Source organism: Paenibacillus radicis (ex Gao et al. 2016), from assembly GCF_014641555.1.
Taxonomy (GTDB): domain Bacteria; phylum Bacillota; class Bacilli; order Paenibacillales; family Paenibacillaceae; genus Pristimantibacillus; species Pristimantibacillus radicis.
Map to the genome: position 1 here is coordinate 115,344 of NZ_BMHY01000002.1, position 57,671 is coordinate 173,014.

Annotated in this window: 50 protein-coding genes, 1 riboswitch and 1 other annotated feature (1 of these 52 only partly in view); of the genes, 40 read left to right on the forward strand and 10 right to left on the reverse strand. The window is 51.4% G+C overall.

From position 1 onward, the window contains the following. The 6 genes from IEX98_RS06150 to IEX98_RS06175 form a co-directional block, all read left to right on the forward strand. A protein-coding gene (locus tag IEX98_RS06150; protein WP_188888073.1) for an SF0329 family protein crosses the window boundary here: on the forward strand, positions 1-419 show its 3' portion. It extends 151 nt beyond the left edge of the window; only the last 419 of its 570 coding nucleotides appear in the window; its start codon lies off the left edge, out of view; it ends in the stop codon at positions 417-419. Positions 420-537: 118 nt separating this feature from the next. After that, positions 538-802, forward strand: a binding site (T-box leader). 44 nt (positions 803-846) lie between these two features. Beyond that, on the forward strand, positions 847-2,487 hold the full coding sequence (gene metG, locus IEX98_RS06155; protein ID WP_188888074.1) for a methionine--tRNA ligase: 1,641 nt from the start codon (positions 847-849) through the stop codon (positions 2,485-2,487). A 150-nt stretch (positions 2,488-2,637) separates the two neighbouring features. Next, the gene (locus tag IEX98_RS06160) at positions 2,638-4,188 is read left to right on the forward strand and encodes a spore germination protein (protein ID WP_188888075.1); all 1,551 of its coding nucleotides are present in this window, start codon (positions 2,638-2,640) and stop codon (positions 4,186-4,188) included. A 5-nt stretch (positions 4,189-4,193) separates the two neighbouring features. Continuing rightward, positions 4,194-5,321 carry a GerAB/ArcD/ProY family transporter gene (locus IEX98_RS06165; protein ID WP_188888076.1) on the forward strand — a complete coding sequence of 376 codons (1,128 nt, stop codon included), beginning with the start codon at positions 4,194-4,196 and terminating at the stop codon, positions 5,319-5,321. Then, positions 5,299-6,462 (forward strand): Ger(x)C family spore germination protein, encoded by a 1,164-nt coding sequence (locus tag IEX98_RS06170; RefSeq protein WP_188888077.1) that lies wholly within the window; start codon positions 5,299-5,301, stop codon positions 6,460-6,462. The genes IEX98_RS06165 and IEX98_RS06170 overlap by 23 nt, the downstream gene beginning before the upstream one ends. Before the next feature lie 279 nt (positions 6,463-6,741). Beyond that, positions 6,742-7,434 (forward strand): M24 family metallopeptidase, encoded by a 693-nt coding sequence (locus IEX98_RS06175; RefSeq protein WP_188888078.1) that lies wholly within the window; start codon positions 6,742-6,744, stop codon positions 7,432-7,434. 82 nt (positions 7,435-7,516) lie between these two features. Here IEX98_RS06175 and IEX98_RS06180 read toward each other — a convergent pair whose 3' ends face one another. Next, positions 7,517-8,554 carry an aromatic ring-hydroxylating oxygenase subunit alpha gene (locus IEX98_RS06180; protein ID WP_308421751.1) on the reverse strand — a complete coding sequence of 346 codons (1,038 nt, stop codon included), beginning with the start codon at positions 8,552-8,554 and terminating at the stop codon, positions 7,517-7,519. Positions 8,555-8,671: 117 nt separating this feature from the next. After that, positions 8,672-8,774, reverse strand: a riboswitch (purine riboswitch). Between the two features lie 96 nt (positions 8,775-8,870). On the opposite strand from IEX98_RS06180, the gene IEX98_RS06185 reads away from it, so the two are divergent. Then, positions 8,871-9,623, forward strand: coding sequence for an HAD-IIB family hydrolase (locus tag IEX98_RS06185; protein WP_188888079.1), 753 nt, complete (start codon positions 8,871-8,873; stop codon positions 9,621-9,623). An 871-nt stretch (positions 9,624-10,494) separates the two neighbouring features. Here IEX98_RS06185 and IEX98_RS06190 read toward each other — a convergent pair. Further along, on the reverse strand, positions 10,495-12,591 hold the full coding sequence (locus tag IEX98_RS06190) for a beta-galactosidase (RefSeq protein ID WP_188888080.1): 2,097 nt from the start codon (positions 12,589-12,591) through the stop codon (positions 10,495-10,497). Positions 12,592-12,765: 174 nt separating this feature from the next. Here IEX98_RS06190 and IEX98_RS06195 point away from each other — a divergent pair, with 174 nt between their 5' ends. From IEX98_RS06195 to IEX98_RS06275, 17 genes are all read left to right on the forward strand, one after another. Next, on the forward strand, positions 12,766-13,590 hold the full coding sequence (locus tag IEX98_RS06195) for a helix-turn-helix transcriptional regulator (protein ID WP_188888081.1): 825 nt from the start codon (positions 12,766-12,768) through the stop codon (positions 13,588-13,590). A gap of 66 nt (positions 13,591-13,656) precedes the next feature. Next, positions 13,657-14,472, forward strand: coding sequence for a helix-turn-helix domain-containing protein (locus IEX98_RS06200; protein ID WP_188888082.1), 816 nt, complete (start codon positions 13,657-13,659; stop codon positions 14,470-14,472). Between the two features lie 130 nt (positions 14,473-14,602). Further along, entirely contained in the window at positions 14,603-16,837 is a 2,235-nt protein-coding gene (locus IEX98_RS06205) for an AraC family transcriptional regulator (protein ID WP_188888083.1), read from the forward strand. A 176-nt stretch (positions 16,838-17,013) separates the two neighbouring features. Continuing rightward, positions 17,014-17,979 (forward strand): ABC transporter permease, encoded by a 966-nt coding sequence (locus IEX98_RS06210; RefSeq protein WP_188888084.1) that lies wholly within the window; start codon positions 17,014-17,016, stop codon positions 17,977-17,979. A 1-nt stretch (position 17,980) separates the two neighbouring features. After that, positions 17,981-18,880 (forward strand): carbohydrate ABC transporter permease, encoded by a 900-nt coding sequence (locus tag IEX98_RS06215; protein ID WP_188888085.1) that lies wholly within the window; start codon positions 17,981-17,983, stop codon positions 18,878-18,880. A 66-nt stretch (positions 18,881-18,946) separates the two neighbouring features. After that, a complete protein-coding gene (locus tag IEX98_RS06220) occupies positions 18,947-20,602 on the forward strand; it encodes an ABC transporter substrate-binding protein (protein ID WP_188888086.1) in 1,656 nt (551 codons plus the stop codon). Positions 20,603-20,687: 85 nt separating this feature from the next. After that, the gene (locus IEX98_RS06225; RefSeq protein WP_188888087.1) at positions 20,688-22,313 is read left to right on the forward strand and encodes a glycoside hydrolase family 43 protein; all 1,626 of its coding nucleotides are present in this window, start codon (positions 20,688-20,690) and stop codon (positions 22,311-22,313) included. A gap of 6 nt (positions 22,314-22,319) precedes the next feature. Further along, complete coding sequence (locus tag IEX98_RS06230; protein WP_188888088.1) at positions 22,320-23,102, forward strand: ThuA domain-containing protein; 783 nt, start codon at positions 22,320-22,322, stop codon at positions 23,100-23,102. After that, positions 23,099-24,091, forward strand: coding sequence for a zinc-dependent alcohol dehydrogenase (locus IEX98_RS06235; protein WP_188888089.1), 993 nt, complete (start codon positions 23,099-23,101; stop codon positions 24,089-24,091). Before IEX98_RS06230 ends, IEX98_RS06235 begins: the two co-directional genes overlap by 4 nt. Positions 24,092-24,098: 7 nt before the next feature. Next, positions 24,099-24,944 carry a sugar phosphate isomerase/epimerase family protein gene (locus IEX98_RS06240; RefSeq protein WP_188888090.1) on the forward strand — a complete coding sequence of 282 codons (846 nt, stop codon included), beginning with the start codon at positions 24,099-24,101 and terminating at the stop codon, positions 24,942-24,944. 25 nt (positions 24,945-24,969) lie between these two features. Continuing rightward, positions 24,970-25,779 carry an alpha/beta fold hydrolase gene (locus IEX98_RS06245; RefSeq protein ID WP_188888091.1) on the forward strand — a complete coding sequence of 270 codons (810 nt, stop codon included), beginning with the start codon at positions 24,970-24,972 and terminating at the stop codon, positions 25,777-25,779. A 16-nt stretch (positions 25,780-25,795) separates the two neighbouring features. Further along, positions 25,796-26,692 (forward strand): sugar phosphate isomerase/epimerase family protein, encoded by an 897-nt coding sequence (locus IEX98_RS06250; protein WP_188888092.1) that lies wholly within the window; start codon positions 25,796-25,798, stop codon positions 26,690-26,692. A gap of 3 nt (positions 26,693-26,695) precedes the next feature. Continuing rightward, entirely contained in the window at positions 26,696-27,511 is an 816-nt protein-coding gene (locus tag IEX98_RS06255) for a sugar phosphate isomerase/epimerase family protein (protein ID WP_188888093.1), read from the forward strand. 26 nt (positions 27,512-27,537) lie between these two features. Next, complete coding sequence (locus tag IEX98_RS06260; protein ID WP_188888094.1) at positions 27,538-27,939, forward strand: helix-turn-helix domain-containing protein; 402 nt, start codon at positions 27,538-27,540, stop codon at positions 27,937-27,939. Continuing rightward, positions 27,936-29,045: a Gfo/Idh/MocA family protein gene (locus IEX98_RS06265; RefSeq protein ID WP_188888095.1), complete on the forward strand. Its 1,110-nt coding sequence runs from the start codon at positions 27,936-27,938 to the stop codon at positions 29,043-29,045. Before IEX98_RS06260 ends, IEX98_RS06265 begins: the two co-directional genes overlap by 4 nt. Next, the gene (locus tag IEX98_RS06270) at positions 29,042-29,878 is read left to right on the forward strand and encodes a sugar phosphate isomerase/epimerase family protein (RefSeq protein WP_188888096.1); all 837 of its coding nucleotides are present in this window, start codon (positions 29,042-29,044) and stop codon (positions 29,876-29,878) included. The genes IEX98_RS06265 and IEX98_RS06270 overlap by 4 nt, the downstream gene beginning before the upstream one ends. A 49-nt stretch (positions 29,879-29,927) precedes the next feature. Then, on the forward strand, positions 29,928-30,836 hold the full coding sequence (locus IEX98_RS06275) for a sugar phosphate isomerase/epimerase (protein WP_188888097.1): 909 nt from the start codon (positions 29,928-29,930) through the stop codon (positions 30,834-30,836). Positions 30,837-30,912: 76 nt separating this feature from the next. Here the strand turns inward: IEX98_RS06275 and IEX98_RS06280 are convergent, their stop codons facing one another. Genes IEX98_RS06280 through IEX98_RS06290 form a run of 3 tightly spaced genes read right to left on the reverse strand, consistent with a single transcriptional unit; the run spans position 30,913 to position 33,611 of the window. Next, a complete protein-coding gene (locus tag IEX98_RS06280) occupies positions 30,913-32,163 on the reverse strand; it encodes an NAD(P)/FAD-dependent oxidoreductase (RefSeq protein WP_188888098.1) in 1,251 nt (416 codons plus the stop codon). Positions 32,164-32,175: 12 nt separating this feature from the next. Continuing rightward, positions 32,176-32,499: a MocE family 2Fe-2S type ferredoxin gene (locus tag IEX98_RS06285; RefSeq protein WP_229692005.1), complete on the reverse strand. Its 324-nt coding sequence runs from the start codon at positions 32,497-32,499 to the stop codon at positions 32,176-32,178. Positions 32,500-32,522: 23 nt separating this feature from the next. Further along, positions 32,523-33,611, reverse strand: coding sequence for a fatty acid desaturase family protein (locus IEX98_RS06290; RefSeq protein WP_229692006.1), 1,089 nt, complete (start codon positions 33,609-33,611; stop codon positions 32,523-32,525). A 344-nt stretch (positions 33,612-33,955) separates the two neighbouring features. Here IEX98_RS06290 and IEX98_RS06295 point away from each other — a divergent pair, with 344 nt between their 5' ends. From IEX98_RS06295 to IEX98_RS06315, 5 genes are all read left to right on the forward strand, one after another. Next, positions 33,956-35,035 (forward strand): response regulator transcription factor, encoded by a 1,080-nt coding sequence (locus IEX98_RS06295; RefSeq protein ID WP_188888099.1) that lies wholly within the window; start codon positions 33,956-33,958, stop codon positions 35,033-35,035. Continuing rightward, complete coding sequence (locus tag IEX98_RS06300; RefSeq protein ID WP_188888100.1) at positions 35,032-36,783, forward strand: sensor histidine kinase; 1,752 nt, start codon at positions 35,032-35,034, stop codon at positions 36,781-36,783. The genes IEX98_RS06295 and IEX98_RS06300 overlap by 4 nt, the downstream gene beginning before the upstream one ends. A 99-nt stretch (positions 36,784-36,882) precedes the next feature. Continuing rightward, positions 36,883-38,562 carry an ABC transporter substrate-binding protein gene (locus tag IEX98_RS06305; RefSeq protein WP_188888101.1) on the forward strand — a complete coding sequence of 560 codons (1,680 nt, stop codon included), beginning with the start codon at positions 36,883-36,885 and terminating at the stop codon, positions 38,560-38,562. Between the two features lie 141 nt (positions 38,563-38,703). Next, entirely contained in the window at positions 38,704-39,624 is a 921-nt protein-coding gene (locus tag IEX98_RS06310; protein WP_188888102.1) for an ABC transporter permease, read from the forward strand. A gap of 12 nt (positions 39,625-39,636) precedes the next feature. After that, on the forward strand, positions 39,637-40,551 hold the full coding sequence (locus tag IEX98_RS06315) for a carbohydrate ABC transporter permease (RefSeq protein ID WP_188888103.1): 915 nt from the start codon (positions 39,637-39,639) through the stop codon (positions 40,549-40,551). Positions 40,552-40,650: 99 nt separating this feature from the next. Here the strand turns inward: IEX98_RS06315 and IEX98_RS06320 are convergent, their stop codons facing one another. Continuing rightward, positions 40,651-41,466 (reverse strand): AraC family transcriptional regulator, encoded by an 816-nt coding sequence (locus tag IEX98_RS06320; RefSeq protein WP_188888104.1) that lies wholly within the window; start codon positions 41,464-41,466, stop codon positions 40,651-40,653. 148 nt (positions 41,467-41,614) lie between these two features. On the opposite strand from IEX98_RS06320, the gene IEX98_RS06325 reads away from it, so the two are divergent. Then, complete coding sequence (locus tag IEX98_RS06325) at positions 41,615-42,358, forward strand: phytanoyl-CoA dioxygenase family protein (protein WP_188888105.1); 744 nt, start codon at positions 41,615-41,617, stop codon at positions 42,356-42,358. Positions 42,359-42,683: 325 nt separating this feature from the next. Here the strand turns inward: IEX98_RS06325 and IEX98_RS06330 are convergent, their stop codons facing one another. Then, positions 42,684-43,919: an RNA polymerase sigma factor gene (locus IEX98_RS06330; protein WP_188888106.1), complete on the reverse strand. Its 1,236-nt coding sequence runs from the start codon at positions 43,917-43,919 to the stop codon at positions 42,684-42,686. Between the two features lie 178 nt (positions 43,920-44,097). Between IEX98_RS06330 and IEX98_RS06335 the strand changes: the two genes are divergently transcribed. Continuing rightward, entirely contained in the window at positions 44,098-44,580 is a 483-nt protein-coding gene (locus tag IEX98_RS06335; RefSeq protein ID WP_188888107.1) for a DinB family protein, read from the forward strand. A 72-nt stretch (positions 44,581-44,652) separates the two neighbouring features. On the opposite strand, the gene IEX98_RS06340 is transcribed toward IEX98_RS06335, so the two are convergent. After that, positions 44,653-44,853, reverse strand: coding sequence for a hypothetical protein (locus IEX98_RS06340; protein ID WP_188888108.1), 201 nt, complete (start codon positions 44,851-44,853; stop codon positions 44,653-44,655). Positions 44,854-45,194: 341 nt separating this feature from the next. Between IEX98_RS06340 and IEX98_RS06345 the strand changes: the two genes are divergently transcribed. The 5 genes from IEX98_RS06345 (at position 45,195) to ssuD (ending at position 49,969) form a co-directional block, all read left to right on the forward strand. Further along, entirely contained in the window at positions 45,195-45,779 is a 585-nt protein-coding gene (locus IEX98_RS06345; protein WP_188888109.1) for a TetR/AcrR family transcriptional regulator, read from the forward strand. A gap of 261 nt (positions 45,780-46,040) precedes the next feature. Beyond that, on the forward strand, positions 46,041-46,757 hold the full coding sequence (locus tag IEX98_RS06350) for an ABC transporter permease subunit (protein ID WP_229692007.1): 717 nt from the start codon (positions 46,041-46,043) through the stop codon (positions 46,755-46,757). 28 nt (positions 46,758-46,785) lie between these two features. After that, entirely contained in the window at positions 46,786-47,868 is a 1,083-nt protein-coding gene (locus tag IEX98_RS06355) for a taurine ABC transporter substrate-binding protein (protein WP_229692008.1), read from the forward strand. A 21-nt stretch (positions 47,869-47,889) separates the two neighbouring features. Further along, entirely contained in the window at positions 47,890-48,831 is a 942-nt protein-coding gene (locus IEX98_RS06360) for an ABC transporter ATP-binding protein (protein WP_229692009.1), read from the forward strand. 13 nt (positions 48,832-48,844) lie between these two features. Beyond that, a complete protein-coding gene (gene ssuD, locus IEX98_RS06365) occupies positions 48,845-49,969 on the forward strand; it encodes an FMNH2-dependent alkanesulfonate monooxygenase (RefSeq protein WP_188888111.1) in 1,125 nt (374 codons plus the stop codon). 56 nt (positions 49,970-50,025) lie between these two features. Here the strand turns inward: ssuD and IEX98_RS06370 are convergent, their stop codons facing one another. Beyond that, complete coding sequence (locus tag IEX98_RS06370; RefSeq protein WP_188888112.1) at positions 50,026-50,784, reverse strand: DeoR/GlpR family DNA-binding transcription regulator; 759 nt, start codon at positions 50,782-50,784, stop codon at positions 50,026-50,028. Between the two features lie 181 nt (positions 50,785-50,965). Here IEX98_RS06370 and IEX98_RS06375 point away from each other — a divergent pair, with 181 nt between their 5' ends. Beyond that, positions 50,966-52,423: a TIM barrel protein gene (locus IEX98_RS06375; RefSeq protein WP_188888113.1), complete on the forward strand. Its 1,458-nt coding sequence runs from the start codon at positions 50,966-50,968 to the stop codon at positions 52,421-52,423. 155 nt (positions 52,424-52,578) lie between these two features. Here IEX98_RS06375 and IEX98_RS06380 read toward each other — a convergent pair whose 3' ends face one another. After that, positions 52,579-53,160 carry an LOG family protein gene (locus IEX98_RS06380; protein WP_188888114.1) on the reverse strand — a complete coding sequence of 194 codons (582 nt, stop codon included), beginning with the start codon at positions 53,158-53,160 and terminating at the stop codon, positions 52,579-52,581. Between the two features lie 266 nt (positions 53,161-53,426). Here IEX98_RS06380 and IEX98_RS06385 point away from each other — a divergent pair, with 266 nt between their 5' ends. From IEX98_RS06385 to IEX98_RS06395, 3 genes are all read left to right on the forward strand, one after another. Beyond that, positions 53,427-55,430: a sensor domain-containing protein gene (locus IEX98_RS06385; protein WP_188888115.1), complete on the forward strand. Its 2,004-nt coding sequence runs from the start codon at positions 53,427-53,429 to the stop codon at positions 55,428-55,430. Between the two features lie 95 nt (positions 55,431-55,525). After that, the gene (locus IEX98_RS06390; protein ID WP_188888116.1) at positions 55,526-56,569 is read left to right on the forward strand and encodes a TlpA family protein disulfide reductase; all 1,044 of its coding nucleotides are present in this window, start codon (positions 55,526-55,528) and stop codon (positions 56,567-56,569) included. 171 nt (positions 56,570-56,740) lie between these two features. Continuing rightward, a complete protein-coding gene (locus IEX98_RS06395; RefSeq protein ID WP_374705329.1) occupies positions 56,741-57,259 on the forward strand; it encodes a shikimate kinase in 519 nt (172 codons plus the stop codon). Positions 57,260-57,671 lie beyond the last annotated feature (412 nt).

Sequence of the window (57,671 nt, forward strand, 5' to 3'; positions counted from 1 at the left end):
TGAGTGATGCAACGAATCCCATTAGATGGTATCAGACGGAGCAGGATATTAAAAATGACCCGGATATCCAAATTCCTATCAATAGTGAAGAGATTGAAGCCGTCAGAAAAGATACCAAGGGGACTGTTCCGGAGGATCGCCTAAAGGTAATTGCAAGAAATAGAAAAATACAAGTGCATGCCAAGGAGCTTTTGGCCGCACAGTCAACACTGAGTAAATCAAACTTTATCGTTGTCGCGACTAAGTTTCTAGCCAGTTCTATCGAAGAAAGCATTGAGAGCGATGATATCTTATTGAACGTTCTGGCTTTAGTTGACAGGCGCGTTGGGAAAAAGCGGATTTTGAACATGAGAGATAAGATGAAGCAGAAGCATCCCATTGTGCAGTATTTTTATGAGCTACGGGTGAGTACGTCCTGAAGATAAATTAACACATTCCCTCGTCAGTATACGCCGCTTTTTCTGTTGCTCTGTCCATCGCTCCCCCTTGACTTCCCCGCCCCCAATCCCTTATAATCCCAATAACTTAAATATTCAGAAAAAAGCGATGAAGAGAAAGAGTACCAAGGCGAAGTCTTTGTACAGAGAGCCCCGGCTGCTGAAAAGGGGTAAAGAATAACCTTGGGAATATGGTCTTGGAGCTGCGCATCGAAACCTCATGTGGTTGTAGGCTGCGCCGGAACCCCGCACCCGTTAACGTGCTAGGGTATAAACGCGAACCGCGTCGTACCTGAAGAGGTCAATGTCGTAAGGCATTTGATAAAATTGGGTGGTACCGCGTGAGTTCAGCTCTCGTCCCTTTGGGATGAGGGCTTTTTGTTTTGTCCACAAAAAAGGAGGGGCTTACATGGGAAAAGTATTTATCGGCGGGGCATGGCCTTATGCCAACGGTTCATTGCATTTAGGGAGGCTGGCAAGCTTATTGCCGGGAGATGTGCTGGCGCGTTATTTTCGTGCGAAAGGTGAAGAGGTGCTGTACGTATCAGGCAGCGATTGCCACGGTACGCCGGTTGCCGTTCAAGCCATTCAAGAGGGCGTCTCTCCAGGAGACATCGCGGACCGGTACCATCAAGAGTTTGTAGATTGCTTTCAGCAATTGGGATTCACTTATGATCTATACACGCGCACGGATCAGCCTTTTCATCATCAGGTCGTGCAAGAGCTGTTTCTGAGCTTGCTGAATAATGGATATTTGTATAAAAAGACGGTCCTGCAAACATATTGTGAGACCGATCAACGTTTTCTGCCCGATCGATACGTGGAAGGGACATGTCCAGTATGCGGCAATCGCGCCAGGGGCGATCAATGCGATTACTGCTCGACGCTGCTCGATCCGTCTGACCTGACAGACAAGACCTGCAAAATCTGCGGCAATCCTCCCGTTGATCGTCCGACTGAGCATTACTATTTGGCGCTCTCCCGATTTCAAGCGGAATTGACGCAGTACGCGGCCGAGTCGCAAGGCTGGAAGGATAATGCCTTACAGCTGACCCGACGCTACTTAGAGGAAGGATTGCAGGATCGCGCCGTTACCCGTGATTTGACCTGGGGTGTGGACGTTCCGGTTGAAGGCTTCGAGGATAAAAAAATCTACGTCTGGATCGAAGCCGTCAGCGGCTATTTATCTGCCAGTAAGCAGTGGGCTGCCGAGACAGGCGGCAGCTGGGAGGACTTCTGGTCTCTAGATCAGACTGAGCTGACCGCTTATTATGTGCATGGCAAAGATAATATCCCATTCCATGCGGTCATTTGGCCTGCACTGCTCATGGGCGCTGGGGAACTCCATTTGCCGGATCGAATCATATCCAGCGAATATATGACCCTTGAAGGAAAGAAGTTCTCGACCAGTAATAACTGGGCAGTCTGGGTGCCGGATATGCTGAGCCGTTATCAGCCAGATTCTATCCGTTACTTTCTGATTGCGAACGGCCCTGAGAACCGGGATACCGATTTTTCATGGCGGGAATTCATTCATAGCCACAACGGTGAATTGCTTGGCGCGTTCGGCAATTTTGTGAATCGTACGCTGGCCTTTATCGACAAGTCGTTCGAAGGGCTTGTTCCGGATGGCGAGCTCAGCGAGGAGTGGGAAACCGCAATCGAGCAGCTTTATGACAAGTCCGGAGCACTGATCGAAGCGGGGCGGTTAAAAGAAGCCATTGAGCTTATTTTCAGCTCCGTTCGGCAGGCTAACAAATTCTTTGACGAGCAAAAGCCGTGGGTTCAGATCAAGGAAGGCCGGGCAACATGTGGCATCACGTTGAACGCTTGCGTGCAAATCATAGCGAATCTGGCCAATCTGCTTAATCCGTTTCTCCCCTTTGCTTGCGAACAAATTAGAGGATTTCTCAGCCTGCCGCAGCCATCATGGACGACAGTCTCGGTTTCAGCCCACCGCGAAATTCATAATCTGAAGCTTTTGTTCGAGCGGATCGACATCGGCCGAATTGAGGAAGAAACCGCCGCATTGGAGGGGCAAAAGCGATAGTCAGTTCAATACAACGGGCCATCTCTCAACGATGGCTCGTTTCTTTTAGTTTCTCTAGGACAGCGTGATACAGCTATTCCACATGAATTGAATTCCAAATTTAGGGGATCATAACACGGAATTTAGTGGAAAAAGAGACGAGGTGGCAGTATGGCCGAGTTCACGGACAACAAGCGAATAACGGACTATACAAGCCAGCTTGAGACCTTGTCTTCGGCTATCCCTGTTCACGTTCAAGATGCCGTTAAGCAGCTGAAGGCCAGCTATTTTCAACATGTCGATGATCTCTTCGTCCGTTATGACAACACCGGCTCAGCACCATCCGCCCTTGTGTATATCCATACCATTGTAAACTCGAACATCTTGGAACGAGATCTGCTTCCATATTTGAATCAGGCAATCGAACATGAGGACACAGACAGGGAGTTGTTCGATCGGTTGAAGCAGTGCATTCCGATTGGACAAATTAAACAAACAACCGACATGGCTCAGGTCGCCTACATGCTTCTGCAAGGAGAGGCAGTTCTCTTTATCGAAGGAGAGACGAATGCGTATTTATTCCAAACGAAGCTCGTTTACCAGCGGGCCATCGAGGAGCCGTCTACTGAACCAAGCACCTCCGGCGCCAAAGAAGGCTTTAATGAAAGTCTGGATACCAATGTAGCCCTCTTGCGTCAGCGCATTCGTACTCCGTTGTTCAAGAATAAGAAGTATACGATCGGCAATTTGACGCAAACGCGCGTTGTTGTCGCTTATATAGAGAGTGTTGCTAATCCGGCCATTATTGAGGAGCTCGAGAAGCGTATCGGGACTGTTGAACTCGATGCCCTTCAGTCCAGCCATCAGCTGCTGGAGTTTATCCAAGATCGGCAGTATAGTTTGTTTCCGCTTATGGCTAAGACGGAGCGTACGGATCGAATCGTTCATCACCTGCTGAACGGCGGATTCGCGATTATTGTGGACGGGACGCCATTTACGATCTATGGTCCCATCAATTTCTTGGAGCTGCTCCATGCTCCAGACGATTATAATTTCTCAGCTTGGGCGGGTACGTTTTTTCGGATGCTGCGGTTTACTGCGATGCTGATTTCAATCTTTATGCCTTCGCTTTACGTCGCCCTGAGCAGCTTTCATCCCGACTTGCTCCCGACTTTCCTGACCTACAGCATTATTGCCGGACGTGAGCGGGTTCCGTTTCCTTCCATCGTCGAAGTGCTTCTTATGGAGGGCACCTTCGAAATCCTTCGGGAAGCGGGCATTCGTCTGCCCAAAATCGTTGGCAGCACCATCAGCATCGTGGGTGCGTTAGTTATCGGAGAGTCCGCTGTAAGCGCAGGCATCATCAGTCCGCAGATGGTTATCATCGTATCCATCACCGCCATTTGCTCGTTCACGATTCCTAACTACAGTTTGGGTATTGGTCTCCGTGTAATCCGGTTCATCTTCATTTTGCTTGCGGGTTTTTTAGGTTTTTTCGGTATCGTCTTCGGCATGATGTTCCTATACTTGCATTTAACCGGTCTCAAATCGGTCGGTGCACCTTATTTGACGCCGGTGGCGCCATTTCGCAGAAAAGAGATGCGGGACACGCTGCTGCGTTATCCCGCCCCCAAGCTCAACAGTTATTCCGAATATCTGGCGGAAGACAGCAGCCGGCTTCGATTTCCTGACTCTCCACAAACACCACCTAACAGGAAGTGATTAGAATGGACCTTTCTGATAAAATGACGCCGTTGCAGGCAGCAGGCCTGCTCGCATTGCTCATCGCGACCCAGAACTATATATTTGCGCCTGCGATCATGGCTCGTTTCGCCCATGAGGACATGTGGATCTCATCCTTGCTGGCCGCCTCGGCCGCATTTCTCTTTTGCCTATATGCGGTCTGGCTGGCTGGTCAATTCCCGAATCGCACGCTGATTCAATTTCTGTCCTTCTTGCTCGGCCGCTGGGCGGGGAAAGCCATTGGCATCTTATACCTGGGATACTTTATTTGCCTGACCGTAATTTATGTTCAAACGCTGGCAACCAGCTTCAAGACACTCTTCCTGCCAATGACGCCTCTCATTGTGTTCATTGTTCTTATTGTTTTGTTTTGTATGTACGGGGCAGCGCAAGGAATCATTGTTTTAGGAAAAATGAGTACGTTGGTCATTCTTGCGCTGCTTGTGACATTGCTGCTTTTGTTCGCGGGCACGCTTCCGAGCGTTGAGATGACCAATTACCTGCCTATTGGGGAAAACCGCTGGTCCAATACTTTTTATGCCTCTCTGTTCAATCTGACTTCGTTCACCCAGAGTATCGTGATTACGATGCTGTTTGCATTTGTTCCGTCTGACAAGATGAAATACGCTAAGAAGTATGTGGTCTGGGGAAGCATGCTCACTTTCGGTGTGACCAGCTTGATCGTGATCGAGGAAGTCGGTGTTTTCTCACCTAATCAATTGGAATTGCTTACGTTCCCGACGGTTGAGCTCATTACTTTGTTTAATTTCGGCACCTTCTTCGAGCGAGTAGAGACGATATTTGTATCGGTCTGGGGAGCTGCAATGTTTCTGGTTATCGGTATTCTGTTCACAAGCTGCCTGACCGCTATCCGTCACTTGCTCGGCCGGTCTGATGGATCAGATTCCAAATGGCTCGTGCTGCTATTCGGAGCCGTCATTCTTTTTCTAAGCTTGTTCTATTTAAACAATACACAGAAGCTTTCCTATTTCATGCTGCATTATTGGACTTACTTGTCGCTGGTATTCCAGGTCGGGATCCCCCTTCTTCTAGGGTTAGCCTGCTTAATTGCGAGAAGGAGAATGTCTTATGCGGACAACGCGAATGCTTAAAATTGCGTTGCTGATATGCGGATGTCTGCTCATGACGGGCTGCTGGGACCGCAGGGAAGTTAATGAAACTGTCTTTTTGACGGCTTTATCGATCGATAAAGGGAGCCGGCAGAAATACGAGGTCACCTTTCAATGGGCGAATCCGGAAACCTTCTCCCAGTTTCCCTCTGATCTCACCAAGACGCCGATTACAGTCTACACTATCGAAGGAAATTCGATCGAGGAGGTAGCGGGCAAGCTAACCGAGATTTCCTCCAGATCGCCAAGCTATTCGCACTTGGAAGCCGTCGTAATTGGGGATGAGGTTGCGCGCGAGGGCATTCACGAGATTCTCGATAAGGTCGGAAGAACCTTTCAAATCCGCCGGACAAAGTTTCTGTTGGTGGCTGAGAAGAAAGGAAAAGACTTGCTGCAAGCTAAAACGCTCTTTTCCATTCCTGCTTTCGATTTAAGGGAAGTTCTCTCAAGCAGTAATCGGGCCTCTACATATACACAGGTGAGTTATAACGAATTTATGCAGTTCTACAAGGCGGAGGAGATGACCTCATTCCTGCCCATACTGCATGCTGTCTCCTCCAAGGAAGACCGTCCCTCTAAGAAAGGTGTCCAGAACACGCTTCTGAAGGTTGAGGGGATGGCTTTCTTTCAAGGTGATCGTGTTGTCTATCAGCTTGATGGGCAACAAACGAGATTGTGGCTGTGCGTTCGAGGGAAGCTCCTTCAGGGAACGCCACTCCTTTGGAAGGAAGGCTCCCGAACGGTTGCGACCTTCAAAACCGTCTCGCAGTCGAGCAAGTTCAAATTAAATTCATCTGTCTCTGCCGAAATTGATATCCATGTCACGGTTAGCACAGACGAGATCTATAGTGACGTGAACGAGTCGGGCAAGAAGGAGCTTGAGAAGATGAAGGCCGGCCTGGAAGAGACGTTAGAACGTGAGATCAGCCAGTTAATCGTGAAAACTCAGCAAAGCAAAATAGATATATTTTTATTTGAGAGAGACATTCGGACCCGGTATCCGCAGAAGTGGAAGCAGTTGAAGGAGGACTGGGAGGACACGTATTCATCGATTCCGATGAAGGTGAACGTACAGGTGAAGATCGTCAATTCTGGCATGCTGACGCGTAATGCGCTGGATTAATGGTTATAGCAGATGTGCTATGCGAAATAAACGGGAGCTGCTTCATGACTCTCCTGAGGAGGATGGCTTCGCCCGGCAGTCGGAGCCATTCCTTTTCTAGGGATTTATTTATAGTGGGGTATTAGTTGGTTTTAATATGTGGAAAGTAGAGCGAGATTTTTAGGATAGAATGCCGTACAATGTTTAAATACAAAAGATAGACGAGGAAGTACATGTATTTCATAGGCTGTATTTGTTATTTTCACAGCAGCTAGTCATATTGAGAGGAGAGAGTAGGCAGTGGACATATCGATTAGCAAGCGGCACATCTCCCTGCGGGAAGCGGAGAGCAAAGCGGAAGAGCTTTTCCGGGCGATCGAAGATCAGGGGATTATACGTAGTGAGGTAACCGAAAAGCAGATCAATCGCGAAATCTATAACTTGGCGTTCGAGATGTTCGGGATTAAGAAATATTGGCATAAACGGATCGTACGTGCGGGCAAAAACACCCTGCATCCCTATAGTGAAAACCCTCCGGATTTGATGGTGTCCAAGAATGATATTTTATTTCTGGATTTTGGCCCTATCTTTGAGGATTGGGAAGCGGATTTTGGAAGGACGTTCGTACTAGGCGAGGACCCGGCGAAAATAAAGCTGACCCATGATATCGCGGAAGCTTGGAAGGAAGGGAAACGCTACTTCCAGTCTCAGCCGAACATTACAGGCAGCGAGCTGTATGCCTACGTGTATGATCTCGCCATCCAATATGGATGGGAGTTCGGAGGTCCGCATGCCGGTCATCTGATTGGCGAGTTCCCTCATGAAGTCATTCAGGGAGACGACGTGGAGAACTACATCCACCCGGATAATCATATCCCAATGAGAGAGCCTGATGGGAACGGCAATCCTCGGGACTGGATTTTGGAGATTCATTTTGTAGATCGGAAGCTTGAAATTGGCGGCTTTGTCGAGCAGCTGTTAACGGTTGAATAAAAGCATATGGCTCTGTCCCCCAATGGAGAGGACGGAGCCATTATTCCTTTTCCCCACATTTCTAATAGGTGATTCGTGCGTTTTATGAAGTGTAGTTTCTCCCCAGACCCAGCTCAGTGAGCAGCTGTCTATATGCGATGGATGTACGGTCAGCCGGAATATGAGCTTCAGCCATCAAATCCAGAGGCAGGTCCTCGGGCGTTTGGGCTTCAACCATTTCCCGGTCCTCTTGGAAAACCTGGAGATTAAATTTGATCGTGTCCTCGATTGGTGCGGTTTTGTCAAAGTTGCGGGCGATGGGGCTGAACAACCGGGTGTAGCGTGCGGAGACAGGGGAAGCGCAGTTCAAAATCATCAGCTTTCCGTCATTCGGAAAACTTACCGTAAGCGAGGCGGCGAATGGTGCAAATACGCGGAATGCCCGCAGCCACATAAAACCTTCGGGAGCCGGATTTTCTTGCCCTTTGCCATAATTGCTGACCGTGCTCCAATAATCGGCAAGCAGCTCAGTACCTTCTCGCGTTACTTTGTACTGTGGGACTTCTGTATTGTTGCGGTCGCCGAAGGTTTCGGTATGCACATAAGCGAAATGGGATACATCCAGAAAACCTTCTAGCTGGCGTCCAGCCGAGCCTGCAATATCGAAGCTTGGCGGCAGAATGTTAATATAATCGGGATCCTCCCAGCCTGGAAAATCGGGAATTTGTTCTTCGGCAGCAGCCAGCGAAACCCAGATGAGTCCGTAACGCTCAATAGCGGGGAAAATGTTTAGCTTCAGTTTTGGCGATATTTTACCGCCGGGATGAGCAGGGACGGCAGTACAAGCCCCTTCACAATTGTAGCGAAATCCGTGATAAGGGCATACGATTTCATCATTCTCGACCCAGCCTTTGCTTAGCGGCGCGCCGCGGTGGAAGCACAGATCTTGAGCGACGACGACCTTGCCATGGCTGCGATAGCAGACGAGTTTGACATCCAGCAGCTTAGCGGCGACCGGCTTTTCCCTTACTTCCTCGGCAATGGCCACGGGATACCAATATTGGGCAAGGATATGCCAATCGCTTGGAGTGAAGGTGCAGTCACGCGGGAGTTGCAGGGCAGCTGTGATCATTTTAGCCATATGGAATCGCTCCTTTGAAAATGAATGAATGTGCAAACAAGAAAACCCCAGGCGCAAGAGGCGCAGTATGAAATAGATCTTAGCCTCTCGATACAATCGAAAGATAAGACAGGGATCTCATCACGTGCAGCCTCTTGTAGCCTGGGGCAATTTACGGTCGCCTGGTCGAGACGCTCACTCCAATTAATGAGCTTATACAAGAGTTTAATGAATTTTGTGTTAGGTTATCTAACGCTAATGTTATGGATTATTTTATTCCACGATCATTTGGTTTGTCAATGTTAGAATTCATTTCATGTAATCAGGGGGATTTCGCGTGAAGTTTGTATTTGATTTGGACGGCACGATTTGTTTTAAAGGGAAGCCTTTGGGAGAAAAGATGGTTGCCGCCTTGGATGCCCTTTTGGAAAACGGACATGAATTGATATTCGCCTCGGCTAGGCCGATTCGTGATCTGCTGCCGGTATTGCCGTCTCATATGCACGGGTTCTCGTTGGTTGGCGGCAATGGCGCCTTTGTTGTACCGCAGGGCGGAGAAATCTCGACGGTCCATTTCGAGAAATCGATCGCCGATGAAATCGTCAGATTGATAGAGGTCTACGAGGCCGAGCATTTAACAGATAGCGCATGGGATTATGCGTATACGGGCAGTCACGAGCATCCGATTAGACGGAATATTGATCCGGAGCAAAGAGCCCGCAATGTCAGCCTTCATGAACTGAATGAGATGGTAAAAGTGGTCATTCTCAATAGCCGCAATATGAGCCAAATCGAGGAGGAGCTGCAAAAGCTGCCCGTCGTCATCTATAGGCATGGCTCTGAACAGATCATCGACATTAGTCCCAAAGGGGTCGATAAATGGACAGGTCTGCAGCGGCTCGGATTGCAGCCTCAGCAATTTATTGTTTTTGGCAATGATGCGAATGATATCGCGATGTTCCGGCAGGCGAAGCATTCGATTTGTGTAGGCGAGCATGCGGCGTTAAAGCAGCTTTCGTCGGAGCAGGTAGATAGTGATGAAGAGCAAGTGATTCGTAAAATCATTGAGATTGTGGAAGGGCTTAAATAAGGGATAAGGGCGGTTTCTGGAAAAGGCAGCATGTTCAGAGTCATTTGCGGCAACCTATCCATTATGCAAACCGTGCGCTGTCAACTGGATCGCTCGAAATAAGGTTATTAATGATTAGCTGGATGTATATTTAATCCTGTTACCTATTAGGATACTTAACTTCCGAGGTGAAGAAGTGATCGCGGTGCGGGATTGCATGACAGTGATCGGCTAGATGATCCCAGGCCCGGCATTTTGAAGGTTAGCGAAGCTGATTCGCTATCTTATGGAAGAAAATGCGTTAATATCGGGATATGGGTGGTTAAAAGCAAAACAAAGAACTTATTGCTGCTATTGTGGAAATCATTTTCCTTATAACGAAAATAAGTTCTTTGTTAGGTTCATAGCCTCCGCGTGCAATGTGGCATTATAACATGCTGATCCAGAGGATAAGGGGGGCAGCCCAATCAAAATGCAAAAATACATTTTGATCGTCCGAATTTAGCTGTTTTTATCCATCAAAATGCAAAAGTGCAGTTTGTTGGGCCGAAATCAGCCCATTTCGACACTTTGGGGGCAATTCAAATGCACTTTTGCATTTTGAAGCCCGAATTCGGCCGATTTAGCCGAATCAACCTGCACTTTTACATTTTGATCATCCAGAGGGTAGCCCCGCAGCTTATTTTGATAGGTTGTGTTGTCCTTATTACGAGCTAGTAAGCTGCTTCAATTAAAACTCTGCGTTTAGCATCCACGGCTATCCAAGCGTTACACTAAGGTTGCTTGCTGCCCAAGAGCTTTTACTCTATAGAGTACGTTCCAGTCCATCACAGCAAGTCGTCCGTACGGAAAATGCGTGCTTGGAGGAGCGCTAATGCATCTTTAATCACACTCAGCCAATCTCCAGCACGTACACGCCAAACGGCTCCAGTTCGACTTCGCCGGCGGAGAGCGTGGTACCTGTCAGCAGCTCTTTCATTGGCTTCTTCAGCGTAATCTGTGCTGCTGCTTCGCCGTAGTTGAGCAAGAAGGCGAGCATTCCCGACGCGCCAGCGCGAATCGCCAGCTCAACCTGCGCGGGCAGCTCGGCCCAGTCGGCAGCAGGCGAGCGAAGCCCCATTAGCTCGATGATCTGCCCAGCGGCGTCTTCGTTAAATACGGCGCCGTAGTACCATACCGCCCCAGCTCCAGTCTCAGCCCCGTCAACACCATCGCCCCCGAAAGTATTGCGGGTTACCGCTGGTTTCCCAGCGTAATAGTCCGATGCATATTCGGCCATTACCTCAACCGTCCCGCTAGCGGTCACCTCCAGAATATCATTGAAGTCCTCCGCAGCAGTCACCGGCCCGCCATCATGCTTCCATTGCATCAGCGCCGGCTTCCGGTTGCCGTTCAGCTTCGTGAATTCCTCGACGCGGATGCCGCACAACGCAGCGGCCGCGCCCGGTAACGGCCGCATATAACAATGGCCGCGCTCATCCTTGTAGCCAGTCCGGCAGCCGAAAATAACGGTGCCGCCCGCCCATACATATTGCTCCAGCATGGCCGCTGTCTCATCGCGCATAATGGCCGGATGCGGATAGACAAGCACCCGGTAACGCTTCAGCTCCTCAGCTGTCGTATGGCTGCGCAAGTAGACGACATCGCTCGGGATATGGCGCTTCTGAAGCGCCTTGAACCACTCCTTACCGCTCTTCCAGCTGTACGGTCCATGCCACACATCGTATTCGCCGTCCCATTCATTGTCATAGTCGCGGACAATCGCGACGTCGGCCTGGAAGCGGCTGCCCACGATTCTATCACCTATGGCAGCAAGCTCCGAACCGACTTTTCCCGCCTCGCGAACCCGGCGGTTCGGGCGGTTGTCGTAGTCGTGCAGCCCATGCCAATACATCTCATTGCCGAACGTCGCTGTCCGCCAGCGGAAGTAAAGCACCATGTCGGCGCCATGCGCGATGGACTGATATGTCCAGAGGCGCATTTGCCCTGGCTTCGGCGAGGGCATGTCGATGCGGTTGACCCAGCCGCCAGGCCCAGCTTGCTGCTCCATAATGGCAAAGTTCGGCGAGATCGAACGTACGGCGCTTAAGCTCAGACTCCAACCGCGATCGGCGAGCGGATTTTGCTCATTGGCATCGTAGAATATCGTGGAGAACTGCGGATAGGAATCATAGCTGAAAAAATCCAGCAGCTCATCGTTCATCCGGTGATTGTCCAAATGGCCAAACATCCCGTTTGTCGTTACCCAGTGGCGGGGTGCATGCTCGCGCAAAATATCAGCCTGAATCTTGGCGAAGGCTATCGTATTGTCCGAGATGAACCGCTTCTCGTCGAGCGCTTGATGCGGATTCGGCTGATAGCCGACAGCGGTAGGGCGCGGCAGGAATACCTGCTCCCAATCCGAATAGGTCTGGCTCCAGAACACCGTTCCCCACGCCTTATTCAGCGCATCCAGAGTGTCGTATTTCTCCTTCAGCCATTGCCGGAAAGCGATATGATCGGCATCCGCATAGAAGACACTGACCTCGCAATTGAACTCATTGTCGATCTGCCAGCCGATGATGGCCGGATGATCGGCATAATGCTTAGCCATCTCCAGCGTGATGCGCGCCGACAGCTCCCGGTATTTCGGACTGCTGTAATTGTTATGACGGCGCAGGCCGTGCTGCAGCGTAACGCCTTCGAAGGTCGCATTCAGCACCTCCGGGTATTTATGGGTCAGCCATGCAGGTGGCGTCGCGGTCGGGGTGCCCATAATGACCTTCATCTCCAGCTTGGCAGCCAGCTCCAGAAAGCGGTCGAACAGGTCGAAGCTGAAACGGCCCTCCTTCGGCTCGAAGATGGCCCATGCAAATTCCGCTATGCGAATAATCGAGAAGCCAAGCTCCTTCATCCGGAGCAAATCCGCTTCCCATAGCGATTCCTCCCAATGCTCCGGGTAATAGCATACACCGAGCCGCAGCTCGTCCAGCGGGTTAAGTTGTTTCATTGTCTGAACCTCCAGTCGACCGAATAATAAGATATTGCAGAATAAGAGTCTTATCCATTATTCTAGGAACAACAATACCAACAGTAAATAATCGAATATTGCACTTCGATATGAAAATATTGCGATTTTATCACTCGTGAGAGGAGAGCGGCCGACATTCGCACGCATTATTATTTGCCGGAGCCTTCCGGCAGCAAATACGTTTGTTACCCGGAATCGCTAGGCCGTTACAGCGAGTTTCCGCAGCACCGGGAGCATCGTCCCAAGGGGATGATGGGTTATTATAATCTCCATCTCGTGTTTGAAGGACAGGGCTATGTCGAGCTGGATGGCGAGCGTATCCCGCTAACCGAGGGAGAAGGCTTCTTGTATCCAAAAGGAGCGGAGCAGCAATATGGGGCCAACCCGGCTCAGCCATGGGATGTCAGGTGGATTCATTTCAGCACGGCGATGCCGCTTCCGATGCTGAGCAGTGCCGATGAATCTGGCGTCTGGCTGTTCTCGATAACGGACCGGAGACGGTTGGCGTCGCTGATGGATGAGATGTACACCATCAGCAGTCATTTCGAGACGCGGTACGAGCCCCGGCTCTCAGCTCTGCTGTACGAGCTGTTGGCCGAGCTTGCGCATAATGCGGTATCGCTGCAGGACGATGCAATTCCTCGGCATAAGCAGGAGCTCATCCGTGAAGCGGCCGACCTGATCCGCAACCGCTGCAGCGAGTCGTGGACATTGGAGTCAATGGCCGCCTTGTCCGGCTACAGCATGTACTATTTTCTCCGCTTATTCCAGACGATAATGGGGAGGACGCCCAACCGCTACTTAACCGAATGCCGTATGGCGGTTGCCAAGGGATTGCTTGTTGCGACCAGGCTCCCGATTAATCAAGTAGCGGAGCGGGTCGGCTTCACTCAATCGAGCTATTTTATCCGGGTTTTTCACAGTCAAGAGGGAATGCCGCCGAAGGCATACCGGGAGTTGTACGGTTCATTGGCCTAATCGTGCAGCCGCGGTGTATACTGTCGATAATGACGTAAGGTTAGAGTGAAGGGGAGGGAAGCAGCGATGAAAAACTACGACAGCCTGACTAGCTATATGTCTCCGCCTTACGGGACGATCTTTGCCGGACACTTCAAAGAGGATGACCGCTATGTGACAAGCCGGCCGTCAGGCATGACCGATTGGCTGATAGCCCTTACGCTGGAAGGCAGCGGCTATTTCCGTACACCTGCAGGGGAGCGTGTCACCCAGGCAGGCGATATCGCGCTGCTGCGGAGCGGAGTTGCCCATCAATACGGGACGGTACCCGGCGGCAGCTGGACTTTTATATGGGCGCATTTTCCGAAGCTGACGGAGACCGGTTTCCTCCCTAACGAAGAGCTGATCATTCAGCAGATTGGCAATGATCCGATGAAAACCCGGATTTACCATGCGCTTCGCAACGTGCTGCATGATTCCCGGGAGCAGCGTCCGCTCTGGCAGCCGATTTGCGAGAATGAGATTCGGGGCATCCTGCTGCTTATGGCGGAACGGGAGCAAGGCCGGGTCGACCCGCGTATCGAGGAATCGCTGCACTATTTGTCCAAGCATATGAGTCAGAACATCCGGATCGAGGACGTTGCCAAATCCATCGGACTCTCGGAATCAAGGCTGTCCCATTTATTCAAGCAGGAGACGGGTGCGACCATTGTGGAGACACTGAATGCGATGCGTATTCGCCAAGCTGCGATGTTGATTAAGCATTCGGGACGAACTGCGTCGGAGGCTGCGCTTGATGTCGGCTTTCAGCATTACAATCATTTTGCCGTCTTATTCCGCCAGCAGCTTGGGATGACGCCAAGAGAATATCGCCGCCAGATCGAGGAGCCGGATCCGAGTTAACGGAAGCCATAAATAGATTTGTAAATAAAGGTCATTTTTTCCCTTGTCACGAACCAAATACGGTTGTTAAAATAAGCAGACCAGTCGCAAGTTTTTCGGAAAGCGCTTACAGGCAGAGGAGGAATGAAATTTGAAAAAAAATTGGTACTATCGCTTGCTGTTCTCTTACATGCCTGTTTTTTTTCTAATGATTTCATTTCTGTTTTTTATCTTCTTTCAAATACTAACCGACCGTGCCCAGAAGGATACGGCTTATATTTACGCGGGCATTAACAATCAGATGCTGCAAAGCGTCGAGCAGCCGCTGCAGACGATCGACCATATGATGGTGACGATCCAGACCCGCAACAAATCCTCCGAGTTCAATCTGCTGGATTACTTCGACCAGGAAGGCCAGCCTTCCGTTTATTTCACGTACCTCATGTCCAAAGAGTTCAACAATATGAAGCAGCTTAATCAGATTATTCACTCCATCTATTTGGTGCGCGAGCGGGACGGTTATGTGCTGAGCTCGAACACCGTATCGCCGCTGGAGCAGTTTCCGGACCGGGATTTTATTAAGGAGCTGCAGAAGGACGGCTACTCCTATCATTGGACGAATGAGCGCCAGTTCAAGGAATTCCAAGCCTCAAGGGAGGAGTCTGTCGTGTCGCTCGCCCGCAAATATTTGACCAGCCGGGGAGAGAGCGGGCTCATCATTGTGAATGTGCGCGTAAGCGCATTGAAGGATTTTGTCGCGCAACGTACAGATCAAACGTCCAGCTATGTGACGATTACCGGCAAGGACGGCAAGCCGATTCTCGCAGCCGAAGATACAACCGCAGGAAGCAAGACGGCGTTTTCGAACCTCGTATCCGACTACACCGGATGGTCCTATGAGAGCGGCCTGCAAAAGGAAAGCCGGTTCACGATCGTGCAGACATTTTCCGACGTATGGATCGTGCTCGCTCTAATCATTGCTGTATTGGGCCTGTTGGCTATCGTCTATATGACCAACCGCAACTATAAGCCGCTCCGTGCACTCATTACGAAGCTGGACAACTTGTCCCAGTCTTCAGGAGGCGAGCAGAGTGACGGGGACCGGAATGAATTCCATTACATCGAATCAACGGTTGATTCCCTCGTCCAGCGCTTTAATTTATTTAAATCGCAGTCCGACTTGAACATCGGGTATCGTAAGAAATCGATTTTTCTTGAGGTGATGAGCGGCTCCAGATCGCTGGCGAGCGAGGAATGGAGTACGGAAATGGAACGCCACGGCTTTATTGGCGGGTTCCAGAAGGCGGTCGTCATCGTCATCTCCGTCGATAAGTACTCGGACGTTCTCTCCCGTTACAAGGAGCAGGACATGATTTTGTTCCGGTTCATCATTCAGAATATGTATGTAGAGCTGGTGCAGAAGTTCGGTCTCCGCAGCTGGAGCGAATGGATGAACGATAAGGAAATGTGCGGTTTTATCTACGTACAGGATGAGAATCAGGCGATGCTGATGGACAATATCCTCAAGCTATCGGACAATGCGCTGCAATGGATTCGGTCTAATCTGCCGTTTACCGTAACCGTCGGCGTCGGCCAGTCGACCGATACAGTATCCACGCTGAAAGCTTCCTATAAAGCGGCGATTGAAGCGGTCAATTATCGGGTCGTACTCGGCAACAACCGAATGATCGGCTATTGGGAGACGGAAACGGGCACCTCTTTTGAGATGTATGACCATTTGGAGCGAATCCGCAGCCTCGTCTATGGCTTCCGCTTAATGGACCCTGAATGGCGGGCGAAATATGCGGCACTTTATGAGCAGTTCAAGCTGAATAAGCTGAAGCGGGATGATATCGTTAATCTGCTCAATTATTTCGCGTATTATCTATTTGAACAAATGCACGGCATCATTCTCAATGATGAGATGATCGAGACGAACCGTGAGATTATGAAGGACATCATCGACCAGTTCGAGGCGCTGGAGGATGTGCAGGAAGAAATGCTGGGCATTATGGAGAAGCTGGAGTATGCGGTCGCCGAGAAAGCGGATAGGGGAGAAGCATCGGAAATCGCGGTGCTGATGAAGCAATACATTAACGACAACGTGCATAATCCCGATTTGTCGCTCGTTCATCTCAGCCAGCAGTTTGATATTCCTTCGAAAAACGTCAGCGCCTTGTTCAAGGAGCAATTCAACATTAAGTTTATCGACTACCTCATTAACCGGCGGGTTGAACTTGCTAAGCAGCTTCTAACGGACAAGGATACGGAGCTGAGCATTCAGGAAATCGGCAAGCGTGTCGGTTACTTGAACCCGATTTCCTTCAATCGGGTGTTTAAGCGGATTGCCGGGGTCACACCGGGCGATTACCGGAAGGAGAAGTAAAAGTGAAGAGCCGGAAAAAGGTTTAGAATAGCCGGAAAACCCAGTCGGATTGCGCTCTGCGAGCGTAATCCGATTTTTGTTTACCGCCAGAATCTTGTAAATTGCCCGTCCCTGCAAGGCTGCGGTATAGTTGGCCCAACAACAAATCAGTAGCTCACAGGGAGGCGTTTACGGGGATGTCCAACAACATCATAACCGAAGCATCAAGAACCATACCGGCAACCAGACGGACGGGCCTAAGCGAAGCGATGCGCAAGATGCGCAGACACTGGCAGCTTTACTTTCTTATTTTGCTGCCGCTGCTTTATTTCATTCTATTCAAATATGTTCCGATTCTCGGCATTCAAATCGCCTTTAAGGATTTGAGTCCGAAGCTGGGCATTTGGGGCAGTCCTTGGGTCGGCTTCAAACATTTCGAAGCATTTTTCAATCATCCGAACTTTTGGCTGCTAATCAAAAACACGCTGTTCCTAAGTTTGTATGCGCTTGCAATCGGCTTCCCGGTACCGATCATCCTGGCGCTCATGATTAACGAGCTGCGGGACGGCATCTTCAAGCGTACCGTTCAACTGGTCTCGTATGCGCCTTACTTCATCTCCACCGTCGTTATGGTATCGATGATTCTCTTGTTCCTCGCACCGCGAATTGGTGTCATTGATCACATTCGCACGGCGCTTGGTCTGGATTCCATTAACTTTATCGGCGAACCGTCGATGTTCAAATCGATTTTCGTCTTGTCGGATGCGTGGCAGTATATGGGCTATAACGCCATCATTTATATCGCTGCTCTAGCGGGCGTCAATCCCCAGCTCTACGAAGCGGCCAAGCTGGACGGCGCAAGCAGGCTTCAGAAAATCATTCATATCGACCTGCCGAACATCATGCCGATTATGGTGCTGCTGCTGGTGCTGAATATGGGGCAATTGCTCAATATCGGCTTCGAGAAAGTGTATTTGCTGCAAAATCCGCTAAACACAAGCTCGTCGGAGATTATCTCCACTTATGTGTACAAGGTTGGGCTTGTTCAAGCGAATTACAGCTTCTCGGCTGCCGTCGGACTGTTTAATTCCATCATCAATCTGGTGCTCATCCTGCTCGCCAACTTCGGGGCAAGACGCGCTACGGGATCGGGGTTGTTCTAACATGCAGAAAACGAATGCCATCAAAGAGCCAGTGTCGGACAAAATCCTGCTTGGCATCATCTACACTGTACTAATCGCTGTCCTGATCGTGGTGCTTTATCCGCTCATCTATATCGTCAGCTCGTCATTCAGTTCTCCGCAAGCGGTTGTGTCGGGACGAGTGTGGCTGTTTCCGGTCGAGTTTTCGCTCAAAGGCTATACCGCCGTATTGAATAATCCGCGTATCTGGTCGGGTTATTATAACTCGCTGATTTATATGGCTGTCGGCACGCTGATAAGTGTCTCCTTAACCTTTGCGCTTGCTTATCCGCTATCCAAGCGTACGTTCTACGGACGCTCGCCGATCATGTATATGATCATTATCACGATGATCTTCAGCGGCGGCTTGATTCCTTATTATCTTACGGTAAAAGGCTTAGGCCTCATCGATACGAGATGGGCGCTGCTGCTGCCTCAGGCCGTTGCGGTCTGGCAAGTGTTTATCGCCAAAACGTTCTTCCAAGAGAGCATCCCGGAGGAATTGAATGAGGCGGCAGCCATCGACGGCTGCTCCGATCTCCGGTTTCTATGGTCAGTCGTGCTTCCGCTATCCAAGCCGGTAGTTGCCGTACTTGCCCTGATGTATGCGGTAACCGCTTGGAACGCGTACTTCGATGCTTTGATTTTTTTGAAAAACGTCGATCTCTATCCGCTCCAGCTTATCCTCCGGGAAATTCTGATTCAGAATTCCGTGGATAACTCGATGATGGTAGACATTCGAACAATGGAAGCCAGACAAGGGATGAAGGATCTGCTCAGATTCTCGCTCATCGTCGTCTCCAGTCTGCCTGTCCTCATCATATATCCATTTGTTCAGAAGCATTTTGTAAAGGGGGTCATGATCGGTTCTCTTAAAGGTTAAAATAGACAAATATTTGGCGGGGAGAAGCCGAGATTATACAAGACAACTTATAAGGGGTGCTTGAAAATGAGACAAACGTGGAAAATATCGCTTGGCATTATTTTATCGGCTATGCTGCTGCTGAGCGCATGCTCCAATAACGGCGGATCAAGCAAAGGAAGTAACGGGGGCGACAATGGCGAAAGCGCCAAGCCAGTGAAGCTGTCTGCTTTTATCAACCAGTCTCCTAACCTTTCAACGCTGAAAAATCCGTTCACGAAGCAAGTTGAAGAGAAAACGAACGTCCAACTGCAATTCATCGTTGGTCCTCCTAATGACAATAACGATAAGCGTAACGTGTTGATGGCGAGCGGCGACTACCCGGAAGTGTTTCTGAGCGGCAACTTTACGCCGGCAGAGCAAATGAAATTCGGCAAGCAAGGCGTCTTCCTGCCGCTGAACGATCTGATCGATCAGTACGCTCCGAACATTAAGAAAATTTTCGAGGAACGTCCCGATTTGAAGACGGCAGTGACCTCTGCGGACGGCAACATCTACGGCATGCCGCAGGTTAATGAATGCTACCACTGCTGGTACGCGCAAAAGCTATGGATTAACCAGAAGTGGCTCGACAAGCTTGGACTGGATATGCCAACGACGACGGAAGAATTCGCAAACGTGCTCAAGGCGTTTAAGACGCAAGACCCGAACGGCAACGGCAAGGCGGATGAGGTTCCGCTGAGCGGCGCACTTTCGACTTGGCACGGCGACCTTACAGGCTATCTTATGAATGCCTTTATCTATAACAACGGGGACAATCAACCTTATTCCTACATCCGGGTAAAAGACGGCGAAGTGCAGCTGTCGGCCAGCCAGCCGGAATGGAAAGACGGACTTGCCTACCTGGCTTCCTTGTATAAGGACGGCCTGATCGACCCGCAAGCTTTTACACAAAATCAAGAAGGACTGCAGCAGCTCGGCAACAATGTGGGCGACACCATTCTTGGCGCATTTACAATCGGTCACGCGCAAATGGCGGTAGCTTCATCAGACCCGCGCAACTTAGACTATGTCGCAGTACCGCCGCTGAAAGGGCCAAACGGCGTCCAACTGTCCGGCTACTATAAATCGGTCGGCAACCAAGGCCGTTTCGTCATTACGGACAAAGCAAATGAAGAGCAGCAAATCGCTGCGATCAAAATGCTCGATTATCTCTGGACCGAAGAAGGAACTTGGGGTCAAGTCTTCTCCGTTGAAGGCACCTCGTGGAGCAAAGCAAGCCCGGATCAATTGAACGTCAACGGCAAGCCTGCAAGCTATCAGGTAGATCCTTCTTACCGCAGCGAGACGATTCATAACGACGGCTGGGATCAAGCCGGCCCGGATTTCCGCCCAAGAGAACGCTTTGAATCTGAAGCAGTCTCGCAGGATATGTTCTCCCCAGAGGGCTATGAATTGCGCCTTGTGACAGAGACGAAGAAATATGAGGGCTTTGAGCCGAAGGAAGCCGAGCTGTTCCCAATCGATATTTTCATCAGCGCCGAAGACAGCGAGAAAGCCGCTCAATTGAAAGCGACGATTGAAGATTACGTGAAATCGAATATGCTGCAATTCATCACGGGACACAAAGACGTGGAGAAGGATTGGAACAGCTATGTTCAAGGCTTCGACGGCCTCAAGCTGAAAGAGTATCTGAGCATTCTGCAAAAAGCGTATGATGCGAACCTGAGCAAAATGAAATAATCGGATCATTCCTGAGTCTCAATAGCGGCCTGCGGCAAAAGCGCTGCGGGCCGTCCGTTTATCAAGTGTAAAGGAAGTGAGCGTTATGACAACCTGTAAAGAGCCGTTACGCATCCAAAATCCGATTTTGCCCGGCTTTAATCCCGATCCGTCTATCGTAAGGGTTGGAGATGACTATTATATCGCCACGTCGACGTTCCAATGGTTCCCCGGCGTTCAAATTCATCATTCTCGCGACTTGATCCACTGGCAGCTGTTGACTCGCCCTCTGGACCGTGCAAGCCAGCTTAATATGCTGGGCAACCCGGATTCGGGCGGCGTATGGGCGCCTTGCCTGACTTTCCATGACGGATTGTTCTATCTGGTATTTACCGATGTGAAAAGCCATGCCGGAGCGTACAAGGATACGCATAATTACGTCGTTGTCGCTTCCGACATTATGGGCCCGTGGTCGGACCCGATCTATCTCAACAGCGGCGGCTTTGATCCCTCGATGTTTCATGATGATGACGGGAGAAAATGGATCGTCAACATGCAGTGGGATTTCCGCAAAGGCCGCGATCCTTTTAACGGCATCTACTTGCAAGAGTATTCGGTGGAAGAGAAGAAGCTGATCGGCCCGTCGCGGCTGATCTATACCGGCTCCAAGCTGGGCTTGACGGAAGGGCCGCATCTCTACAAGCGCAACGGCTACTACTATTTGATGGTTGCTGAAGGCGGAACGAGCTATGAGCATGCGGTTACGCTGGCGCGCTCCAAGACGATAGACGGTCCTTATGAGACCGATCCTGAAGCGCCGATGCTGACTTCCTATCACAATCCGGAGCTGACGCTGCAAAAGGCCGGTCATGCCAGCCTCGTGCAAACGCAAAGCAATGAATGGTATATCGTGCATTTATGCGGACGGCCGCTGCCGACAGAAGACCGGCGCTGCAACTTGGGCCGGGAAACGGCAATCCAGCGCTGTGTTTGGAGCGAAGACGGATGGCTCCGGTTGGATGAAGGCGGCAATGAGCCGCAATTATGTGTGCGACCACCGGCACTGCCAGAGCACCCGTTCCCGGAGCGTCCTGTCGTCGATCATTTCGACGGCGGAAAGCTCGACTTGCAGTGGCAGTCGCTGCGGCAGCCTTTTGCCGAAGATTGGCTGTCTGTCACGGAACGGCCTGGCTATCTCCGATTGAAGGGAATGGAATCGCCGAACTCCAGATTCCGTCATAGCCTGATTGCCCGCCGTCAGCAGGCATTTCATTGCGAGGCGGAAACCGCTGTTGAATTCGAACCACAAACCTATCAGCATATGGCAGGTCTTGTCTACTATTACAATTCTCAAAACTACTACTACTTACGCATCGGACATGATGAAGAGGGCGGCACGAATGTCGGAATCATCGGCAATGACCACGGCGTTTACTTTGAGCATACTGAACCGCATGTCTATATTCCGTCGGGGCAGCGCGTTTATTTGCGTCTTCACTTGGAAGCTAGCAATCTGCAATTCTATTATTCGCTTGATGGAGCGGAATGGAACACCATCGGTCCAGTGCTGGACGCCAGCAAAATTTCCGACGAGTACGCCACGCATCTCGTTGACGGTTATTTCACGGACTGGGGCTTCACCGGCGCTTTTATCGGATTATGCGCGCATGATTTGTCCGGCGGCCGCCGCCATGCCGATTTCGACTATTTCCGTTATGAGGAGAAGGAGTGAGCTTCCATGGAAACATCCAATGATTCGTTGAAGGGATACCGCCTCGTATTCGTATGCGGCGAAGACGAGTATGAATCGGAGAACACGATGCCTCGAATCGCCGAAGAGGCTGCCCGGAGGCACGGCGCTTCTGTCACTGTGCTGACTGCATGCCCAAGCGCTGCCGATCCGGAAAATATTCCGGGGCTGGAGGCGCTGCAAACGGCCGATCTCGCGGTTTTCTATATTCGCTTCCGGCAATTGCCGCCGGAGCAGTTTCAATATATTAACGACTATCTGGAGGCAGGCAAGCCGGTCATCGGATTGCGCACAAGTACGCATGCCTTTCAATATCCGGAAGGCCATCCGCTGGCCCGCTGGAATGACGGCTTCGGCATCGATGTGCTGGGTGCCCCGTGGATTCGCCACTTCGGCCATTCCTCGACGACAAGTGTATCTGTCGCTTGGGGAGCGGGCGATCATCCGATTCTAAGCGGCATTCCGACGCACTTCGAATGCCGTTCCTGGCTCTATCAAGTGCTGCCTTATCCGCCGAAGGGGGATTCGACGCCGCTGCTTAATGGGGCGACCGTTAATCCGGAGGACAACGGCTGGTCGTATACGAGCGAGACGCCGCGCGTACATCCGGTCGCATGGACCCGTCGCCACTTCGGCGGGGGGCGTGTATTTACAACGACGATGGGACATCCGGAAGATTTCGACCTGCCGGAATTCCGGCGTTTGCTGCTGAACGGCATCCATTGGGCCGTTGGCGCGGAGCATTTAATAGAAGGAGGGACAGCGCAATGAAACAAGCGGCGATTACAGGAGTGAAGCAAGCGGAATTGCTGGAGCGGGAGACACCGGTATTGAAGGAAGGATGGGCGCTGGTCAAGGTGCATGCAGCGCCGATGTGCGCGGAATATAAGGGGTTCGTCCATGGCGACCACTCCGATTGTCTGGGACATGAAGCGGCAGGCGAAGTGGTTGAGGTAGCGCCGGGCAGCAAAGTGAAGGTAGGCGACCGCGTCGTCGTCATGCCGCAATATCCTTGCGGAGTGTGCGATATGTGCATCGCCGGCGACTTCATCTATTGCGAGCATAATTTGTATCACCATGAACCGACGATGACGCAATATTTGTCCAAGCCGTCCTGGCTGCTGGCCCGGATTCCCGATGGCGTACCTTATGAGAAAGCTTCGCTCGCCTGCTGCGGCTTGGGGCCGTCGCATGGCGCGTTCTCGACGATGGGTGTTGACGCCTTCTCAACCGTACTTATTACGGGCCTTGGGCCGGTTGGCCTTGGCGCAATCGTCAATGCGAAGTTCAGAGGAGCGAAGGTTATCGCCGTCGAGATGAATCCATACCGGGTTGAGATCGCGAAAAAGATGGGCGTGGAGCATATTATCGACCCGCGCGATCCTGATGCGGTGCAGCAGATTAAAGCGTTGACCGGAGGCAAAGGGCCGGACTTCGGACTCGACTGCTCCGGCGTCGTATCCGCGCACCGCTTGCAGATCGATGCGCTCAAACGCAAGGGGAAGGTCGCCTTCGTCGGCGAGTGCTTCACCGAGACACCAATTAAAGTGAGCGATGACCTGCTGCGCAAAGGCATTCATCTGATCGGCTCCTGGCATTACAACCTGAATGAATTTCCGCAGCTGATGAAGGTGATCGAGCAGTCGCCGCTGACGGATCTGCTCATTACCCATCAATTCCCGATGAGCCGGATTCAGGAAGCGTTTGAAGTGTCCGCGTCACAACAAAGCGGCAAAATTATTTTGAACCCATGGGAGTGATTACGCGATGAAAGTAGGCATGAACCTGTTGCTATGGACGGATAAGCCGAATCCTTCGGAGCATCTCAAGCTGCTGCAATCGATCAAGGAATGGGGCTTTGACGGCGTCGAGCTGGCCGCAGACAGTATGGATGCGGGCGATGCGAAAGCATTCGGGCTGATTCTGAAGGAGCTGGGACTTGGCTGCACCGCCATTGCGGCGCTGGACGCTTCAGTGGCCGATCCTGCCAGCCGCGACTCCCGGCTGCGGGATAATGCGCTGGCGACGTTGAAGCAAGCCATCTCCAATACGCATCTGATGGGTGCTGAGGTGCTGTGCGGTCCGCTGTTTCAAGGGCTTGGCCGCTTTACGGGACAAGGCCCGCAAACCGACGAATGGAACTACGCGGTAGAGACGCTTCGCGAAGCAGGGAGGTTCGCTGCTGAGCTGGGAGTGAGGCTGGCGCTTGAGCCGATCAACCGGTTCGAGATGTATCTGGTCAATACGCTGGAGGAGGGCGTCCGCTTCGTGAAGCAGGTTGGGCTGCCTAACGTCGGCCTGCTGGCGGATACCCATCACGGGAACATTGAAGAGCTGAACGTGCCGGATGCTTGGCGGCAAGCAGCGGCGCATATCATTCACGTTCATATTTCCGAGAACAACCGGGGCGTTCCGGGCAGCGGCCATGCGGTAACGGAAGAGATTTTCGACGTGCTGAAGGAAATCGGCTATGACGGCTGGCTGACGATCGAGGCATTCGGCCAGCAGGTGCCAGGCCTTATCTCCCGTCTGCACTTATGGCGCGATTATAGCGAGCATCCGGATGACGCAGCGCGGCTTGGCGTTCAGCATATCCGGAAGCATCTGGCTTAAAGCTTAAGGACAAGGAGGATGGAGCATGCCTGTCATACAATCGAACGGAATTGAGCTTCATTATACAGAACGGGGACAAGGCGAGCCGTTAGTGCTGCTTATGGGACTAGGAGCGCCAGGGTCGGTGTGGGAGGAGCATGTGCGGGCTTACGAGCGGCATTTCCGCTGCATTCTCGTCGACAATCGGGGAGCTGGCGGCACCGCTAAGCCGGAAGGACCCTATACGACGAAAGTGATGGCGGCCGATACGATTGGCCTGATGGATGTGCTTCATATCGATAAAGCCCATATTTCCGGTATATCGATGGGGAGCGCAATTGCGCAAGAGGTTGCGCTGGCTGCTCCAGACCGGGTCATAAGCCTGTCGCTCAATTGCTCTTGGCAGCAGTGCGATACCTATACAAGCAGCGTGTTCGAGACGCTCGGCAGCGGTTATTCCCATATGCCGGCCGATGAATTTCAGAAGCTGCTTCAGCTCATTATTTATACGCCAGCTTATTATAACAATCATTTCCTCAAACTGGATGCGGCCCGTGCGGCAGCGCTGTTGGAGGAGAATCCGATGCCGGCGCATGCGTTTCTAGCGCAATGCGACGCCTGTACATCCCATCAGACGACGGGACGGCTCGGAGCCATAACAGCTCCTACCCTGATTACAGTAGGGGACAAGGATATTTTTACACCGATTCATTTATCTCTGGCCATTGCGGGAGAGATGAAGCACGCTGAGCTGCAAGTGTTCGAGGGCAGCGGCCATACGCATCACTGGGACCGGCTGGACGATTTCAACCGGATCACCTTGGACTTTTTATTGCGTCACCGACATTTAGGTTAAAGAAGGAGCGATCGGGATGAATCCTAAACTATCTATCGGCTCATGGGCGTTTGCCTTTGGTCCTTTCGCAGCATCGCCTTGGCCTTTCTCACGCATTTTGCAATATGCCAGCGAGGCGGGCTACGACGGTGTAGAAATTAACGGCTTTGCGCCTCACCCGACGCCGGAGCTGTATCCGACGAAGGAGAGCCGTCAAGCGCTGCTGGAGGAAATTCAATCCTATGGGCTCGGCATCTCCGGTTACGCGCCGGACTTTACGGCAGTTCCACCGGCACAATGCGAGCCTGCTGACTATTTGCAATTGATGGAGTCCTATATTCAATTTTGCGTGGATCTCGGTATCGATACGATTCGGGTCGACACGGTTAGCCCGCCGTCTGCCTTGGAAGAGACGGAGTATGAGGAACAGTTCGCCCGGCTTGTTTTTACATGGAAAGCATCTGCAGAGCTGGCGGCAGCGTCCGGCATTCGGATCGTATGGGAGTTCGAGCCGGGCTTTTGGCTGAACAAGCCTTCGGAAATCAAACGGCTTGTCGAGACGGTGGGCCATCCGTCGTTCCAAATTTTATTCGATACGAGCCACGCTTATATGAGCGGAGTAGTCGGCGCTCGTCAGCCGGGAGAGAAAGAAGTGCTTCCCGGAGGGATCACGGAATTTGCGAAGCTGCTTGACGGTCATATCGGACATTTCCATCTGATCGACTCCGATGGCACGCTGCATGACGAGGAAACGAGCACACATGCGGCGTTTGGGGCTGGCGATATTGACTTTACCGCGTTTCTCAAGGAGCTGAAGCCGGTCGTGGCGGACATTAACTGGTGGTGCGTCGACTTTTGCTTCAATGCTGAAGTGGAGGAATGGGGCCGTGAGGCAGTGCCGTTCATCCGTAAGGCGATTAAGGAGGCGGATTAGACGATGGCAATGAAGTTTGGCTTTCAGACGTATACGTGGCAGATGTCTTATGAGAAGCATCGCGACAAGCTGGAGCACATTCTGGATATCGTACAGCAAGCGGGCGGCGCAGGCGTAGAGCCGGAAGTTTGCATGCTTGGGCCTTATAACGACGATCCGCAGGCGCTCGTAAATGCGTTAGAGGAAAGAGGCTTAAAGCTGGGCGCGCTTTGTCTGGCTCTCGATTGGCGCGAAGCGGGCGAGACGGTTGAGGAGAAGGCGGAAGCCGACCGGATTATCCGGTTTCTGAAGCATTTTCCGGGTACGCTGCTCACGCTCGTACAGCTTCCCGGCAAGGACAGAAGCGAGCTGGCTCTCAGGCAGCGGAATGCTTTGTTAAGCATCAATGCGGTAGCCCGCCGCGCATACGAAGCAGGTATCGAATGTGCATATCATCCTAATTCGCCAAGCGGCTCTATTTTCCGCATTGAAGAGGATTACCGGGTGCTGCTGGACGGCATTGATTCCCGCTATTGCGGCTACGCCCCGGATACGGGCCATATTGTGAAGGGCGGCATGGATGCCGAGACGATATTCCGGACCTACCGGCCGCTCATTCGCCATGTCCATTTCAAAGATATGAATCTAGTAAGCGGGCAATGGTCTGCACTTGGACAAGGATCGATCGATCATAAGGCCATCGTCCGTTACCTGCAGGAGACGGGCTATGACGGCTGGGTAATGGTCGAAGAGGAATCGCAGGAAGCGGAGCTGCAGCCCGACCGGGTGACGCTTCAGAACGGAATCTACGTTCGGGAAGAGCTGGCGATACTCGCTTAAATATTTGAAAAATCGGGGTGAATCGCATGACCGGGCAATCCAGCTTAAGGAGAAGCATTGAGCAGTCGGTCGTGCCGGCGCTTTCGGCAAGGGACCGCTTCCGTCTTGTCATCCGCTACATGGAAGACAATATGGGCGAGAAGCTGACTCGCCAGCAGCTGGCCGGCCTGCTTTTTCTTCATCCCAGCTACTTCAATCGCGCTTTCAAGCAAGTCTATGGCATGTCCTCCATTCAGATGCTCCGGACGCTTCGGCTTCGCAGGGCGGTGCAGCTGCTGGAGGAGTCCGATCATACGCTGGAGCAAATCGCCGCAGCATGCGGCTTCGGGGAAGCCAATTATTTCAATAAAGTGTTCAAGGAACGGGCCGGGCAGACACCGGGAGAATATCGGAACAGGATGAATTTGAACAGGAGTGTGAACGAATGAAGCAGCGCATTTATATCGTTGGAGCGGGCGCAATTGCCGGCTACCACGCAGAAGCGATCGAGCGTTACGCCGAGTCGGAAGAGAGTCGTCCATCGCTTTATGTGACGGACGTTAATCAAGCGGCACTTGCGGCCTTTGCAGAGCGGTTTCCATGGGCGACGCCTGTCGAGCAGTTGGCCTTGATGCTGGACGAGCCGTCCAGAGAGGATGATATCGTCATTGTTGCGACGCCGCCTGTCACGCACGCGGATATTTCCATTCAAGCGCTTCGCTCCGGCCGTCATGTTCTATGCGAGAAGCCGCTGGCCATGAACCGGGAAGAAGCAGATCTGATGCTGCGGACGGCGGAGGAGACGGGCAAATGGATCGGCTGCTGCAGCTCGCGGTTTGCAGGTCTGCAGATTACGGAGGAAGTCAAAGGCTTGCTGGCGCACGGTACGCTTGGCGATGTCTATCAGGTGCAGTGGGTACAGCGCCGCAAGCGGGCAAGAACGGGGATCGAGTATCAGCCGCAGAGCCGCTGGTTTCTGAATCGCTCGGTTAGCGGCGGAGGCACGCTTATGGATTGGGGGCCTTATGACATCGCAAGCTTAACCGAGGTGCTGCAGCCCGAGCGGGTAGAGGTGCTTCATGCCTGGATGACGAACCCGGCAACAGGGCATCCGATTGAAGCGGAGGCGAACTCCGAGGTGGAGCAGCATGTAGGAGCGACGATGCGGTTTCATCTGGCTGGCGGAGCAGCGGTGACCGTGCAATACGAGCGGGCTGCTTGCTGTCATGGCGAGGAGCGGAGCTTGGCGGAGATCGAAGGAACTGGCGGCGCTGTTCATTGGGATTGGCTGTGCTTCGACGGTCATGGTGAGCTCAAGCAATTTTACGATGTGAACGGCGAGGCGGAAGCCAGTCAGAAGAAAGTGGAAAACGCACCGCTAGGCATGATGGATAAGCCGATCGTCTATTTCATGCAGGCGCTGGCCGGACAGCAAACGCCCGCCATTCTTAACGAGCAGGCGGTGTTCAATTTCAGCATTCTCGCCGCGATATACGATTGTATCGCGACCGGAGAAGTCCAGACGATCGTCAAAGCTGAGGGGGCGCGAAGATGAACCGGATTTATGGAATGGATACTTTTTTCTACAACAACTTAGGCAATTATCCCTTCAACACCCGTTGCGAGATGCTGTCCGAGCTTGGCTATGATGCGGTCTACTTAACGTTATGGGATGAGGATGAGCAGGCTTGGAAGGACCTTGAGCGGCTGCCGGATGTGAAAGCGGAATACGGTCTTGATGTGGCTGCAGTCTATGTAGTACTAGATTTGACGTTGCCGAAAGATCATCCGCATGTTACTAGAATCTTCTCGATGCTGGAGCAGCTTCAAGGCTGCAGCCGGGTTGAATTGGCGCTGACAATGGGCGATTCCGGCATGAAGCCATCGGACCCGGAAGGCGATGGATTAGCGCTGGATCGGCTGTCGGAGCTGCTCTCCGTTGCAGAGCGCAAAGGGATTCAAATCTCGCTGTATCATCATGTTTACTTCTGGTTGGAGCGGTGGGAGGATGCGCTGCGGCTAGTGAAGCAGCTTAACCATCCGCTGCTTGGCATCACATTCAGCTCCTTCCATTGGTTCGCTGTGGACGGCAGCAATTTGGACGGCGCATTGTCTGCTTGCGCGCCTTATTTGCATGCCGTCAACCTTTGCGGCAGCCGCAAGCAGGATAAGGGCTTGCCTGCTTCAATCGAGTGTATCGATGCGGGTGAGCTGGATATTTTCGCTGTATTGGGTGTATTGAGAAGGCTCGGCTATGACGGCTTTGTTGGATTCCAAGGCTATGGCATGGGCGGAGATCCATACAGCCGTCTTGAGCGGAACCGTGACGTATACCGCTCTATGCAGGAGCGTCTGGAGCGTCATCCTTCATGGGCGCTGCTCTCTTGATGTGATGTGATGGTAACCATTTGACGTTTTGAGGAAAGGCGGGTATGTGATGGATTTGAGAAATGCACTAAACGACGGTACAGCAAACGCTCCAAGACTAGAGCTTCAGCAGTCGTGGTGGGCGATGATTGGGCTAGGTGAGAACGGTAAGGAATGGTCGATGGAGCAAAAGTTCGAGAAGATCGCGGAGGCGGGTTATTCCGCGATCAGCGCCGTAATGCCGCCGCTTGAAGAAGCGGAGGAGTGGCAGCGGCTCTTGGAGCGCTACAAGCTGGGCTTTAATACGATGGCTTTTCCGACGAAGGTGGAGGATATCCGCACGGTGCTGGAGCAGATCCGGCAGTTTGGGCCGGTTCAGTATTTGAACCTGCAGGTGATGGATGGCTTTGTCATTGGGAACGAGGCGATTGAGCTGTTGTCCGGCTTGCTGGCGGAAGCAAAAGCGGCGGGGGTAGCGGCCTTTATCGAGACGCATCGCGGCACGGTGACGCAGGATTTGATCCGGACGGGACAATATGTCGGGGCGCTTCCGGACTTAAGGCTGACGATCGACCTGTCCCATTACATCGTAGCGGGGGAACTCAATGGCCCGCTGGATAAAGCAGAGCCGATATTTGATGCTTTGCTGGAGCGGACTTCCTGCCTGCATGCCCGGGTGTCGAACGGGGAGCAGGTGCAGGTTGACGTTGGGCCGGTGGGCGATCATCCGATGCTGCCTAACTTTGAACGCTGGTGGTGGAAGGGAATGACGAACTGGCTCCAGCAAGCCAAGCCGGGAGACGTACTCCCCTTCGTTACTGAGCTGGGGCCTCCGAGTTACTATGCTGTTACTAAGCGGGATGCCGTAAGCGGGCAGGAGCTGGAGGTGTCGGACCGCTGGCAGCAGGCGCTGCTGTTCAAGGGAATCGCAGAAGCACAGTGGCAGCGTGTTGTGGCGGAGCATAATCAGCGTAAATAGCGGCAGGCTGCTGACGCAAGGAAAAAAGGGCTGGATGGAGATTCGAATCTCCATCCAACCCTTTTCCATATCTCGACTAAACCGTCAGCAGTGATTTGAGCTTAATGTCCGGCGCTGCAAGCTGCACGGGATCAAGAGCGGCCCGGGATGCGATCAGCATCTCCGCCAGACGAATGTCCTTGGCAATACCGTTTCGGCCGATGGCGCTAGCGGCTGCGAGCCGGTAATCGTCCGTGAGGTGGAAGTACAAGTCGCCTGTTGCGCCAAGGCTTCGATGGACGGTCGTGCGGGCGGTATGCGGCAATCCGGTTACCTGGAGCGTCAAGTCATATTGATCCGACCAGAACCAGGGAACGGCGCTATAGGCTTCAGTGGAGCCCAGCATGCTACCTGCTGCATGTGTGCCTTGCTCCTGCGCGTTGCGCCAAGCTTCCAGCCGAATTCGCGTTCCGCCATAGAGCGGATGGGGGAATGAGCAGCAGTCCCCTGCGGCGAAAATATCGGGATCGCTCGTATTCAAGCGCTCGTCAACGGCGATGCCGTTCTCGATCGTGAGGCCGCAGCCGGAGGCGAGTACCGTATCCGGCACCGCTCCGATACCTGCCAGAATGACGTCGAAGCCGAGCGTTTCTCCGTCGCTGAACGTGATAATGCTCTCTGATTCTGAGCTTTCGATCGCTTGAATACTGGCATTCAGCTTGAAGGAGACGCCCTCTGCCCGGTGACGGGCTTCTATGACACGAGCAATCGCCTCCGGCACACCGCGCATGAGAATGCGCGGGCCAGCTTCGACAACCGTAACGGCACAACCCCGGTATCTGGCGCTTGCCGCCGCTTCAAGGCCGATGAAACCGCCGCCGATAATGGCAACCCGCTGGCCGGGCTTCATCCGGCTGCGAAGCGCAAGCGCATCCGCATAGGAACGAAGGTAGCGGATATTCGGGGGACGGATGAACCCGTTATCCGAATCCGGCAATTGAAGCGTGCGAGGGCGGGCACCGGTTGCCAGCAGCAGCCGCTCGTAGTGGAACTGCCTACCGTCTTCCATTGCAACGAGATGCTTGCTCCGGTCGATGGAGGCTGCCCTGCTGCTGTGAATGAAGTCGATGCGAAGCTCCTTCAATTTTTCTGCCGTGACGATATAAGCCGGCGAAGGTTCGCCGGCCTCTTGAAGCACTTGCTTGGACAGGGGAGGGCGCTCATAGGGGGCGTGAGATTCCTCGCCAATGAGGGTGATTGCTCCCGTCCAGCCCCGATCCCGAAGCTCGGCGGCGGCTCGTGCACCCGTCTCGCCTGCTCCAATAATGACCATTGCGTTATCCGTCATTTTAAAGCCTCCTTAGCTGATTTTGATCCAAATTTGTCCGGCTTCGTTTTTCACAGGATAGGTTTGGAGCGCATTGCATACCGGTGCGCGTTTCGCTTCGCCGGTCGTATAGTCGAACCGTCCGTTATGCTTGGGGCATTCGATATGCTTGCCCATGACGAGCCCGTCGGACAGATGGAATTTCTCGTGCGTGCAATAGCCGTCTGTGGCGTAATATTCGCTTTTATCCGAGCGGTAGATCGCGAACGTCCGGTCCTCGTAATCAAACCGGATGACGTCTTCCTCGTCGATATCCTCGGCATCGCATGCTGCAATCCAGCCTTCGTATGTCATCATAAGCACCTCTTTTTTTATTTTGGTTAGTCTGCGGCAGCCGCGGCTGCTTCCGGCCCATATTCGTAGGGAGCTGCCGTGTCAGGGAGCGGTTTCACAATCGTATAGGACGGGTCCTTCCGCTGCCGGACCAGCGCGGTGAACACTTCTTTCAGCGCTGCGGACAAGCTTGGGGAAGGCTCCGGACAATCATGCTTGATCGCTTCATGAAGCTTAGGAAGCGCATGGTAAGGCACCATCGGAAACATATGATGCTCGATATGGTAATTCATGTTCCAGTACAGAAACCGGACGATGGGATTCATATAAGTCGTGCGTGTATTCAGCCGATGATCCAGCACATCCTCGTACAGTCCCAGATGCTGCGACAGGCCGGTCATCAGGACGAGAAAGCTTCCGAAGAAGGAAGGAAGCACGATGAACATCGCCGGCTTTATCGTTCCGTAGTAGAAGCAGGCTGCAATGACGATTAGGAAAATCAGGACATAAACGCGCGATTCCCAGCACGTCTTGCGAACCTCGGAGGCCGGAATATATTCCTTTTCTTCAGCATCCAGCTTGCCGAAGCAGTGCATCAGCATCCGCCATACATCACGCGGGCCGCCGTACAGCTTGAAAAACTCCATCGCGATGACATGCCAGACCGGAGGACGGGGCGAGACGATTTCCGGGTCGCGTCCCACGATGATGGTATCGGTATGATGTCTGGAATGGCTCCATCTCCATGGTGTAGCCGGTCTTAAAATCATGAAGGATGCAATCTGGTAGACGGCCTCATTCATCCAAGCCGTCTTGAATGCAGTGCCGTGGCCGCATTCATGCCAACGGGAGTCGGCAGGCGAGGCATACAGCACGCCGTATAAGGCGAAAGCAGGAACCGCCCACCAGCTTCCCCATGACCAGTAGGCCAGCACACCGGCTGCGGCAAGCGCACAGAACCAGATGATCGTGTCGCGTATGGCCGGTCCGTCTTTTCGTTTCATAAGCTCTTTCATTTTGGTGCGGGGTATCGGGGTCGCGTACCACTGTGCGGCGACGAGTCCCCTTTGCTGGGCCCGCTCGCCTTCCGGTCCCGTCAGGCTGTAGTCCCGCTTGCGGATGTCTTGGGTCGGCACTCGTTGTTCCTCCTTTAGTTCGTTTCATAAATGAAGCTTACACAAACGCCAGAGGAGGGACAATGCGCGGAATTGATCTATTTTTGTCTGTAATTGATATTGTTTGAATGGGGACCGAAGGGAAGGGGAACGAAGTGAGGATAAGAGAAGCTTGTTTAATTAAGATTCAGCTATAAAAAACGGCAAAAAAGCCCATTATAGCGCATATTTTCTAAAATGATGGGAGTCACCATGTGAAGGAGGTTCTTTTAAAACGGTTGGGGTTTATCCGGTTGTGTAATTTTATGTGTCCAATAGCGGCGTGACAGATGCGGGGTGCAGAGCGTCCAGAGAGGATGGGATCTATGTTGAAGGTATTGTTGGTGGATGATGAGGTGTATGTGCGTCAGGGACTTCGGCAGCTGATCGATTGGAAGGCGTGCGGCTTCGAGATCATTGGTGAAGCCGCAAACGGGGCTGAAGCATTCGAACAGGTGAAGGCAAGCGGGCCCGATCTGGTCGTAACGGATATCCGCATGCCGATCGTTACCGGTCTGGAGCTGATCGGCAAAGTGCGGGAAGCAGGTATGGAGCGAATCGCCTTTATCGTATTAAGCGGATACGAGGATTTCAAATATGCTCAGCAGGCGATGCGCTATCAGGTGCAGGACTATATTTTGAAGCCCATTGACGAGGATGAGCTGAAGGCGGCGCTGAGCAAGCTGCATGGGCAATTGGAGGCAAATTCCCCGTCTGGAGGGTTGTCCCCGGAAGCGGATTTGCCGCTGGTGCTTGCGGTGACGGATCGGATGGAGGAGAACGATCCAGAGGCGGTACGCCGTGCGGTGAGGCAGTTCATTCAGGAGCTGGAGAGCCGGGGAGCGGATGCCGCGGCAGCAGGACGAACGGTCGGTCGGCTAGTTGCCAATGTGAAAAGAATCATTAGCGATATGGAAGGAAGCTTGGCGCTTCATGGACTGGACGAGCTAATCGGCTGGAGCGTTGCCGGCAAGGGCGGCTTCGAAACATTGGAAGAGCGTTTGATGGGCTTCGCATTGGAAGGGGCGGTGCAGATCGGGGAGCTGCGCAGAGCGAAGCTGCAGGGCAGCATCCATCAAGTGAAAAGCTACATCGAGGCCAATTTTAGAGAAAATATCAGCTTGAAGGGGATGGCCTCGCAGCATTATATGAACCCGGTGTATATGGGCCAGCTGTTCCGAAAAACGTACGGCATGTATTTCAACGAGTTTCTGCTCGGAGTCCGAATCCGGGAGGCCAAGAGGCTGCTGCGCCAGACGGAGCTGAAAATCTACGAGGTGGCCGAGAAAGCCGGGTTCAGCAGCTCCAACTATTTTATTACCCAGTTCGAGAAGCTCGAGCAGACGACGCCGGCTGAATACAGAAGCCGATTGCTGGAGCAGACGGGCGGAGGGCCACATGGATGAATAATATCCGGCTGCGCAACAAGCTGCTGCTGTTTTATTTTTTAGCCGTGTTTATCCCTGTATTGTTTACGAATCTTTTTTTCTATTCGGTAACGACCCATAGCGTCCGCAAGCAAAAGGAGCAGGATATTTCGCTGGAGCTGGACCGGATTCAGAACGCTTTTCGTGCCAAAATCGATGCGGCAGTTGGCGTATCCTCCATCGTCTACGCAGACGGGTGGATGAATGAGTCGCTGGAGCGGGAATACCCCGATTGGGTCGAGTACTTGGACGCTTATGATGCCTATATCCGTCCAACCCTTAACCGGTATGCACCGTTGGACAGATCGATTCAAGACCTCACCATCTACACAGACAATCCGACGCTGCTTGGGGCAGGAGGAATCAGTCCGCTCACCGCTGATGTCAAACAATCGGCTTGGTATGACGCGGTCATGTCCGCTGCAAGCAGCGATGCCCCTTTGTTCGTTCATACCCGGAGCGGCAGTACGGGGAGCGGGGACGGTGCTTACAGCTTAATACGCAAGCTGAATATGCAAGCGTCCAACCGTTATGCGAAAATATTAAAAATCGATTTTCATCCCGATACGTTCAAGCAGGTGATGGACAACCGGGCGCTGCAGGGCGACTTGTATTTGGTCAATCAGGAAGGCGTGATCGAATTTACAACGGCATCCAGTAACGATTGGCGGCAGCAGCCGATTCCGTTTGCGTCGGTGGACAAGCCGGAGGGAGCGCTCGTCTTTACGAAGACGTTCCCCACAGTCGATTATTTGCGGGGCTGGTCGATTATCGGCATCATGCCTGAACATCAAATCCTTGCGGAAATTCAGAAGTCGCAAATGGCTGTCGTTTATTTGGCGCTGGTCAATCTGCTGCTTCCGACGCTCATTATTATCTGGATCGCCAAGTCGCTGCATGATCGGCTGCTGCGCATCCTGAAGCAAATGAAGCAGGTCAAAAACCAGCGATTCGAACCCATCGATCATGTGGAATCGACAGATGAAATTGGCCAATTAACCGTTGAATTCAACCGAATGACGGGACAGATCAAACGTTTGATTGATGATGTGTATCTCGCGGATATTCAGGCCAAGGATCTGGAGCTGCAGCGGAGAAGGGCGCAGCTTCATGCCTTGCAAAGCCAGATCAATCCGCATTTTCTGTTTAATGCGCTGGAGGCGCTGCGGATGCGAAGCCTGATGAAGCGCGAGGAGGAGACGGCCCGGATTATTAGCAGCATGGCTAAAATCTTCCGCAAGTCGCTTGCTTGGGGCAATGATTGGGTGACCGTCCGGCAGGAGACGGATCTGATTGGTTCATTTCTCGAAATTCAGCAATATCGGTTTGGTAAAAAGCTGGTCTACAGCATTGAGGTGTCGGAAGCCGCGGCGCTCTGCCGTATTCCGAAAATGATTTTTGTTCCTTTTGTTGAGAATGCGAGTATCCACGGCATTGAAGCAATCCATGAGCAGGGCGTGATCCAGCTGGAGGTTTCAGCAGAGGGAGAGGAGCTTGTTTTTCTGCTGCGGGACAACGGCATCGGAATGGAGGAGGACAAGCTTCGCTATGTGTTGTCGGAGAGAAGTCTGGAGGAGGATTCTGAGGAACATGTCGGTATCCGGAATGTGATAGCGAGACTGCAATTATTTTATGGCGATGCCGCCCGTCTGGACATTGAAAGTACACCTGGAGCAGGCACAACGGTCAAAATGCGGCTGCCGCAACAGCTTAATTTTTCGAAATAAAAGCTAAAGTTTACGAGATGACCGGCCCTCGGCGATTGATTATGATAAAAATGAAAGGGCTTTCAAAAATCGATCCTTTCAAGAGGAGAATCCATCGATATGAAGATTTCACAGTTATCGTACGTTCTGCTTTCCGTTTCTTTAGTCTTGCTGCTGGCCGGCTGCTCTGGCGCTAACAGCGGCGGCAAGTCTTCTGCTCCGTCGGCGTCTGCGGACCCGGCTGCGGGGGAGAAGAAGACGCCAGTCACCTTCACGTATTTCAATGCCGCGGTTGCCGGCAAGGATGCCAATACGAATGAGACTGTGCTGGGCAAATTGCTGGAGGACCAAACCGGCGTCAATTTTAAAATGGAGTATTTGGTGGGCGATCTGAATACGAAGCTCGGCGTTATGATTGCCGGCGGTGATCTGCCGGACGTTGTCGTGCCCGACAGCGGCATCGATAAGATGCTGGATGCCAAAGCGTTCATTCCGCTGAATGATCTGCTTGACCAGTATGCGCCGAATTTGAAAAAGCTTTATGGTCCGTATTGGGACCAGATGGCCTCCGAGGACGGCAACATTTACGTCATCCCGTTTGCCGCAAGCAACGGCTTCGTACCGGATATGTACCAGCCTGGCGCCTTTTATATTCAGCAAGGCGTGCTGAAGGAATTTGGCTATCCGAAAATCCAGACGCTGGATGAATATTTCGACCTCATCAAAAAGTACAAGGAAAAGTATCCGCAAATCGACGGTGGGGATACGATCGGCTTCGAGACGCTTACCGACGACTGGCGTTTCTTCACGCTGACGAATCCGGCTCCGAACCTGAACGGTCTCCCGAATGAGGGCGAAGTTTTCGTCGATATGGAGACGAAGAAGGCTGCCGTAACCGGTGACAAGGATTTCATGAAGCGCTGGCTGCAGAAGCTGAACGAAGCGAACAGCGAAGGACTTCTGGATAAAGAATCGCTTGTCGCCAAATACGATCAGTATATTGCGAAGCTGTCCAGCGGGCGGGTGCTCGGCTTCTTCGATTATGGCTGGCAGATCGTTCCCGCTGTGCAAAATCTGGTGCAGGCCGGCAACGACGACCGCAATTTTATCGGCTTTCCGCTCGTGTTCGAGAAAGGGACTAAGGATCAATATTTGGACCCGCCGACGTTCGTGACGAACCGGGGTATCGGCATTACGACAAGAGCGAAGGACCCGGCTCGCATTATTCAATATTTCGACAACATGGTTAAAGAGGAAAATCAGAAGCTGTTGTTCTGGGGAGAACAGGGCAAAACCTATGAGGTGGACGACAAGGGCCGCTTCTATCGTACGGAAGAACAAATTGCACAAATTCAAAATCCGGAGTTCCAGCAATCGTATGGCTTCAGCTACTTCAGCTATTACTGGCCGATGGGAGCGGGTCTGTTCGAGGATGGCAATGCGTATTTCCCTGACCGCCAGCCGGAAGTGGTAGAGAAAAGCTATACAGAGGGCGACAAGCGTATTCTGGAGGCTTACGGCTTGAAGGTATTTACGGACGTATATAGTCCGCCGGACGAGCGGAAATGGTATCCGGTCTGGTCGGCGAACAAGCAGCAGGGCTCCAAGGAGCAGTTGTTTGAGCAGAAAAAAATGGACTTGCAGCGCAAATGGTTTCCGAAGCTGATCCTGGCCGCACCGGATAAGTTTGACGCGATGTGGGGCGATTACGTCGCTGATTTCAATAAGCTGGACGTCAAAGCCTATGAGGACTGGGCGAACAGCGTCGTGCAGGATCGGCTGGCTGGCAAGAAGAGATAGAAGAGAAGAACGATAACGACGATCCAAGGGCAGAGGGACGGGCAGATCTTGCAGCGCAGCAAGCTAGAGGGCTGGAAAGCCGTAAGTAAGCGGGCAAGACTGCCCGTCCTTCCGCGCATGGGCTGAGAGGAAGAGAGAGCGATGGCAAGAAAGTCATGGTTAGGCAAGCTCGCGGAACAGAAGACGCTCCTGCTGATGTCGGTGCCATTCGTCCTGTGGCTGCTCGTTTTTCGATATATTCCGGTATGGGGCTGGTCCATCGCATTCCAGCAGTTTCGGCCAGGTACCAGCCCTTTTGACCAAGAATGGGTGGGCTTCCGCAACTTTAAGTTTCTGTTTCAAGACGAAAACTTTTATCAGGTGATGCGCAATACGCTGGCAATGAGCCTTATTAACTTGGTGCTTGGCTTCGTTACCGCGATCGTGCTGGCGATACTGCTCAATGAGCTGCGCAGCGTTGTTTTCAAACGTACCGTTCAGACAATCAGCTACTTGCCCCATTTTATATCCTGGGTGGTCGCTTCCAGTATTATCGTTACAGCGCTGTCGACGGAAAGCTCCGGTATCGTCAATCTGGTGCTGATGAAGCTCGGCATCATTCAAGAGCCGATTTTGTGGCTGGCGGAAGGCAAATACTTTTGGGGCATTCTCGGCATTTCCGAGGTGTGGAAAAATCTCGGCTGGAACACGATCATTTATTTGACGGCGATTACGACGATCGATCCGGCGCAATACGAAGCTGCGGAGATTGATGGCGCGAACCGATTGCAGCGGATTTTGTACGTGACGCTTCCGGGATTGAAGTCCGTTATCGTTATTTTGCTTATTTTGAATCTCGGCAACATTCTGGAATCCGGCTTCGAGCCGCAATATCTGCTTGGCAACGGCTTAACCGCCGAATATTCCGATAACCTGGATCTGTTCGTGCTGAAATACGGCATCGCGATGGGCAACTTCTCGTTAGCGACGGCCGCCGGTGTGTTCAAGACCGTCATCAGCATCATCCTGTTGTTCGGCGCCAATCATATTGCCAAGAGACTGGGTCAACCGAGATTGTTCTAGGAGGCTGCCAACATGAAAGCATTAGCTCGTCGCCGTTCGGCAAGCGATCGTATTTTTGATTTTTGCAACATCGTCTTTATGCTGTTTCTTGCGGCTGTTACGCTTTATCCGTTTCTGAATATGCTGGCGGTCTCGCTCAATGATGCGATGGACGCCTCCAAGGGCGGCATTTTCCTGATGCCCCGCATTTTCACTTGGTACAACTACGAATACACGCTTCGCGAAGCCGCGATTTTTCATTCGATGCTCATCTCTTTTTTGCGTACCACGATCGGCACTGTCGTTGCTGTATTTTGCTCCGCTATGGTTGCCTATACGGTGAGCCGGCAGGAGTATGTGCTGCGCAAATGGGTTGCGCTGGCGTTCATTCTGACGATGTATTTCAACGGGGGCTTGATCCCGACTTACTTGCTCTACAAGGAGCTTCATCTGCTCAACAACTTCTGGGTTTACATTATTCCCGGCATCATTAGTGCTTTTAATGTCATTATCATTCGGTCGTTTATCGAAGGCATTCCGGAAGGCATTATCGAATCCGCCAAAATCGACGGGGCCGGCGACTTTACGACGTTTATGCGCATCGTGCTGCCGCTTTGCACGCCCGTGCTGGCAACGGTATCGCTATTCGTAGCGGTATGGCAATGGAACTCCTGGTTTGATGTGTTTCTGTACAACTCTTCGAATATTAATCTCAGTACGCTTCAGTACGAGCTGATGAAAATATTGCAAAGCTCCGGCGGGTCCATGACACAGAAGACGGTGGGCGATGTGTTCAGCAATACAGGAGGTCAGGCGATGAACCAAGTGACCCCGGCTTCGATCCGTGCCACGATGACCATCATCGCAAGCTTGCCCATCATCATGGTCTACCCGTTCCTGCAAAAATATTTCGTCAAGGGCATGACCCTTGGCGGAGTGAAAGAATAGAGTGGGCTAGAAGCTGATACAAAGAAACACCTCACACGAGGTGTTTCTTTGTATCAGGCGCTGCATTAGGATGGGGGGAGACAGTCGTCGCTTGGCTGGTTAAGCTTTGCGCATGCCGCTCCAGGAAAGCCGGCGAATCTCCGAAGCGGTGCGGCCTGTCGTCTGCTTGATCATCCGGGCAAAATGATGCGAAGTCTTGAAGCCGCATCGCTGTGCAATTTCCGTTACGTTGAGGCCCGTACTGGTCAACAGCTCGACGGCCTTGGACACCCGGTAATTCCATAGGTAAGCAATTGGCGTCGCTGATTCGTGACGCTTGAACAACCGCAGGAGATGCTCGGGGGATAGCCCAGCACGATCTGCCAGATCAGCCAGCGACAGGTCGTCCATGTAACGTTCATGGATGTAGGTCAGAACTGAATAAATAGCAGGATGCTTCTCTTGCCGGAGCAGCGCCCTTCTGGATTCGGTAGGGTAGAGGTGGAGTGCGGCCAGCCCGAGACTAATGACGGCCTGATCCTCGAAGGAGGCGAAGCGCTGGACGTTCAGCATCAGATCCAGCAATCGGTTCATCTCCTCCGTTAAGGGCAGGCACTCGGGCAGCTGCTCCAGCTCTTCCCGGATTTCCTCGGTCATGTCGTTCAAATGAACGGCAATCCACCGATGCCAGGAAGGTTCGGTTTTGGAGAAGACGAATGTCTCCTCACAACCCGGCTTTAGCAGGATGACATGGCCGGGCGCAACTGGCAGCAGCCGGCCGTCGATCGTTACATTCATCTCGCCGGTATAGAGCATAACGAGCTGAATATCCTGCTGAATGCGGGGGCCGAGACGGCCGCCGGGCGGGTAAACGATAGAGCCCGCGGTAGCATGTTCAATTGTGTTGATGGTTAGAGAGGCAAGGGAGTTGGACAAGGCGGAAGCCTCCAATCACTGGAATGAATTTATTTGTAGGGATATCAATTTTAGATACATATTTGCTTGTTGCAGCCATTGTGTAAGCGGATTCGTTAACGTATTCTGAAATCATTATAGATCATTTCTTAGTAAAGGAGAATACTGAATGAATAACACTTACGTTAGTCCGACGACTCCCCTTACCGAAGAACAAATTGAGTTTTTTAAGGAAAATGGTTATTTCCTGTTTAAGAAGGGGATGTCCAGCGATTTAATCGATGCCTTTAATGGACACATCTACGATATTCGCAATCAGAATCCGATTCCGGAATGGGCAGCTTGCGATGAAGCGAAGAAATATTCCCTGCGTCTCTTTAATCCGCATAAGCATGACAGCTTCTCTCGCCAGCTGATGAAGAACACAATCGTACGAGGTGCGCTTGCCCAGTTGATGGGAAAAGAAGCAGTATGTGTGCAAAGCATGTACTTCTACAAGGAGCCGGGCTCGCCGGGGCAGGCTTCCCATCAGGATTACTACTACATTAAAAATGATCCGATGACGATGATCGCTGCTTGGACAGCTATGGAGGATTCCATTGATATCGAAACTGGCTGTCTATGGGTCATGCCGGGAACGCATAAGCTGGGCCTGCTGCCGCACGGCGCGGTGAAGGATATCGAGGAGCATGAGCATTGGACCGAGGAGACCGAAGGAGTCGATACGAGCCGCCAAATTCCGGTCGAGATGGAGAAGGGCGATATTTTGTTCTTTAGCGAGCTGCTCATCCACTCCTCCAAAAAGAACCGGAGCAAGGACCGCTGGCGCCGCTCCTACGTCTGCCACTACATTCGCGAGGACTCCAACGTGCTTCACCGTGAAGATCTGCGCCAGAAGTTCCCGCTGTATTAAAAGTCATAGCGAACCAACTTCACAATATTGCGAAGCAAAATTCCATAATTCTAGCTAATACGTGCGATTTTCTCTCCATAAGGCCACGTAACGCACCTTTTTTCTCTATAGTGTAAATGGATTTCCCAATAGAGAAAAAAGATGCGTTATACGCGTCATACGGGTGAAATTGCTCAGAATTCTGCCTCTCCTGCGAAAAAAGCTACGTTATTTAGCGAAGCCGCTTCGTTAACGCACCGCACAGCAGTTGGCCAAACACCATCACACTCAAAAAAGTAGGGGCCGCCGCCCAAGCAAATTTCGCTTGGACTGCAGCCCCATTATATTAAATATTGAATTTCGTTTTCATATAGGAGATCCATTGCTCACGCAGCTCGGATTCGGAACGCTTGAAGATGCCGTTGAATTCATGGGGATTGCGGATGACCTGATTCAGCGTATCCAACCCGTAGCTTTCCGTAATGAACTCTACGATCAGATACGAGTATTGGAAGCCCTTCATCGTCTCGAAATCCCACGTATCGTTATTGAATTCAAGGAATTCCGGAATTTCCCCTCGACGAACTGCGTCTGCTGTTGTGTTCGCGATGAACTCCTCCGTCATTTGCTTCGCTTCATAGCCGCCAATTCCTTGACGCACCCACTTAGGTGCTGTGGCGTTAATGTCCTCAATCAGCCACATCGTATACAGATGCAAGGTCGATTTGATAATGGACTCATACGTATGCTCCGGTCCTGGATTCAGAGGAGATACGATTTTCAAGCGATTGCCCTCGTACGTGCCCATGAACCAATTCGGTGCGTCGGCTTCTCCGACAGCTTGGTGGAAGGTCGGAAGATCGGGATAAATTTCGATAATGGTTTTGCATGAAGGACGGTGCTTGTACTTGGATGCGATCCGTTCCACATTTTCCTTCAGTGTACGGAATAGATCCTGGTGGACCTTTTCAAAAGGATCTTTCGATCCGGCGGCTTCATTTTTATTTACGATTGATATCATGTCTAGAATTGACATAACAGCAATGTCACCCCATTCTTTAAGTTCTGTGCGTAGCTTTTCTAATGAGCGATAAAGCCTGTTTTTTACCGCGCTTTCCCGCATGCCGACGATATTGGCGATTTCGGACAACGTGCAATCGAGGAAAAAACGCAACGAAATAATTTGCTGGTCCAATTCCTTCAGCTTGTTTAACGCCGAGCCAATATCGATGCGGATCTCGACATACTTGGCAAAATCAAGGGAGACCGATTGCGATTCATAACTTGTAAAATCGTAAGGCATTTCTTTTTTTCGGGCTAAGCTCCGATATTCATTTTTCACCGTATTTTCGGCAATTTTAAAAATCCAGGTAAAGAAACTGGCGTTTTCTTTGAATGAATGCAGGTTTTCGATGGCTTTGAGAAAAACCTGCTGCGTCAAGTCATCCGCTGCTGCAGCATTTGTTTTGAGCGAAATGTAGCTGCGGATTCGGCTGCGATACTGTTCATAGCATTGTTCGAACTTTTCAATGGTGCTCTGTTCATCCGGATAAACAGGGCGGTTGTCATAAGCGCCTGACATCGTTGACCTCCTCTTGATCTTGCATATTTATAGACACCGGGGAGGGGGAAAAAGCCACAAAGGCATTAAAAAACTTTTCGCCACCGCTGATCCTCCAAATTTTACAAAACATAGTTAATTAGATGATATCATGTTCTATAGAGATGAACGGCAAAGATTATGAAGCGGAGGGATCGGCGTGGAAGCGTGGTTTCGCTATAACTGGATGGTCAGGGACCAGTGGTATCAATGGTGTGAGGAGCTTCCTCATGAGGAGTTAATTCGTCAGCGGACAGGCGGTACGGGGAGTCTATTGAAGACGTTTTTCCACATTGCGGACGTAGAGTGGAGCTGGATTCAGCAATTGCAGGGAAAACCTGATGAGCTGGAGGATTACGAGCAGTATCAAACGCTGGAGCGAGTAAAAGAATTGGATCGGCGCTTTCGAGCGGAAGTCGAGCCTTTCGTGAAGGAATGGGAGGAGAGCATGGAGACCCGGCCGCATTATAGCGGCAATGCTGAGGGTGATGCGGATATTTACAGCTGGGGAGAAGTGATGCGCCACATTATTGCGCACGAAATTCATCATATCGGCCAATTGTCGGTGTGGGCCAGGGAAATCGGCAAGCCGCCGGTCTCGGCCAACTTTATTGGCAAAGGACTCATTAAGCCTCGGGTTTAATGAGTCGGGCCAAGCCTCATATAGATACTTCTTTCTCTAAATCCAAGTGACTTCCAAAATTCATATCCAACCTCATTTCCATGCAGCACTTCTATACCTTAACAACACTCCTGTAAAGTCATCATCCCGCTGTTTGTAAAAGATTACTTTCACTTGCTCACTGCCCTTGTTTAAGTAGAGAAGAAACGGATCGACGTCGCTTGCCCAGTCGGAACTCCACTTTTTGTCGTCTGCAGTATCTTGAAACCATGTCATCGTGTCGTATTGATTCATTGAAACCCTATAACAACGCCCTCCCTCGTCAAGCACGATAGATGGACATAATGCAGTATCCTCTTTGCTTCCTCGGTAAAGGGAATTGTACCTTGCTGCTGCAAGCTGAGCCTACGACTATGTAAAGAAGCAGGATTGTGTCAAAAGGATCTTGCTCATCCTAAAGCCCTCCCATATAAAATTCATGTGTCTCCCTAGCAGTTAACTTAATTGACGTTAATAGCTAGAGAAAGTCGTATAGGAAAGGAAATATTAATACCCACTTATCTACTAAGAATAGTTAGTATTTTTCGTTGACGCTGTACCGTCTGGACTGTATAGTAAATATTGGGGGTGAAATAGTGGCACAACAATCGAAACGCTCTGCCATCTTGCAAGTTGCTTGCAAGCTCGTCAGAGAAAGAGGAGCATCCCAGCTTACGCTCGACGCCGTCGCGAAGGAGGCGGGTGTTAGCAAGGGTGGCCTGCTCTATCATTTCCCGACGAAGGAAGCTTTGGTTCAAGCTGCATTGGATGATTTTCTGAACCGATTTGATTCCAGCACAGAAGAGGAAGCCTCGCGTAATACGAAGCTCAACAATCAATGGGCGCAAGCCTACCTGATCCAGACCTTTGAAATTAATAAAGAGGATCTGGAGATGAGCTTCGGCATACTGGCAGCTGCTTCAAGCAATCCGGTTCTGCTCGAGCCGATGCGTCAGCGCTATGTCGAATGGCAAAGCCGGATGGCCGCCGAGTGCAAGGACCCGGTGGAAGCGACAGTCGCTCGCCTTGCTGCTGACGGACTGTTCTATTGTGAACTGTTCGGGTTCGCTCCGCTTGAGGACGGACTGCGTAAGGATGTATTGTCCTACTTGCTGGATATGGTTAAAAACCGGGATGTCCGATCCGAAGGAAGCCCAAGCAACGGCGCGGTACAGGTTTAGGCATAATAAGCCTGTCCTCGCTGGAGATGCACGACCCGACAACGGGAGAATTGGATGAAATCGTAGGTTAGGAAATACCGGGCTGCATAGGCAGCTCGATTTTTCGACAATAAAACCTACTATTTCTATTTATATAGTTATATTTAAAAAAAGCGAGGTGCCGGGATGCCTGTAGGCGCACAACGAAAACCCCGTAAACGAAAAAAAACAAGAGGCAATGCGTTTTATCTAGGCATATCGGCCGTATCTGTCGGAGCTGTCTTGACGTTATGGTGGATCGCAAGCCGCAACGCATGGGTCAATCCGCTGTTCCTTCCTACACCGGCTGACGTATGGTATGCGTTCGCAGATATCGCCAAGGAAGGCTACAAAGGTTCCTCCTTGCCCGCACACATTGCCGCCAGCTTGCGGCGAATTTTTATCGCGTTGGCATTCATCTTCGTTACCGCCGTTCCGCTTGGCATTATTTGCGGAAGAATCAGGTGGATTCAAGCCATCTTCGACCCGTTCGTCGAGTTTTATCGGCCTTTGCCGCCGCTGGCGTATTACTCGCTGCTCGTTCTCTGGTTCGGCATTCAGGATACGTCGAAAATCGTGCTGCTGTTCCTTAGCGGATTCGCACCCTTGTTTATTGCCGCTGTACACAGCAGCCGCAGAGTACCGGTCGACCGATTTAACGGAGCAAAATCGCTAGGCGCGAAGGGATGGCGCTTGTATGTTTACGTCATTTTTCCATCCTGTTTGCCCGATCTGTTGACCGGCTTGCGCACAACTGTAGGCATCACTTATGCAACACTGGTTGCGGCAGAAATGATTGCTGCCGTGTCTGGGGTCGGATGGATGGTGCTGGATGCCAGCAAATACTTAAGAAGCGACATCATTTATGCAGCCATCATTATTATGGGAGTCATCGCCATTCTAATCGATACGGCGCTCCGCTTGTTGATCAAGCGGGTATCTCCATGGGTTGAAAGTTAAGGAGCATAATTATTAAGGAGGCTAATTCATGACAATTAAGAACTTATTTTTTAATACGAGCAGAAGTCTGCTGATGTTAACCCTTGCCGGGCTTTTAATGGTATTGGCCGCTTGCGGAGGAAATGGAGGAAGTGCAGGCAAAGAGACAGCAACGCCTGCAGGCGGCGGAGACTCTGCAAGTCTGCCGAAAGAGATTCGCATCGGCTATCAGGTGTCGCCGAACGGAGAGTTGACAGCGAAGGCGCTTGGCTTGGCAGAGAAAAAATTTCCTGGTGTAAAAATCTCATGGTTGAAGTTCGAGTCCGGTCGTGACGTGAACACCGCGATTGCGAGCGGGAGCATCGATTTCGGACTAGTGGGAACACCGCCAGGCGCATCCGGTGTTGCTCAGGGCCTTCCTTATCAAATCTATTATATCCATGACGTAATAGGAGAGAGCGAGGCGCTGGTCGTTCAAGAAAATTCCGCGATCCAGTCGCTTGCGGATTTGAAAGGCAAGACGATTGCGACGACATTCGGCTCTACATCCCATTTCAGTTTCTTGTCCGCTCTGAAACAAGAAAATATCGATCCTTCCACGCTCAAAATCATCGACATGCAAGCGCCCGATCTTCTGGCTGCTTGGCAAAGAGGAGATATCGACGGTGCTTTTACCTGGCAGCCGGTACAGTCTAAACTGCTTGCCCAGAAGGGCAAGATTGTCATCACCTCCAAGGAAATTGCTGAGAAAGGCGCATTGACGGGGGAGTTCGGTGTCGTACATAACGACTTTATTACGAAATATCCGGACGCTGTCATCAGCTACATTGAAGTATTGGATGAAGGAACGAAATATTACCGCGACCATCCTCAAGAGGCTTCCGAAGCGTTGTCCAAGGAGCTCGGTTTGACGCCGGAAGAAACGCTGAAGGCGATGAATGAAATTACGGTACTGGACGCCGCCCAGCAGAAGGATGCCAAATATATGGGGACGCCTGACCAGCCGGGGCAGTTTGCCGCTTTGCTGAAGGCGACGGCCGACTTCCTCGTGGAGCAAAAATCAATTAAAGAAGCACCGGACGTTACTGTATTCCAAAAAGCAATCCGCAATGACCTGTACGACAAATTCTGATAGGCATAAGGGGGTTTGGCTATGACTGTCGAAGGAACATCGGCTTCCATGCCGCCTCGTGGGGCGTGGACATCCGCTCCTTCTGTGGATCGCTCAAGCGTGACGACGGAGACAGAGGGGGCAGAGGGGGCAGAGGGAATTAAGCTGGATGGTATCAGTCTGACGTATAATCAGCGGCGTTCGCCTGTTCATGCGCTGAAGGGAATTGACTTGGATCTGGCTTCCGATGACTTTGTCTGTGTACTGGGTCCTTCCGGCTGCGGAAAATCATCATTGCTGAACATTATTGCCGGTTATTTGGAGCCGACAGAAGGCAGCGTATGGATCGGCGGCACCGAGCATATCGAGCCTAACGCGCAGGTTGGCGTCGTATTCCAGCATGCCAACTTATTTCCTTGGCTGACGATTGCCAAGAACATTGAATTTGGCGTGAAAATGGCCCGGCTGCCGCGTGAGGAGAGAAAGCGGCGGGTAGATGCCTACTTGGAGCTGGTTGGCCTTAGTCATGCAGGCTCCCAACTGCCGCATCAGCTGTCAGGCGGCATGAAGCAAAGGGCAGCAATTGCCCGGACCCTTGCGACCGATCCCAGCATCGTACTGATGGATGAGCCTTTCAGTGCACTTGATGCTTTAACTCGTGAATCGATGCAGCTGCATCTCCGCAGCATCTGGCAGAAAACGCGCAAGTGTATCTTTTTCATCACTCATGATGTGGATGAAGCGCTTTTGTTAGGGAGACGAATTGTGATCATGCACCCGAATCCCGGATGTATTGTACAGGATTTCATGAATCCCGTATTCGTACCGGAGGGAGAGGTGTCGTTTAGCGATGCACGGGCAGGTAAAGAGTTTGTGGAGCTGCGCCGGTTTCTAATCGCCCAGATTGCTGTAGGAAGCGAAAGTGGAAGTGAAATAGAGAACGTTAGCAGAAGCGGAGCCGATAAGCGGACCGCGTTATTATAAGGGGGATTTCAGGATGGAAATATTTTGGTATTTGCCGACTATGGGAGACGGAAGATATTTGGGCACGACGCAGGGTGCGAAAGTAACCGATCTTCATTATTTCCGTCAAGTCGCTCAAGCCGTCGATCGGTTAGGCTATACGGGCATGCTTGTGCCGACGGGACATGCTTGCGAGGACGGCTGGGTTGTCGCATCGGCGCTGCTGCCCGCAACCGAACGGCTTAAGTTTCTGGTAGCGGTGCGTCCAGCAGGGGTTTCGGTCACCATTGCAGCTCGTATGGCTGCGTCCTTCGACCGTTTATCCTCGGGCCGGCTTCTGGTGAATGTCGTTACCGGAGGGGACCCTTTGGAAATGAAGGGGGACGGGATTTTTCTTGACCACAAGGATCGCTATGATGCGACCGACGAATTTCTGACCGTATGGCACCGGCTAATGGAAGGGGAGGAAGTCACCTATACAGGCAAGCATATTCAAGTCGAAGGGGCTAAGCTGCAGTATCCTCCGTTCGAACGGAAATCTCCGCCATTGTTCATTGGCGCTTCCTCGGCGCCGGGTCATCAGGTTGCAGCCAAACATATTGATACTTACTTGACTTGGGCGGAGACGCCGGAGATGGTGGCTGAGAAAATCGCGGATGTAAAGGCATTGGCGAAGGCTCAAAACCGGGAGATTGAAATCGGGCTTCGGGTGCAGATTATCGTCAGAGAGACGGCGGAGGAAGCATGGGCGGAAGCACATAAGCTTGTGCAGTATGTTACGAAGGAAGATATCAATGAAGCCCATGCCGTCTTGGATCGCTTCGATTCCGTCGGTCAACGGCGGATGACGCAGTTAGTCCGCGACAATTTGCATCAGTTAGAGATTAGCCCAAATCTGTGGGCGGGTATCGGGCAAGTCAGAGGAGGCGTAGGCACAGCCTTGGTAGGCGATGCCGATTCCGTTGCCGAGCGGCTGAAGGAATACGCGGCCTTGGGCATCGACCGTTTTATTTTATCCGGTTATCCTCATCTGGAGGAAGCTTACCGCATAGCCGAGCTGCTGTTCCCTAGATTGCCTGTCACCTATTCGAAGCCGCCTAAAGCGCATGAATGGACAGCTATGGGTGAGCTTCTAGCAGAAAATATCGCACCAAAGTGATGTTTAACGTGGTTGAAAAGAAAGAGCATTTCCCGTATGCGGAAATGCTCTCTTTTTTATTCTTTTATCCAACGCACCCCGGAGTCTGCGAGCTGTTCCATAACCGCTGGGTCGGCTGAGGTGTCAGTAATCACGTTAACATGGCTCTGTATGGGCGCGATTTGAATCAAGTCTTTCACGCCTAGCTTGCTGCTGTCGAGCAAGTAATAGACATCATCGGCGATTTCGATCATACGTTTTTTGACGGAGGCATGCGCCTCGTTGGAGTCGCTGAAGCCTCTGTCCGAATGCAGACCGGTACAGGACAGAAACGCTTTATGGACGTGATACTCCTTCAATATTCGCTCGGTCAGCGATCCGTGGAAGGAATAGGACTGTCTGAGGAAGACGCCGCCTACGGAAATGATGTGAATGTGCTCGCGGCTGCTTAATTCGAATGCTGTTTTCATGGAATTGGTGACGACCGTAAGCGGAATGTCTGGCATGATTTTGGCCAGGTAGGAGACCGTCGTGCTTCCATCCATTGCGATCGTATCATGGGGCTGAATCTGGCGAAGCGCGATGTCCGCGATCTCCTTTTTCAACTCGGCATGGGTTTGTTCCCGTTCCAAGTGAGGCGACAGCATCGGAACCTCCGGCAGTGGGAGTGCCCCGCCATGGGTACGCTGCAGCTTGCCGCTTTCGCTAAGCGAGTCGAGATCCTTGCGAATCGTCTCATCCGTCACGCCAAGCAGCGTACTTAGTTCCGTTACCCGGACGTTGCCGGTTTGCTGCAGCAAGTGCAGTATTTTTAATTTGCGTTCAGAAATGCTCAACTTGCTCACCTCGATAAACCGGTATTTTCTTCATTATAGCTAGCCGCCAAAAGATAGACAATGAAAACCAACGATAGGAGTAGGTTATATAAACTGAAATGTTGGTTTTATGTTTGTTTTATTTGGTTTATTTGATTAAAACCAAATAAAATGATAGACAAAAACAAAAGAGGAGCCAATAATGAAGGAAAAGCAAGAGGGGAGTTTTGCGGCGATGGTGATGGAGCAGGGGCGGAATTGGGAGCGTGAGCAGGAGGATCAAGGGCAAGTACGGTCACATGGACCAGGTCAGGGACAGGAGCAAGGACAAGAGCAAGAGCAAGAGCAAGAGCAAGAGCAAGAGCAAGAGCAAGAGCAAGAGCAAGAGCAAGAACAAGGACATTGTCAAAGGCAAGAGCAAGAACATAGACTTGCCCATATTCTGGGCGGCTATGAGCAGCAGCCGCTGGACCCTCGTCTGTATTTGGCAGTCGATAATTGTTTCGCCTCTAAGCGGTGGACGAGGCCAGCCGAATGGTTGGGTTCGCTTCAGGCGATGGGTGTACATTACGCCGAGGCTAGTGCTGACAACGAGATTGATCCTTTGTATATGGGGGAAGCCTACATGAAGCGATGGGCCGAGGACGTCAGGAGGGAAAGTAAAAAGACAGGCGTGCAAGTTGCCAATCTGTATTCCGGGCACGGAACGTACGCGACGTTAGGGTTGGCTCATCCCGATGAATCGGTCCGCGACCGGATACAGCGGAGGTGGGTGGAGCCGATGGCAGAGCTTGCTGCGGAACTGGGGGCCGGACTTGGTTTCTACTGTCATGCCTTTTCTGAAGCGGTGCTCCAAGATCCTGATGCCTATCGGATAGCAGAAAACGAGCTTTACAGACGCTTAGCTGACATTGCCGCTTCCTGCAAAAAGCTTGGCGTTGTTACGCCGGGCGTTGAACAAATGTATACGCCGCATCAAATTCCGTGGACGATTCAAGGTGCTAAGAAATTGCTGAGCGAGGTCGGCCGATTGGCAGAAGCTCCGTTCTATTTGACGCTGGATACAGGACATCAAAGCGGCCAACGTAAATTTTTGCAGCCGGACGGGGCAACAATTGAAGCATGGGCGGAGGATTGCCGTCTAAGGGGAGTTTCCATAGATTCATCTCTATGGCTGGGGCCGCAATCGGCAAATAAGCGGTTCGCAGAGCTGATCCAAGCAACGGGAAAAGAGCGGACAGCTATTATGGAACAAATAGCGGATGAAATAAACCGCTATCCTTATTTATTCGCTCAAGCATTCGATGGTGATACGTATCATTGGCTTTCCGAGCTTGGCTGTTATTCCCCGATATTGCATCTACAGCAGACCAATGGGATGTCCTCCTCCCATCGCCCGTTTACGGAGGCTTACAATCGTGATGGTATTATTTTCGGAGAGCCTGTATTGCGAGCGCTAGAGAAAGCCTACCAAAATCCCGCAGAACCGGGGATGCCGCCAAAATGCGAAGCGATCTATTTCACTCTGGAAATCTTCTCCGCTACAAGCGATACTCCCGCGGCTATTCTAGACAACATGAAGCAATCGGTTGACTACTGGCGGCAATTCATCCTGGAAGACGGAATCAAGCTTAGTGAAGCGCTCAGCAGGTTGAACTAAGAACAGAGCAAATTCTGCAAGCAAGCCAATCTGGTTACGGGCAGCGAACTGAACAGAGCAGAGCGGAGATATGAGCAAGTTAGGGGCTAAGCCGCCAAACTAAATCGGGCTGGGCATGCTCATGCATGCTCAGCCCGATTTAGTGCAAACAGCAGCTAAGTCTGTTGGTCGTTCAGGTATGTTTTAAGCGCAGGCGGCTCGTACGTGTAAAATTGCTCCAAAAGCGCTGCCGGATCCTTATCCACGAGCGTCATTCGGCGATACTTCTCATCCATGAATTGTTCCGCAGTCATATGATTGAACAGCTCAATAAGCGGATTGTAGTAGCCATTAATATTTAAGAGGCCGCAAGGCTTTTGATGAAGGCCCAATTGCGCCCAAGTGAATATTTCAAAAAACTCTTCCATCGTACCAGGACCGCCCGGCATCGTAATAAATCCGTCGGACAGCTCCGCCATTTTTGCTTTTCTCTCATGCATGGATTCTACGATAATCAGTTCGGACAGAGACTTGTGGGCAATCTCTCTTTTGTCGAGAAAGGCAGGCATGACACCGATGACGCGTCCGCCAGCTTCCATAACGGAATCTGCCACCGCACCCATAACGCCAACGCTAGCTCCGCCGTACACGAGTGCAATATCCCGTTTGGCGAGCTCTTTGCCGAGCGCTTTTGCTCCTTCTACATAAACCTCGGAAGCTCCATTTCTCGATCCGCAAAACACAGCGATGCTTTTCATTGTTCCAGCTCCTATTCTCTCTTGCTTGTTATTCCATTCCATCTATCTAGACGGGCCTCAAACTATACAATACACGTGAGCCATGCCGAGGTCAAAGGCTGCTTTTTATCATTTTTAAACTTTTTCTTCCAGAAAAATTGTAGAATTTTACTAGTTCTACTGTCGATTCAGCCAAAAGAAAGGTAAAATGAAAAGCTGAAAGAAGCAGTTTCTAGCAGGGAATCTATATGACATAGATAATTTCCGGGGAGGAAAATATTACATAGATGAGTACGTTACCTCATGAGGCGTCCACGTCGTTTCATCAATCCATCGTAGAGTTTAATCCTTTTGCGGTCTTGGTTTTATCCAAGGACGGTCAGATAAGGGAAGTCAATCATGCGGCAAGCGAAATGTTCGGGTATGCCAGGGCGGAATTTCCGATGAATGATTATATGGATATCGTCGTTCCAGAGCATCGGGACACTGTTCGCCGTCATCTCGACACGTTAACCGAAGGGACACCTTCCATATACGAAGCTAGGGCCTACCACAAAAATGGCGCCCAACTTGATATTCATGTTACGACAATTCCATTGGTTAAAGAAGGCGATATGTACGACGTTTTTTGCCTGATTCAAGATATAACGGAGTCGATTAAGGAAAGGGCTGCACAGGAAGAAAGGGAGGAGCGCTTGAAGGCGGTGTTCCACTCGACCTCTGCAGCCATGTTTATATTGGATTTGGGCGGTCAGGTGGCGGATATTAATACAGCTTTTGAGGAGACCTACGGTTGGAAGCGGGAGGAAATGATAGGCAAGCCGCTGCCTATCATCCCGCAAGCTTTTGCAAAAGGGCATCAGGAGCAAGTGGAGCAGGGCAGAAGGGGAGAGTGCTGTCAGGGTTATGAGACCATTGGTCTGAAAAAAGACGGTACATGCATCGAGGTCAGTTCAAGCTTCTCTCCGCTTCGCAACGAGAAGGGCGAAATTATTGGCATTGTAGGCATGACAAAGGATATTTCGGTTCAGAAAAAGCTGGAACGGTCATGGAAGGAAAGCGAGGAGCGGTACCGCAAGCTTGTCGAGCTTTCTCCCGAAGGAATTATGGTCCATCGTGAGGGTGAGGTTTTATATGCCAATCTCTCCGCAATGAACTATTCGAAAGAAAATAACCCTGAAGGGGTCAGCCTATATTCCTTTATCCCGGAAAAAGATCATGAGATGATTCGGCAAAGGGTGCAGGAACTGAAGGAGGGGAAAGTACTTCCTTACATGGCAATTGAGGTTACGCGCCGAGACGGAGAGACAATCTTTATCGATACGAACAGCATCTCGATTACGCATGATGATCAGCCGGCGATTCTAACAATGTTCCGGGATATTACACAAAGAAGCAAAGTGGAGGCTGCGTTAAAGGAAAGTGAGAAACGGTACCGGATGCTTGCGGATAATTCGCTTGATCTTATCCAGTTGGTTCAACTGGACGGTATTGTGACGTACGCTTCGCCCTCCCACCAAACGGTGCTTGGCTATGATCCAAGCGAGTATGTTGGCAAAGGTGTCTTTTACCAGCCTGATGGAGAGGTAGATGACGCTTTTCGCGAGGTATTTATGAATATGGCGATAACCCAAAGGCCGTTTTCTTGTGAAATTCATCGGCAGCATCAATTGGGCTATGACGTGTGGGTGGAATTGATCGGGACTCCGATGTTTGATGAAGAAGGCGGTTTTACCAACATGATGCTTGTCGGCCGTGAAATTACAGAACGGAAAAAATACGAGGAGCATCTGGAGCATTTAAGCTATCATGATCCGCTGACAGAGCTTCCTAACCGCAGACTGTTTAACGCGCTGCTGGAGCAAGCGCTGCTGGAAGCCAAGCGCAGCAAGCGGTTACTGGGTGTCATGTATATTGATTTGGACGGCTTTAAACAGATCAACGACAATTTTGGACATGATGCAGGGGACGAACTGCTTCGACAGTTGGCTCAGCGTGTGAAGCCATGCTTGAGAGACATTGACAGGGTAGCAAGGATGGGTGGCGATGAATTCGTCATTGCCCTTCCTGAACTGGAGAGCAATTCGGAAGCAGCGGGTATTGCCGAAGAAATTCTTTTGTCGCTGCAGCAGCCTTGGCTTGTGATGGACCATGCGTTTACCACGACATCCAGCATCGGGATCGCCTACTATCAAGAGGGTGACAAGCTGCAGACGCTATTGAAAAAAGCGGATACCGCACTCTACCAGGCCAAATTAGAAGGGAAAAATACGTACCGCATTTATAGCTGAACCTCCTTTTAAAATGATAGACTAGATAGCAAGAAGCTTCATCGGCTTTATTCCTTGTTATGGGAATGGGGAAGAAAGGGGAGTGAGCAAAAGGCGTGTACACGGTACAACTAGGAACCTTCGTGTTGAATTTGGAAATTGTCGTCTATATTCTTTGTGGTTTGGCAGGCGTAGCGGGGTTATCGTTAAAAGCGAAAAAAGGCCAGGTGGAGGCCAGCTTCGTTTCAGATGCCATGAATGCTGTGTTGCTATGGATATTCGTTTGGAAAGCCAGCCTAATTATAGTGGATCCTGTGACTGTGTTTGAAGATCCTCGTTCATTCCTATATTTCAGCGGCGGGATTATCGGGGGATGGCTTGCAACTCTCGTCTCTTGCGGTTTTCTTCTGTATAAGGGTTTACGGACGAATGCGGGAATCAAAGCGGTTGTCGTAGGGATAAGTACGATGCTCTATGGCTGGATTACAGTATGGCTGTTGGCGCAATGTCTGCTGGCTGATACGTCTGCGGAAGTGTGGAAATATGCGTTGTCGACTGTGGTGTCGGCTTTCTTGTTTGTGATACAAATCAGATCTGCAAGAGTGATCGAATGGAGAAGGCTTGCGGCAAACAATGTATTGGCAGCGGCCGTACTTGCGGCTATTTTGCTGGTCAATTACGGTAGTGCCTCTGCAGAGCTCCAGGCTGGGGCAGGTTTAGCGGAAGTTGGACTGAGCAAGGGGCAACAGGCGCCTGATTTTAAGCTGGCTTCGTTGGATGGCAGTGAGATTAGCCTCTCAGACTACCGCGGGAAAACGGTATTCGTAAACTTCTGGGCTTCCTGGTGCCCGCCCTGTAAAGTAGAAATGCCGCATATGGAGAAGCTGTATGCCAGCTATCGGGAGCAGGATGTCGTGGTTTTATCCGTCAATATGACGTCTACCGAGAAGAGCGGCAGCAACGTATCGTCTTTCGTTGAAGCTCGCGGCCTGACATTTCCAATTGTGCTGGATGAAAAGGGGGCCGTGATGTCGCAGTATCGCGTACGCAGCTACCCTACAACTTTTATTATCGACAGTGAAGGCATTATCCGCGATCGTATGCTGGGAGCAGTTGATTTTGCGGGAATGGAGCGGCGTTTGAAGGACGTGCTGGAATAGTTGAATCGGTAAGGTGAATGGAGGGGCATGTCGCCCCTCTTTTTGTCTTGATTTTTATAGTAAATCTAGTAATATTGGATAAAACATGCAGATGATGAAGACTTTCGAAACTAAGCAGGAGGGGATATCGTGAAACTGGTAATCGTGTTTGGACCGCAGGCCGTCGGTAAAATGACGGTAGGACAGCAGCTTGAGCAAATTACAGACTTGAAGCTGTTCCACAACCATATGACGATTGAACTGGTCAGCCCCTACTTCAACTATGGAAGTCCGCAAGGTAAACGACTGGTCGGATTATTCCGCGAGGAAATATTTCAGGAGGTAGCGAAGAGTGACTTGGCAGGATTGATTTTCACCTACGTGTGGGGATTTGATCTGCCCGGAGATTGGGAATATATTCGGCATGTCAGCGAAATTTTTGAATCACAGGGCGGCACCGTTTATTACGTAGAGCTGGAGGCTGATTTGCAGGAAAGACTGGAGCGCAACAAAAGCCCGCACCGACTGGAGCATAAGCCCACCAAACGCAATGTGGAGAAGTCTGAGCATGACCTGATTAGTACGATGGAGAAACACCGGCTAAACTCCCATGAAGGAGAGATCCAGAAGGAGCATTATCTTCGTATTAACAATACGGAAATCGCTCCTGAAGAAGTAGCTAGAAGGATTAAAGAACACTTCCAGCTATAAGTATGTGGAGGAAGTTTGGGGTTCGCTAGGTTTCACTAGCGAATCTTTTTTTTGTTGCCTAGCTCGACTCTTGCACTAGTATGCCGGTTGCACTCTATTGCTTAAATGAGCAGTCTAATGCTAATGCATCGTATAAACCAGCCAATCCACGGCATCTTTCGCAGCAAGCCCCTTCCGGCGTTCGTTGCTCGGTTACACGTAGGGGATCCAATCTCTTAGAACAATCTGCTGCACAACTGTTCCTCTTCAGGCGTAATTGCCCTTCATACACACACTATGCTTCTGCCTTGTATCGTTGTCGCTTTGGGCATACGCAAGAATTAACTTTGATGCTGCTTCTTGAAAAGTAACATTGAGTTTGGCTCGAGCGAAGCAGATTCGCAAAATAGCGAAGCCAAATTCGTTGTGCTGC

What these genes read in the sequence shown, in the direction of transcription:
- IEX98_RS06280 (WP_188888098.1), bottom strand. Translation starts at nt 32,163, where the DNA reads ATGACGGATAACGCAATGGTCATTATTGGAGCAGGCGAGACGGGTGCA.
- IEX98_RS06240 (WP_188888090.1), top strand. Translation starts at nt 24,099, where the DNA reads ATGAAAGTAGGCATGAACCTGTTGCTATGGACGGATAAGCCGAATCCT.
- IEX98_RS06225 (WP_188888087.1), top strand. Translation starts at nt 20,688, where the DNA reads ATGACAACCTGTAAAGAGCCGTTACGCATCCAAAATCCGATTTTGCCC.
- IEX98_RS06380 (WP_188888114.1), bottom strand. Translation starts at nt 53,160, where the DNA reads ATGAAAAGCATCGCTGTGTTTTGCGGATCGAGAAATGGAGCTTCCGAG.
- IEX98_RS06375 (WP_188888113.1), top strand. Translation starts at nt 50,966, where the DNA reads ATGAAGGAAAAGCAAGAGGGGAGTTTTGCGGCGATGGTGATGGAGCAG.
- IEX98_RS06315 (WP_188888103.1), top strand. Translation starts at nt 39,637, where the DNA reads ATGAAAGCATTAGCTCGTCGCCGTTCGGCAAGCGATCGTATTTTTGAT.
- IEX98_RS06270 (WP_188888096.1), top strand. Translation starts at nt 29,042, where the DNA reads ATGAACCGGATTTATGGAATGGATACTTTTTTCTACAACAACTTAGGC.
- IEX98_RS06180 (WP_308421751.1), bottom strand. Translation starts at nt 8,554, where the DNA reads ATGGCTAAAATGATCACAGCTGCCCTGCAACTCCCGCGTGACTGCACC.
- IEX98_RS06295 (WP_188888099.1), top strand. Translation starts at nt 33,956, where the DNA reads ATGTTGAAGGTATTGTTGGTGGATGATGAGGTGTATGTGCGTCAGGGA.
- IEX98_RS06265 (WP_188888095.1), top strand. Translation starts at nt 27,936, where the DNA reads ATGAAGCAGCGCATTTATATCGTTGGAGCGGGCGCAATTGCCGGCTAC.
- IEX98_RS06305 (WP_188888101.1), top strand. Translation starts at nt 36,883, where the DNA reads ATGAAGATTTCACAGTTATCGTACGTTCTGCTTTCCGTTTCTTTAGTC.
- IEX98_RS06160 (WP_188888075.1), top strand. Translation starts at nt 2,638, where the DNA reads ATGGCCGAGTTCACGGACAACAAGCGAATAACGGACTATACAAGCCAG.
- metG (WP_188888074.1), top strand. Translation starts at nt 847, where the DNA reads ATGGGAAAAGTATTTATCGGCGGGGCATGGCCTTATGCCAACGGTTCA.
- IEX98_RS06330 (WP_188888106.1), bottom strand. Translation starts at nt 43,919, where the DNA reads ATGTCAGGCGCTTATGACAACCGCCCTGTTTATCCGGATGAACAGAGC.
- IEX98_RS06260 (WP_188888094.1), top strand. Translation starts at nt 27,538, where the DNA reads ATGACCGGGCAATCCAGCTTAAGGAGAAGCATTGAGCAGTCGGTCGTG.
- IEX98_RS06165 (WP_188888076.1), top strand. Translation starts at nt 4,194, where the DNA reads ATGGACCTTTCTGATAAAATGACGCCGTTGCAGGCAGCAGGCCTGCTC.
- IEX98_RS06250 (WP_188888092.1), top strand. Translation starts at nt 25,796, where the DNA reads ATGAATCCTAAACTATCTATCGGCTCATGGGCGTTTGCCTTTGGTCCT.
- IEX98_RS06360 (WP_229692009.1), top strand. Translation starts at nt 47,890, where the DNA reads ATGACTGTCGAAGGAACATCGGCTTCCATGCCGCCTCGTGGGGCGTGG.
- IEX98_RS06235 (WP_188888089.1), top strand. Translation starts at nt 23,099, where the DNA reads ATGAAACAAGCGGCGATTACAGGAGTGAAGCAAGCGGAATTGCTGGAG.
- IEX98_RS06275 (WP_188888097.1), top strand. Translation starts at nt 29,928, where the DNA reads ATGGATTTGAGAAATGCACTAAACGACGGTACAGCAAACGCTCCAAGA.
- IEX98_RS06395 (WP_374705329.1), top strand. Translation starts at nt 56,741, where the DNA reads ATGACGGTAGGACAGCAGCTTGAGCAAATTACAGACTTGAAGCTGTTC.
- IEX98_RS06285 (WP_229692005.1), bottom strand. Translation starts at nt 32,499, where the DNA reads ATGATGACATACGAAGGCTGGATTGCAGCATGCGATGCCGAGGATATC.
- IEX98_RS06340 (WP_188888108.1), bottom strand. Translation starts at nt 44,853, where the DNA reads ATGAATCAATACGACACGATGACATGGTTTCAAGATACTGCAGACGAC.
- ssuD (WP_188888111.1), top strand. Translation starts at nt 48,845, where the DNA reads ATGGAAATATTTTGGTATTTGCCGACTATGGGAGACGGAAGATATTTG.
- IEX98_RS06245 (WP_188888091.1), top strand. Translation starts at nt 24,970, where the DNA reads ATGCCTGTCATACAATCGAACGGAATTGAGCTTCATTATACAGAACGG.
- IEX98_RS06385 (WP_188888115.1), top strand. Translation starts at nt 53,427, where the DNA reads ATGAGTACGTTACCTCATGAGGCGTCCACGTCGTTTCATCAATCCATC.
- IEX98_RS06210 (WP_188888084.1), top strand. Translation starts at nt 17,014, where the DNA reads ATGTCCAACAACATCATAACCGAAGCATCAAGAACCATACCGGCAACC.
- IEX98_RS06310 (WP_188888102.1), top strand. Translation starts at nt 38,704, where the DNA reads ATGGCAAGAAAGTCATGGTTAGGCAAGCTCGCGGAACAGAAGACGCTC.
- IEX98_RS06355 (WP_229692008.1), top strand. Translation starts at nt 46,786, where the DNA reads ATGACAATTAAGAACTTATTTTTTAATACGAGCAGAAGTCTGCTGATG.
- IEX98_RS06220 (WP_188888086.1), top strand. Translation starts at nt 18,947, where the DNA reads ATGAGACAAACGTGGAAAATATCGCTTGGCATTATTTTATCGGCTATG.
- IEX98_RS06190 (WP_188888080.1), bottom strand. Translation starts at nt 12,591, where the DNA reads ATGAAACAACTTAACCCGCTGGACGAGCTGCGGCTCGGTGTATGCTAT.
- IEX98_RS06215 (WP_188888085.1), top strand. Translation starts at nt 17,981, where the DNA reads ATGCAGAAAACGAATGCCATCAAAGAGCCAGTGTCGGACAAAATCCTG.
- IEX98_RS06255 (WP_188888093.1), top strand. Translation starts at nt 26,696, where the DNA reads ATGGCAATGAAGTTTGGCTTTCAGACGTATACGTGGCAGATGTCTTAT.
- IEX98_RS06230 (WP_188888088.1), top strand. Translation starts at nt 22,320, where the DNA reads ATGGAAACATCCAATGATTCGTTGAAGGGATACCGCCTCGTATTCGTA.
- IEX98_RS06300 (WP_188888100.1), top strand. Translation starts at nt 35,032, where the DNA reads ATGAATAATATCCGGCTGCGCAACAAGCTGCTGCTGTTTTATTTTTTA.
- IEX98_RS06170 (WP_188888077.1), top strand. Translation starts at nt 5,299, where the DNA reads ATGCGGACAACGCGAATGCTTAAAATTGCGTTGCTGATATGCGGATGT.
- IEX98_RS06200 (WP_188888082.1), top strand. Translation starts at nt 13,657, where the DNA reads ATGAAAAACTACGACAGCCTGACTAGCTATATGTCTCCGCCTTACGGG.
- IEX98_RS06325 (WP_188888105.1), top strand. Translation starts at nt 41,615, where the DNA reads ATGAATAACACTTACGTTAGTCCGACGACTCCCCTTACCGAAGAACAA.